At 38.6% G+C, this 57,671-nt stretch carries 58 protein-coding genes (2 of these 58 cut by a window edge); 44 read left to right on the top strand and 14 right to left on the bottom strand.

The annotated features are described in order from the left end of the window. The 9 genes from R8923_RS09985 to R8923_RS09945 form a co-directional block, all read left to right on the top strand. Positions 1–336: the 3' portion of a cyclic nucleotide-binding domain-containing protein gene (locus tag R8923_RS09985; RefSeq protein ID WP_485872635.1), read on the top strand. 204 nt of this gene lie to the left of the window's left edge; only the last 336 of its 540 coding nucleotides appear in the window; its start codon lies beyond the left edge, outside the window; it ends in the stop codon at positions 334–336. 95 nt (positions 337–431) lie between these two features. After that, complete coding sequence (locus tag R8923_RS09980) at positions 432–863, top strand: MarR family winged helix-turn-helix transcriptional regulator (RefSeq protein WP_485872634.1); 432 nt, start codon at positions 432–434, stop codon at positions 861–863. Continuing rightward, complete coding sequence (locus R8923_RS09975) at positions 860–1,333, top strand: GNAT family N-acetyltransferase (RefSeq protein WP_485872633.1); 474 nt, start codon at positions 860–862, stop codon at positions 1,331–1,333. Before R8923_RS09980 ends, R8923_RS09975 begins: the two co-directional genes overlap by 4 nt. 108 nt (positions 1,334–1,441) lie before the next feature. After that, the gene (locus R8923_RS09970) at positions 1,442–2,683 is read left to right on the top strand and encodes an MDR family MFS transporter (protein ID WP_485872632.1); all 1,242 of its coding nucleotides are present in this window, start codon (positions 1,442–1,444) and stop codon (positions 2,681–2,683) included. Beyond that, positions 2,670–4,241: an amidohydrolase gene (locus tag R8923_RS09965; RefSeq protein WP_485872631.1), complete on the top strand. Its 1,572-nt coding sequence runs from the start codon at positions 2,670–2,672 to the stop codon at positions 4,239–4,241. Before R8923_RS09970 ends, R8923_RS09965 begins: the two co-directional genes overlap by 14 nt. A 29-nt stretch (positions 4,242–4,270) precedes the next feature. Continuing rightward, positions 4,271–4,675: a VOC family protein gene (locus R8923_RS09960; protein WP_485872630.1), complete on the top strand. Its 405-nt coding sequence runs from the start codon at positions 4,271–4,273 to the stop codon at positions 4,673–4,675. Positions 4,676–4,861: 186 nt separating this feature from the next. Next, positions 4,862–5,047, top strand: coding sequence for a hypothetical protein (locus tag R8923_RS09955; RefSeq protein ID WP_485872629.1), 186 nt, complete (start codon positions 4,862–4,864; stop codon positions 5,045–5,047). After that, complete coding sequence (locus tag R8923_RS09950) at positions 5,044–6,513, top strand: T7SS effector LXG polymorphic toxin (RefSeq protein WP_485872628.1); 1,470 nt, start codon at positions 5,044–5,046, stop codon at positions 6,511–6,513. The genes R8923_RS09955 and R8923_RS09950 overlap by 4 nt, the downstream gene beginning before the upstream one ends. Then, on the top strand, positions 6,513–6,842 hold the full coding sequence (locus R8923_RS09945; protein ID WP_485872627.1) for a hypothetical protein: 330 nt from the start codon (positions 6,513–6,515) through the stop codon (positions 6,840–6,842). The genes R8923_RS09950 and R8923_RS09945 overlap by 1 nt, the downstream gene beginning before the upstream one ends. 271 nt (positions 6,843–7,113) lie before the next feature. Here the strand turns inward: R8923_RS09945 and R8923_RS09940 are convergent, their stop codons facing one another. Next, complete coding sequence (locus R8923_RS09940; RefSeq protein WP_485872626.1) at positions 7,114–8,910, bottom strand: ABC transporter permease; 1,797 nt, start codon at positions 8,908–8,910, stop codon at positions 7,114–7,116. Continuing rightward, the gene (locus R8923_RS09935) at positions 8,900–9,676 is read right to left on the bottom strand and encodes an ABC transporter ATP-binding protein (protein WP_485872625.1); all 777 of its coding nucleotides are present in this window, start codon (positions 9,674–9,676) and stop codon (positions 8,900–8,902) included. Before R8923_RS09935 ends, R8923_RS09940 begins: the two co-directional genes overlap by 11 nt. 294 nt (positions 9,677–9,970) lie before the next feature. On the opposite strand from R8923_RS09935, the gene R8923_RS09930 reads away from it, so the two are divergent. The 5 genes from R8923_RS09930 to R8923_RS09910 all read left to right on the top strand — a co-directional run bounded on the left by R8923_RS09930 (position 9,971) and on the right by R8923_RS09910 (position 15,188). Next, a complete protein-coding gene (locus R8923_RS09930; protein WP_485872624.1) occupies positions 9,971–11,698 on the top strand; it encodes an ABC transporter ATP-binding protein in 1,728 nt (575 codons plus the stop codon). Continuing rightward, positions 11,691–13,463 (top strand): ABC transporter ATP-binding protein, encoded by a 1,773-nt coding sequence (locus R8923_RS09925; protein WP_485872623.1) that lies wholly within the window; start codon positions 11,691–11,693, stop codon positions 13,461–13,463. The genes R8923_RS09930 and R8923_RS09925 overlap by 8 nt, the downstream gene beginning before the upstream one ends. A gap of 76 nt (positions 13,464–13,539) precedes the next feature. Further along, the gene (locus tag R8923_RS09920; RefSeq protein WP_485872622.1) at positions 13,540–13,890 is read left to right on the top strand and encodes a hypothetical protein; all 351 of its coding nucleotides are present in this window, start codon (positions 13,540–13,542) and stop codon (positions 13,888–13,890) included. 228 nt (positions 13,891–14,118) lie between these two features. Next, positions 14,119–14,349 (top strand): hypothetical protein, encoded by a 231-nt coding sequence (locus tag R8923_RS09915; protein ID WP_485872621.1) that lies wholly within the window; start codon positions 14,119–14,121, stop codon positions 14,347–14,349. 125 nt (positions 14,350–14,474) lie between these two features. Beyond that, positions 14,475–15,188 (top strand): pseudouridine synthase, encoded by a 714-nt coding sequence (locus R8923_RS09910; protein WP_485872620.1) that lies wholly within the window; start codon positions 14,475–14,477, stop codon positions 15,186–15,188. Here R8923_RS09910 and R8923_RS09905 read toward each other — a convergent pair. Then, positions 15,171–15,740: a TetR/AcrR family transcriptional regulator gene (locus R8923_RS09905; protein WP_485872619.1), complete on the bottom strand. Its 570-nt coding sequence runs from the start codon at positions 15,738–15,740 to the stop codon at positions 15,171–15,173. The genes R8923_RS09910 and R8923_RS09905 overlap by 18 nt on opposite strands. Positions 15,741–15,901: 161 nt before the next feature. On the opposite strand from R8923_RS09905, the gene R8923_RS09900 reads away from it, so the two are divergent. From R8923_RS09900 to R8923_RS09880, 5 genes are all read left to right on the top strand, one after another. Then, a complete protein-coding gene (locus R8923_RS09900) occupies positions 15,902–16,663 on the top strand; it encodes an SDR family oxidoreductase (protein WP_485872618.1) in 762 nt (253 codons plus the stop codon). Positions 16,664–16,832: 169 nt separating this feature from the next. Continuing rightward, positions 16,833–17,951 (top strand): carbohydrate kinase, encoded by a 1,119-nt coding sequence (locus tag R8923_RS09895; RefSeq protein WP_485872617.1) that lies wholly within the window; start codon positions 16,833–16,835, stop codon positions 17,949–17,951. Next, positions 17,948–18,859 (top strand): pseudouridine-5'-phosphate glycosidase, encoded by a 912-nt coding sequence (locus R8923_RS09890; RefSeq protein ID WP_485872616.1) that lies wholly within the window; start codon positions 17,948–17,950, stop codon positions 18,857–18,859. The genes R8923_RS09895 and R8923_RS09890 overlap by 4 nt, the downstream gene beginning before the upstream one ends. 81 nt (positions 18,860–18,940) lie before the next feature. Further along, the gene (locus tag R8923_RS09885; RefSeq protein WP_485872615.1) at positions 18,941–19,396 is read left to right on the top strand and encodes a 2-thiouracil desulfurase family protein; all 456 of its coding nucleotides are present in this window, start codon (positions 18,941–18,943) and stop codon (positions 19,394–19,396) included. A gap of 129 nt (positions 19,397–19,525) precedes the next feature. Then, on the top strand, positions 19,526–20,353 hold the full coding sequence (locus R8923_RS09880; RefSeq protein ID WP_485872614.1) for an acyltransferase: 828 nt from the start codon (positions 19,526–19,528) through the stop codon (positions 20,351–20,353). Positions 20,354–20,382: 29 nt separating this feature from the next. On the opposite strand, the gene R8923_RS09875 is transcribed toward R8923_RS09880, so the two are convergent. Beyond that, complete coding sequence (locus tag R8923_RS09875; protein WP_485872613.1) at positions 20,383–21,081, bottom strand: Crp/Fnr family transcriptional regulator; 699 nt, start codon at positions 21,079–21,081, stop codon at positions 20,383–20,385. Between the two features lie 62 nt (positions 21,082–21,143). Further along, positions 21,144–21,734: a biotin transporter BioY gene (locus R8923_RS09870; RefSeq protein WP_485872612.1), complete on the bottom strand. Its 591-nt coding sequence runs from the start codon at positions 21,732–21,734 to the stop codon at positions 21,144–21,146. Between the two features lie 113 nt (positions 21,735–21,847). On the opposite strand from R8923_RS09870, the gene R8923_RS09865 reads away from it, so the two are divergent. Further along, positions 21,848–22,348 carry a GNAT family N-acetyltransferase gene (locus tag R8923_RS09865; protein WP_485872611.1) on the top strand — a complete coding sequence of 167 codons (501 nt, stop codon included), beginning with the start codon at positions 21,848–21,850 and terminating at the stop codon, positions 22,346–22,348. An 18-nt stretch (positions 22,349–22,366) separates the two neighbouring features. Here R8923_RS09865 and R8923_RS09860 read toward each other — a convergent pair whose 3' ends face one another. Continuing rightward, on the bottom strand, positions 22,367–23,386 hold the full coding sequence (locus tag R8923_RS09860; RefSeq protein ID WP_485872610.1) for a substrate-binding domain-containing protein: 1,020 nt from the start codon (positions 23,384–23,386) through the stop codon (positions 22,367–22,369). Between the two features lie 242 nt (positions 23,387–23,628). Between R8923_RS09860 and R8923_RS09855 the strand changes: the two genes are divergently transcribed. The 7 genes from R8923_RS09855 to R8923_RS09825 are packed head-to-tail and all read left to right on the top strand — an operon-like array spanning position 23,629 to position 31,774. Further along, positions 23,629–24,954, top strand: coding sequence for an ABC transporter substrate-binding protein (locus tag R8923_RS09855; RefSeq protein WP_485872609.1), 1,326 nt, complete (start codon positions 23,629–23,631; stop codon positions 24,952–24,954). After that, complete coding sequence (locus R8923_RS09850) at positions 24,944–25,822, top strand: carbohydrate ABC transporter permease (protein WP_485872608.1); 879 nt, start codon at positions 24,944–24,946, stop codon at positions 25,820–25,822. The genes R8923_RS09855 and R8923_RS09850 overlap by 11 nt, the downstream gene beginning before the upstream one ends. Continuing rightward, on the top strand, positions 25,809–26,642 hold the full coding sequence (locus R8923_RS09845) for a carbohydrate ABC transporter permease (RefSeq protein ID WP_485872607.1): 834 nt from the start codon (positions 25,809–25,811) through the stop codon (positions 26,640–26,642). The genes R8923_RS09850 and R8923_RS09845 overlap by 14 nt, the downstream gene beginning before the upstream one ends. A 13-nt stretch (positions 26,643–26,655) precedes the next feature. Beyond that, positions 26,656–28,161, top strand: a complete 1,506-nt coding sequence (locus R8923_RS09840; protein ID WP_485872606.1) for an alpha-amylase family glycosyl hydrolase — start codon at positions 26,656–26,658, stop codon at positions 28,159–28,161. A gap of 1 nt (position 28,162) precedes the next feature. Next, entirely contained in the window at positions 28,163–29,077 is a 915-nt protein-coding gene (locus R8923_RS09835; protein ID WP_485872605.1) for a DUF1861 family protein, read from the top strand. A 4-nt stretch (positions 29,078–29,081) separates the two neighbouring features. Further along, complete coding sequence (locus tag R8923_RS09830; RefSeq protein WP_485872604.1) at positions 29,082–30,158, top strand: BtaManbiosPhlase; 1,077 nt, start codon at positions 29,082–29,084, stop codon at positions 30,156–30,158. Beyond that, the gene (locus tag R8923_RS09825) at positions 30,143–31,774 is read left to right on the top strand and encodes a phospho-sugar mutase (protein WP_485872603.1); all 1,632 of its coding nucleotides are present in this window, start codon (positions 30,143–30,145) and stop codon (positions 31,772–31,774) included. The genes R8923_RS09830 and R8923_RS09825 overlap by 16 nt, the downstream gene beginning before the upstream one ends. A gap of 139 nt (positions 31,775–31,913) precedes the next feature. Here the strand turns inward: R8923_RS09825 and R8923_RS09820 are convergent, their stop codons facing one another. Next, positions 31,914–32,939, bottom strand: a complete 1,026-nt coding sequence (locus R8923_RS09820; RefSeq protein WP_485872602.1) for a Gfo/Idh/MocA family protein — start codon at positions 32,937–32,939, stop codon at positions 31,914–31,916. Between the two features lie 208 nt (positions 32,940–33,147). Between R8923_RS09820 and R8923_RS09815 the strand changes: the two genes are divergently transcribed. From R8923_RS09815 to R8923_RS09775, 9 genes are all read left to right on the top strand, one after another. After that, entirely contained in the window at positions 33,148–34,074 is a 927-nt protein-coding gene (locus R8923_RS09815; protein ID WP_485872601.1) for a helix-turn-helix domain-containing protein, read from the top strand. A gap of 2 nt (positions 34,075–34,076) precedes the next feature. Continuing rightward, positions 34,077–35,240 carry a Gfo/Idh/MocA family protein gene (locus R8923_RS09810; RefSeq protein ID WP_485872600.1) on the top strand — a complete coding sequence of 388 codons (1,164 nt, stop codon included), beginning with the start codon at positions 34,077–34,079 and terminating at the stop codon, positions 35,238–35,240. A gap of 2 nt (positions 35,241–35,242) precedes the next feature. Then, positions 35,243–35,719, top strand: a complete 477-nt coding sequence (locus tag R8923_RS09805) for a hypothetical protein (RefSeq protein ID WP_485872599.1) — start codon at positions 35,243–35,245, stop codon at positions 35,717–35,719. Next, positions 35,716–36,693, top strand: coding sequence for a Gfo/Idh/MocA family protein (locus R8923_RS09800; protein ID WP_485872598.1), 978 nt, complete (start codon positions 35,716–35,718; stop codon positions 36,691–36,693). Before R8923_RS09805 ends, R8923_RS09800 begins: the two co-directional genes overlap by 4 nt. After that, positions 36,690–37,553: a sugar phosphate isomerase/epimerase family protein gene (locus R8923_RS09795; protein ID WP_485872597.1), complete on the top strand. Its 864-nt coding sequence runs from the start codon at positions 36,690–36,692 to the stop codon at positions 37,551–37,553. The genes R8923_RS09800 and R8923_RS09795 overlap by 4 nt, the downstream gene beginning before the upstream one ends. Before the next feature lie 26 nt (positions 37,554–37,579). Further along, positions 37,580–38,827 carry an ABC transporter substrate-binding protein gene (locus tag R8923_RS09790; protein ID WP_485872596.1) on the top strand — a complete coding sequence of 416 codons (1,248 nt, stop codon included), beginning with the start codon at positions 37,580–37,582 and terminating at the stop codon, positions 38,825–38,827. Between the two features lie 19 nt (positions 38,828–38,846). Continuing rightward, a complete protein-coding gene (locus R8923_RS09785; protein ID WP_485872595.1) occupies positions 38,847–39,752 on the top strand; it encodes a carbohydrate ABC transporter permease in 906 nt (301 codons plus the stop codon). A gap of 76 nt (positions 39,753–39,828) precedes the next feature. Beyond that, positions 39,829–40,593 (top strand): carbohydrate ABC transporter permease, encoded by a 765-nt coding sequence (locus R8923_RS09780; RefSeq protein WP_485872642.1) that lies wholly within the window; start codon positions 39,829–39,831, stop codon positions 40,591–40,593. Positions 40,594–40,992: 399 nt separating this feature from the next. Next, positions 40,993–43,188, top strand: coding sequence for a Cna B-type domain-containing protein (locus R8923_RS09775; protein WP_485872594.1), 2,196 nt, complete (start codon positions 40,993–40,995; stop codon positions 43,186–43,188). A gap of 70 nt (positions 43,189–43,258) precedes the next feature. Here R8923_RS09775 and R8923_RS09770 read toward each other — a convergent pair whose 3' ends face one another. The 3 genes from R8923_RS09770 to R8923_RS09760 form a co-directional block, all read right to left on the bottom strand. Further along, a complete protein-coding gene (locus R8923_RS09770; protein WP_485872593.1) occupies positions 43,259–43,645 on the bottom strand; it encodes a hypothetical protein in 387 nt (128 codons plus the stop codon). A 140-nt stretch (positions 43,646–43,785) separates the two neighbouring features. After that, positions 43,786–44,130 carry a magnetosome magnetite crystal formation protein family gene (locus R8923_RS09765; protein ID WP_485872592.1) on the bottom strand — a complete coding sequence of 115 codons (345 nt, stop codon included), beginning with the start codon at positions 44,128–44,130 and terminating at the stop codon, positions 43,786–43,788. 107 nt (positions 44,131–44,237) lie between these two features. Continuing rightward, a complete protein-coding gene (locus R8923_RS09760; protein WP_485872641.1) occupies positions 44,238–45,551 on the bottom strand; it encodes an MATE family efflux transporter in 1,314 nt (437 codons plus the stop codon). Between the two features lie 220 nt (positions 45,552–45,771). Between R8923_RS09760 and R8923_RS09755 the strand changes: the two genes are divergently transcribed. The 4 genes from R8923_RS09755 (at position 45,772) to R8923_RS09740 (ending at position 50,435) form a co-directional block, all read left to right on the top strand. Next, on the top strand, positions 45,772–46,263 hold the full coding sequence (locus tag R8923_RS09755; protein WP_485872591.1) for a MarR family winged helix-turn-helix transcriptional regulator: 492 nt from the start codon (positions 45,772–45,774) through the stop codon (positions 46,261–46,263). Further along, on the top strand, positions 46,247–47,971 hold the full coding sequence (locus tag R8923_RS09750) for an ABC transporter ATP-binding protein (protein ID WP_485872590.1): 1,725 nt from the start codon (positions 46,247–46,249) through the stop codon (positions 47,969–47,971). The genes R8923_RS09755 and R8923_RS09750 overlap by 17 nt, the downstream gene beginning before the upstream one ends. Then, positions 47,968–49,791 carry an ABC transporter ATP-binding protein gene (locus tag R8923_RS09745; RefSeq protein WP_485872589.1) on the top strand — a complete coding sequence of 608 codons (1,824 nt, stop codon included), beginning with the start codon at positions 47,968–47,970 and terminating at the stop codon, positions 49,789–49,791. The genes R8923_RS09750 and R8923_RS09745 overlap by 4 nt, the downstream gene beginning before the upstream one ends. A 359-nt stretch (positions 49,792–50,150) precedes the next feature. Next, complete coding sequence (locus tag R8923_RS09740; RefSeq protein WP_485872588.1) at positions 50,151–50,435, top strand: rhodanese-like domain-containing protein; 285 nt, start codon at positions 50,151–50,153, stop codon at positions 50,433–50,435. A 37-nt stretch (positions 50,436–50,472) separates the two neighbouring features. Here R8923_RS09740 and R8923_RS09735 read toward each other — a convergent pair whose 3' ends face one another. After that, the gene (locus R8923_RS09735) at positions 50,473–51,099 is read right to left on the bottom strand and encodes an FMN-dependent NADH-azoreductase (protein ID WP_485872587.1); all 627 of its coding nucleotides are present in this window, start codon (positions 51,097–51,099) and stop codon (positions 50,473–50,475) included. A gap of 153 nt (positions 51,100–51,252) precedes the next feature. Between R8923_RS09735 and R8923_RS09730 the strand changes: the two genes are divergently transcribed. Then, the gene (locus R8923_RS09730) at positions 51,253–52,410 is read left to right on the top strand and encodes a GNAT family N-acetyltransferase (RefSeq protein WP_485872586.1); all 1,158 of its coding nucleotides are present in this window, start codon (positions 51,253–51,255) and stop codon (positions 52,408–52,410) included. Between the two features lie 149 nt (positions 52,411–52,559). Here the strand turns inward: R8923_RS09730 and R8923_RS09725 are convergent, their stop codons facing one another. Together R8923_RS09725 and R8923_RS09720 are read right to left on the bottom strand one after the other, a co-directional pair. Beyond that, positions 52,560–53,207, bottom strand: coding sequence for a FusB/FusC family EF-G-binding protein (locus R8923_RS09725; protein ID WP_485872585.1), 648 nt, complete (start codon positions 53,205–53,207; stop codon positions 52,560–52,562). Positions 53,208–53,339: 132 nt separating this feature from the next. Continuing rightward, entirely contained in the window at positions 53,340–53,597 is a 258-nt protein-coding gene (locus R8923_RS09720) for a CD3324 family protein (RefSeq protein ID WP_485872584.1), read from the bottom strand. A gap of 233 nt (positions 53,598–53,830) precedes the next feature. Between R8923_RS09720 and R8923_RS09715 the strand changes: the two genes are divergently transcribed. After that, positions 53,831–54,178 carry a helix-turn-helix domain-containing protein gene (locus R8923_RS09715; protein ID WP_485872583.1) on the top strand — a complete coding sequence of 116 codons (348 nt, stop codon included), beginning with the start codon at positions 53,831–53,833 and terminating at the stop codon, positions 54,176–54,178. 263 nt (positions 54,179–54,441) lie between these two features. Here R8923_RS09715 and R8923_RS09710 read toward each other — a convergent pair whose 3' ends face one another. Then, entirely contained in the window at positions 54,442–55,038 is a 597-nt protein-coding gene (locus R8923_RS09710; protein ID WP_485872582.1) for a competence protein ComK, read from the bottom strand. A 230-nt stretch (positions 55,039–55,268) separates the two neighbouring features. Between R8923_RS09710 and R8923_RS09705 the strand changes: the two genes are divergently transcribed. Then, positions 55,269–55,505, top strand: coding sequence for an IDEAL domain-containing protein (locus R8923_RS09705; protein ID WP_485872581.1), 237 nt, complete (start codon positions 55,269–55,271; stop codon positions 55,503–55,505). 147 nt (positions 55,506–55,652) lie between these two features. Next, positions 55,653–57,671 carry the 5' portion of a helicase-exonuclease AddAB subunit AddB gene (gene addB / locus R8923_RS09700; RefSeq protein ID WP_485872580.1) on the top strand. It continues 1,461 nt past the right edge of the window, so only the first 2,019 of its 3,480 coding nucleotides appear in the window; the start codon lies at positions 55,653–55,655; its stop codon lies off the right edge, out of view.

Here is a 57,671-nt window from a genome sequence, read left to right as displayed (position 1 = left end):
GAGATTGAGCATGAAAAGTATACGGATGAATTTATTAACGATACGATGAAGCGAATGACTGAATCACTTGAGAGATATAAGTTGCCTGGCAGGGAGCGGATTGAGGCAATTTTATATCAAATTGCAATGGATGTTGGGATTGAAAACGATCAGGAAATCTACATTCCAATTGCTTGTAATCAGTCGATACTTGCAAAATATAGTAATGTAAGTCGGGAATACTTTGTTAAAATTAAAAATGATTTAGTAAAAGAAAATCGCATTGAAATTCGAAATCGTAGTTGGATTTTACTTGAAAAGGAAGAATGGGAGATGACTTTTCAAGGCCAAGAATAGGACGGGGCATTCAGGTTGAATGCTTGTATAGAAGAAATAGTTGACAAAGTCAATTATTTCTTCTATACTATTGGAAATGAAAGTGGGGGACCTGGATGGATCCAATTGGTGAAGTGCGGCAATTTAATCGATTTTATGCGAGTGTATTGGGAAAATTAGATTTGGAAATTTACAATAATCCGTATCCGCTAACTGAAGTGAGGGTTTTGCAACAAATTGATATTGAGAATGGGAAGACGGCTTCTGAGATTGGCGATGCGCTTGGGGTTGACCGAGGATATATGAGTCGCATCGTGAGAAAGTTTGAACTGGCGGGGCTTATTCAAAAAAAGCAGCTTGCTTTTGATAAACGGCACTTTGCTCTTTTTATTACAAAAAAGGGGTGTGAAGAAATTGAAAGATTTGTGGCACTTGCGAATATGGCGCTTGGCGAAATGATGCGGGAGTTGACGAGTGAGGAGAAGAAGGAGCTAGTTAAAGCAATGGGTGTGATTGAAAAACTGCTCTCAAAGGAGGAATTGGTATGAAAATCGAAAAATATACGGAGAAATATCATAAGGCGGTTGTTGATTTGATTTTGCGAATTCAGCAGGAGGAGTTCAATGTACCCATTTCACTTTCTGACCAGCCAGATTTAATGGATATTCAGAATGCCTATGCGAACGGAGGATTCTTTATTGCACGCGAAGGCGATGCGGTTGTAGGAACAATTGCAACATGGTTTATGGATGGGCCGAATGCAACGATTCGGAAGCTTTTTACGGATGAAAGTTACCGAGGAAAAGGGCATCAGACGGGGCAACGGCTTCTAGAGAAGCTTGAAGAATTTTGCGCTGAAAACGGGAAATCACATATTTTTCTAGGGACGACAGATAAATTTAAGGCGGCACATCGTTTCTATGAGAAGAATGGTTATAATGAAATTTTAAATGCCGATTTACCAGCCGATTTTGATGTTTTGGAAGTAGATTCGAAGTTTTATCATAAAGTGCTATAGGAAAAAAGCAGTTTGGGTACGCCCAGCTGTTTTTTCATTTTTTTACAAAAGATAGGTTGTGAGCTATACTAATGATTGTGATTTATTTTGAGAAAGGGTGCGGGTTTTTTGGGGAAATGGTTACCTCGTGATTTATGGATTGTTATTATTGGGATGGTTCTTTTGTATACAGGGCTCTCTTTTATTTGGCCATTTAATATGGTTTATATGACGACAGAGCTTGGCATGTCAAACATGGACGCCTCGCTTGTATTGCTTGTGAATTCTTTTGTAGGGATGGTGGCGAGTGTTGTTGGTGGAATTATTTTTGACCGGCTAACGGGCTATGTTTCGCTTATGATTGGAACTTGTATTTTGGTTGTTGGGACGTTTCTTTTAATGACCTTACATAGCTATCCTTTTTTTATTTGGAACCTTTGGATTGTTGGTGTAGCGATGGGGATGGTTTTTGCTGGATTATATGCGGCGGCTGGACTTACTCATCCTAGTGGTGGGTGTACAGGATTTAATGCGATTTATGTTGCGCAAAATATCGGTGTTGCAATTGGACCATTTTTAGCTGGCTTTTTGGCAGAGCGCGGTACGGGTCAGGTGTATGTCGGAGCATTTTTTTTCGCCATTTTCTATGCCCTTTTCTTCTTTATCTTTTTTAGGAAAATTGATTGGAAATCTGAAAAATTGAGTACGGAAACAAAGCACCATAAGCGCGGTGGAACGCGTGAGAAGGCGACAAAATGGGGAGTTATCTCAATGGGATTGCTACTTTTAACTTATCTTTTTTGTCAATTGCCACATGTGCAGTGGCAGTCTAATTTATCAACATATATGACAGCGGATGTTGGCATCTCAGCGTCTTCATACGGAAAGCTTTGGAGCTTAAACGGGGCGCTAATTGTTTTAGGGCAATTTATTTTAATTCCGCTGATTCACCGTTTTAAAAAATATTTATTGCTTCAAGTTTATATTGGCATTTTGTTATTTGTACTATCATTTATATTTGCGGCACAAGCAACAGCTTATAGTGGATTTGTACTGGGAATGATTTTTCTGACGCTAGGTGAGATGTTTGCTTGGCCAGCAATTCCAACGATTGCCTATCAGCTAGCGCCAAAAGGAAGAGCTGGGCTTTATCAAGGGCTGGTGAACGGGATGGCAACAGCAGCGCGAATGCTTGCACCATTTCTAGGTGCTGTTGTTGTGACGAATTTTGGCGGAATAGTCGCTTTGTTTGTCGGGATTTTCAGCCTGCTACTTCTTGCTATTATCACGATTACACTACAAGCCTATACGCAGAAAAAAGCAAATTTAAATAAAGTGGGAATGGAGGCGGAAATGCATGAAGCTACTTGAGAATGCATGCTTTTATACGATGGAAAAAGAAGGCGAATTTGTGCGAAATGTTCTAATTGATGGGGATAGAATTCGAGAAGTGGATGTCGACCCAAGCATATATCCAAAGGCTACGCGAATTAATTTGAACGGAGCCACTGTTTTTCCTGGCTTTGTCGACTCACATATTCATCTGCTTTGGTACGGACAATCCCTTGCTCGCTTGAATTTAAACGAAACAATAACGAAAAAGCAAGCTCTAGAACTAATTAAGCAGCACTTGGCGGGGCTTCCGGAAACAGAGTGGCTTTTTGTAGAAGGTTATGATGAAAATAAATGGACAGATGACAAAACGCTACTAACAGCAAATGACCTAGATAGCGTTAGCCAAACACACCCGCTACTTGTAAGGCGCATTGATTACCATAGCGTGACGGTTAATCACGCGTTTATGGAAGCCATTTCTTTGACTAAAGACGCAAAGTTTGAAGGGGGCGGTGAAATCGATGTAGATGAATCTGGCGAATTGACGGGTATTCTAAAAGATAATGCGACAAATCTAGCCATCGAGGCGTTTCCAGTTCCAACAGCGGCTGAAATGAAAACATGGCTTGAACTCGCGATTTGTGATTTGTGGAAAAAAGGAATTACAGGGGCGCATTCAGAGGACCTGCACTATTTTAATGGCTTTAAAGGAACATTAGGCGTTTTTCGTGAAACCATTTGTTCAGAATTTCCATTTCGCGCGCAACTTTTGATTCATCACGCAGAACTGGCAGCGTTTAAGCAGGAAGAGGAGCTTTTTATGGACGGAAATGCTTATGTGGAGCTAGATGCTGTGAAAATCTTTTTTGACGGCACGGTGGGGTCGAAAACGGCTTATATGAAGAATGGGTATGCGGATGATATGAACCACCACGGGTTAAAAATCCATTCGGACGAGGAGTTTCGTGCGATTGTAAAGAAAGCGCGGGAGTTAGAGCTTCCGGTGGCGATTCATATTCTTGGCGATGCGGCTTTTCAAGAGGTGCTTCGTGTTCTTAAAAAATATCCGCCTAAAAGTGGCTTACATGACCGAATGATTCACACGCCTTGGTTAACGGATGAACTCATTGCAGAAGCAAAAGGGATGCCGCTTCTGTTCGATGTTCAGCCGCAGTTTATGGCGAGTGATTTACCGTGGGCGCTGGATGTTTTAGGTGAGAATTATCCAAAGCGTGCTTTTGCTTGGAAGACGCTCCTTGAAAATGATTTTGCGCTAGCAGGGGGAAGCGATGCCCCGATTGAAATTCCAAATCCTTTTTACGGTATTCATGCTGCAGTTACACGTACAGCAAACAGCGACTTAAATGGACAGCAATACTTCCCCGGTGAGGCGCTGACGGTATACGAAGCAATTTCACTTTACACGACTGGCAGTGCAAAAGCGAGCTATAAACCTTCTTCTCGGGGGAAAATTGCGCCAGGATTTGCGGCAGATTTTACAGTTCTAGCAACCAACCCATTTGAAGTGGCACCAAAAGACTTGCGTGACATTCAAGTAATTCAAACATTTGTAAGTGGGCAGAAAGTGTATTAAAATGTACAAAAACGGAAAGGTTGATGAAAATGCTAGACAAAACGCAAATCAGCATGTTTTTAACGTTTAGTGGGCAAGCGGAAGAGGCGGTCCAGTTTTATGTGGACTTGTTTGATGAAGCGAAAATCCTATCAACTCGTTATTTTAAAGAAGGTGACCCTGGCGAGCTAGGCAAGGTTTACACGACAGTGTTTGAAATTGGCAATCAAAAATTCATGGCAATGGATATGGAAAAGAAATATGCCGCTAATTTTTCATGGGCGACTTCTATTTTTATTGAAACACGAAATGAAGAAGAGTTTGACCGGTTATTTAATGGCCTTAAAGCTGGTGGAACTGTCATGATGGGGCCTGAAGAAATGGGAATATACAGCAAAGTAGCATGGGTGACAGACAGGTTCGGTCCAACTTGGCAACTTGTTTGTGAGAAATAAAAAAAAGCTTCCTCGAACTTTTGTGCGAGGGAGCTTTTTTACATATTATACAATGAGGATATAAAACTTCGCGGAAGATGTTTTTTTGATGCGTGAAGGTCAAAAAAATTCATAAAGTAGTCACAATTTTAAAATCATTTGAATGGTATACTAAAACAATAGACAAAAACATCAGGAGGAAAAAGCATGCGGGAAATAAAATCAAACGAAGCCGTATTTCGTGAGTACACGGGGGAAATGGGCAAGCTAAAAAACGAGACCTATTTGCCGCTTCAAGATGGCAATATGATAGAGGCGATGCAGCGTGAAAAACGTGTGTTACATCCACTCAAAGAAGACCAACAAAACATCCAAAAGAGGTGGCGCACATGAGTCGGATTGCCATTTTGGAAGTGAAGGCCTTTTTAGTGACGCTTCAAACCTCCAATGCGGAGGCGCGCACGTGGCTGAAGGCATTTCAACAGGCGGTTATCGCCTATACGAAGGAATCGCGTGTTTCAGGAAAAGCAGTCGAGGCATCAAAAGCCTATTTTGAAGCCAGTTATGTGCCTCTGGTGGACACCATTTTGCAAGCGATGGATATGAGTGAGACGCTACTCGCGCAGTACATACAAGATTTTTATAGCCAAGTTGATGCCACGCCAGATACGTATATTGATGCCGAGTTATTGCAGGATGTGATGGCGGACGTGCGGCGGCTAAAGCGGGAAAAGGAGCGACTCGCACAATCAATGGGCGGTGGTATGGGGACAACGTTGCAAGGTCAGCAACAAACCTATTCGATGCAACTTTACGAAGCGATGGAGGAAGAAAAGATACTCGAGAAGTACATTGCCTTTGAACAAAGTCATACGCATTTTTTCGCCCCGTTTCGTGAGCTTGTGCACGCTGTGCAGCGTGCGGTGGATGCGCTCCAAAATCAAGTCCACTTTAACGCAGAAACGGGCATGTACAGTGTCGCGAAAACCTTTATGCCGGCGATGCAACGCCTGCAGCAGTCGCTGAATGAAGCGCGCGGAATTGATCCAAAACGTGAAGCTCAGTTAGAAGGCTATCTCTTATTCAAGGTACCTTATACCGATTCAAATGGAAAAGAGCAAGCGATGTGGATCTTGGAGAAAGACGGCGTCCGTGTGCCGAACCGCGAACTTGAAGCCTATTTAACACGAACAGGCGACTACCAAGACAAAGCTAAATATACTATACTAACATTAGACGAACTCAACGAAAAAATCATGAAATCGTGGCAAAATAAAACGTATTACATGGACGGAAAAGTATATTCAGGCGCGGCAGGGAGCATTTTGAAAGCTTCAGCTTATGTAGAAGACTGGGAAGGCCAACTATCTGACGCAGGTGTGATGGATGCGATCACAGGCGTGGGTTTGAGTTTGGCGGCAATTAGTGGGAGTATGATGTATAGGGGAGGTAGTGGGACTAAAGCTAATCCTAAAGAAATTAATATTCATGGAAAACTTAATACAGAGTTAGATGAAGTGGATTTAGTTAACAAAGTTATTTATGAAGATAAGTCTGCTGCTAAACTATACATGAAAAATCCCGATTTTCCTCAAACTGAAAAGCAATGGGCTCAGAAGCATATATTTAAGAAGGGGTCTAACAGATTAGATGCTTTAAATCAAAAAGATATTAGTATATCCGGAGGTGACAGTGGATTTATTTCATCCGTTGATGAAATAAAGAATATAAAGGACTATACATTTAGAATTGACGCAGATACTCCAGCACTACGTGATGCTGTTCAAGAGCAAATTAGTAATTTACAAAAGAAATATCCTGATTATAATTTTAATGCAATATATGGAGGTAAGAAATAATGTCAGTAGGGCTGTTTAAATATGATGGTGATATTTACAATGAAAATTCCAAAGTGATATTGAGTGAGAATATCTCTTCTGAATCTTTTTATGAAAAATTTTGGGAGAAGGCTATAGCAGAATTAGATATTAAGTATATACAAGATGGAGCAGAATTTAACCAAACTAAGCTAGATGTTGTTCTAAAGGAATTAGGTTTATTAAAAGAATGGTCTATATCGAATCTCCATGGGGAAGATAAAGAATATATGAAAAGTAGGATAGAAAATTTAGAAAAAGTAATTCCAACTGCATTTACTTCTGAACAAGATGTATTATATATCTTTTAGAAAATAAAAAGGTGCTTTATCATAAGCCTAGTAATCAAGTGATAAAGCCTTGACTAATAAGCAAGCACTCACTAATCAAGTTTCCAATAGCTAGCTGTATATATTGTACAGTTATCCAGCTAGAAAATGTAAAGTTATTGAATGAGTCTGGGACATAAATAAAAAATAAGCATAAATCTTGTAAAATCCATTTTTAAAGATGGCATGATTACGAGATTTATGCTTTTTTCCTTTTATAGAACAACATTTAATTATGTCTCAAGCTCATTTTCTAATTCAACCTAGTCTTTTTCAAAACAATCCCTTTGTAAAGAGCGACTGTGATGAAATAATACATGCAGTAAATTGCTAGGAAGAGGAGAACGGGGACATAGAAATGATAATACGGGTTAATGAGTAAGAAAGAGAACATTTCCATACCTAGCGCAACATGAATAAAGCCAATAATGCCTGGGAATAAGAAGATGAGGAACATTTCCTTATAGATAGATTGTTTTAAGATGCGGCGGCGTACACCAATTTTTTCAAGCATTTCATAGCGGCGAATATCTTGAGTAGCTCCAGTTAGAATCTTAAACATTAAACAACTCGCCATCATTGTAAGAAAGGCAAATCCAAGGAAGAATCCCATAAATACTGTTCCACTTGCAAACGAGTTATACATTTTATAAGCGCTATACTTACTATTTGTTATCTCTTTCCCGTAGCGAGCGCTCTCCAGCTCGTCGATTTTTTTCAATTCATCGAGATGCGAAACAAAGTTTGTTGTTTTTCCGAAATAAACTGTGCCAAGTTTACCGTCCATATTTGAAAAATCAGCAGCAGGCACGATTTTGAAAGTGTTGTTTTGCGATTCATTCTGCGGAAAAGCTAAAGATAAAGCAGTATCCCAAGCGTTTTGAGTCGCTTCCGAATAGTCTGTTAACCGTTTTGTCTCACTATCACCATCTAATGAGTAGTTTTGTGCTAAAATTGGTTTTTTGTTAAGCTCACTCACATTGAAATAGAGGGTGTTATTTTTTTGCTTAAAGGTATACATGGTTTTTTCTTTAAAATCGATTTTTTTCATTACGGTCTGTTCAGAAGGAGTCGGGTTTATGATTTTCATATCATATGCATCCATTCGGTCAGCAAGTAGTGGTCCGTTATTTTGGAAAGCAAAGCCAACTGCGATAGCCCCCATTCCGAGTGCGATAAGCATGGCTACGGTTGCTAAAACGCGAGTTAATTGGCTTACACGGAAATTTAACTGTGCATACGTAAATGAATTAAGGCGCTTACTTTTTAAAATTTGTTTTTCGCGACGTTTTTGAATAATCAATGGAAGGAAAGTGGCAAAAAACAAATAAGTTCCAAATGTAATAGTAAAGAGTGCCGTTATAATTCCAATATACTGCGTCTCTTTAATAGCAATCATGCAGTAATAGCCAATTGCAAGTAAGATAATTGAAATGACGGCTTTCAAAACGATGGCTTTTTTCCGAATAATAATTTTTTCTGCCTTAGCATCGCCATGAACTAAATCTAAAACGGTCACTTTGGAGATTTGAATCAAGTTTGCAAATGCTGACAAAATAAATAGGATGGCAAAAAATACACATGTGACGATGAGCGATGGAAGATAAAACGGCGCATATGTGTTTGAATGAAATTCTAGTTGTTTCATCAATGCTTGACCAATTAGGGAGGCGAGACCTGTACCTAGTGCCGTTCCGATGAGTAAGGAAATGAGGCCGATGAACATCGTTTCAATGAACATGATGAGTGAGATTTTCCGTTTTTTAGCGCCAAGTGTCATGTACATGCCAAATTCTTTTTGACGTAAGGAAAATAAAAACGAGTTTGCGTAAAGCACATAAGCAATTGTGATGATGGCGAGCAAAACGGATCCCGCCTGGAAAACAAAACCAACAGCATTAATCATCGCGTTTTCTTGAATAAAAGATTTATTTAAAGCAAGTGTTTCAAACATGTAAAAAATGGAAATGGACATAATTAAACCGAGCAAAAGTACGACATAGTCTTTCAGCCGACTGCGCATGCTCGATAAGGCGAGCTTAAATATCATCGTTCTCACCCCGATTTTGTCCAAAAGTTGCGAGTACATCTAATATTTCTTTGTAGAAGTCACTTCGGCTACCTGACCGGTTTAGCTCTTTGTAAAGAACGCCATCTTGGATGAATAAGATGCGCTCACAAAAACTAGCGCTTTGTGGATCATGTGTAACCATTAAAATGGAAACGTCTTGTTCTTCATTTAATTCTGTCATCGTTTCGAGTAAGCTGAGCGCATTTTTTGAATCTAGCGCACCTGTTGGCTCGTCACCTAACAAAATTGCAGGTTCGTGTACGAGCGCACGAGCGGCTGCTGTGCGTTGTTTTTGACCACCAGAAACTTCTGCAGGATATTTGTGTAAAATATCAGAGATGCCAAGATCATGCGCAACAATTTGTACGCGCTCACGGATTTTTTTCGGTTTAACGTCTTGCAAAGAGAGGGGAAGGGAGATGTTTTCGTAAAGTGTTAAATTTTCAAGTAAGTTGAAATCCTGGAATATGAAACCAAGTGATTGGGCCCGGAAATCAGATAACTGATCATTTTTCATTTTAGTAATGTCAACACCTGCAATTTCCACTTTTCCTTTTGTTGGGTGATCGAGTGTGGAAAGTACATTTAGAAGGGTTGTTTTGCCTGAACCAGACGGCCCCATAATACCTATAAATTCACCCTTTTCCATTGAAAAGGAAATATCTTTTAATGCGGTAGATTGATTTTGATTTTTTTTGCCGTAGATTTTTTCAATATGTTCTACGTTTACGACTTTATTTGTCATGAAAATTCCTCCTAAAAGCTTATCTATATTCTTATCATAGGCTAGTTTAGTCCGTAGAACATTCGAATCAGGTGACAAAAGTAGATTATTTTACTTACATTTTTGTCATTTTGGACAAAATAAGTTTGTGAAATTTGCAGAGGAGTTAACGTGATGATAGTTTTAAAAATGGTAATGGAAGCTTTTCTCCTCCTGTAGACCGATTTTTCACAAATAATGCAAATGAGGCTTGAAAAACAATCCATTATCAAGTAGAATAAGTGTTCGTCTTATTCTTTTTCAGGGAGGTTTACAATGAAGATTTTATTTCAACATTTGAAGAAATATCGAATGCAGACGATTTTATCCACGCTGTTTGTGGCCATCATGGTCGCGTCACAACTTTGGCAACCTAAATTATTGCAGCAAGTGCTCGATGCAATTATGGAAGACAAAATGGATGAAATAACGTCAATCGGTATTGTGCTTGTCGCAGTGGCTGTCGTTGGTTTAATCGCGGGTATTTTAAACACGGTTTTATCAGCAAAAATTGCGCAAGGCGTGGGGGCTGACATCCGAGAAAGCAGCTTTCGAAAAGTTCAAACATTTTCATTTAGCAATATCGAACGTTTTTCGACTGGTAATTTAGTTGTCAGACAAACTAATGATATTACACAAGTTCAAAATTTAGTGATGATGTCACTTCAATCTTTAACGCGTATTCCGATTATGTTTATCGGAAGTTTTATTTTGGCGTTAGTGACATTGCCTGCACTTTGGTGGGTTATTATTTTACTCGTTGTGCTCGTTGTATTAATCGTTATGATTACATTTGGCGCAATGGGGAAACATTTTGCAAAAATCCAAGCTTTCCTAGATAAGGTGAACGCAATTGCTAAGGAAAACTTAGCGGGGATGCGTGTGGTCAAAAGTTTTGTCCAAGAAGATAACGAACTTAAAAGATTTTCTGATACGAGTGATAAACTAACAAGACATACGATTATTGTTGGAACGCTATTTTCTGTGATGATTCCAGCATTCATGCTCGTTTCAAACTTGGCAGTTGTAGTTTCGATTTATTTTGTTGGTGATATGGTGAAAGATGATCCAACTGTTATCGGAGCTATTGCTTCATTTATGAACTATTTAATGCAAATTATGATGGCAATCATTATCGGAGGTATGCTTACGATGATGGCTTCTCGTGCGTTCATTTCACTTGGGCGTATTAGTGAAGTTTTAAATACAGATGCCGACATTAAATATGATGAAGATGCACCGGATGAAGATTTAGCTGGCAGCGTTGAATTCAAAAATGTAAGTTTCCGCTATGAAGGTGATGATCAAAACGCTTTAAGTGATATTTCCTTTAAGGCGTCTCCTGGAGAAATGGTCGGAATTGTTGGTGCTACTGGTGCTGGTAAATCAACACTAGCACAGTTGATACCAAGACTTTATGACCCGTCTGAAGGAGAAATTTTAATTGGTGGGAAAAACTTAGTAAATGTGAATAAAAATACACTGCGCAAAACAGTTTCACTTGTTTTACAACGTGCGATTTTATTCTCAGGTACAATTTCTGATAACCTTCGCCATGGTAAGAAAGATGCCGATGCGGAGGATATGGAAAAAGCAACATCGATTGCGCAAGCGAAAGAGTTTATCGAACGCCAAGATAAGATTTATGAAGCGATTGTGGAAGAACGCGGAAATAACTTTTCTGGTGGGCAAAAACAACGCTTATCAATTTCTCGTGGAGTCATCGGGGATCCAAAAATCTTGATTTTAGATGACAGTACAAGTGCGCTTGATGCTCGTTCTGAAAAACTTGTGAAAGAGGCGCTTAATAAAGAACTTGATGATACAACGACATTTATTATTGCACAAAAGATTTCTTCGGTTATTCATGCGGATAAAATCTTAGTTTTAGACGGGGGAAAACTTGTTTCAGTTGGTTCGCACAAGGAATTGCTTGAAATAAGCCCAATTTATCAAGAAATCTATGAAACTCAAAAAGGAAAGGATGCGTGGGGAAATGAGTGAGTTTAAACAAATTACAAAATTCTTCTGGCACTATCTTCGCGCGTATAAATTACAACTTTCTGTCATAATACTAGCCGTTATTGGGGCTACTTATTTGCAAGTTAAGGCACCGCAATACATTGGTGATGCGATTCAAGAACTTGCAAATTATGCTGTGAAATTATTTACAACGGGAGTGGATGATAAATCTGAGTTCCATCATATCTTATGGATGTTACTTCTATTTTATGTGCTAACTTCTGTTGCAACATTTATTCAAAGCATTATTATGACGGGTGTTTCCGGTAAGGCAACGAACCGCATGCGTATCGGTTTATTCCGTAAAATGGAAAAACTTTCGATTCGCTTTTTCGATCGTCATAATGACGGGGAGATGCTAAGCCGTTTTACAAGTGATATGGATAATATCTCCAACACACTCAACCAGGCGCTAGTTCAAGTTTTGTCTAACTTGGCGCTAATGATTGGTGTTATCATCATGATGTTCAATCAAAATGTGGAATTGGCACTTGTGACGCTAATTGCTTCACCATTTGCGATTATCATTGCGGCAATCATTATTCGTAAGGCGCGTAGATATGTTGACTTGCAACAAGATAGCTTGGGGCATCTAAACGCCTATATTGATGAAAAAATTTCTGGTCAAAAAGTGATTATTACAAATGGTCTCGAAGAAGAAACCATTAAAGGTTTTGTTGAGCATAACAATACGGTTAAAAACGCAACATATAAAGGGCAAGTTTATTCAGGCTTACTTTTCCCAGTAATGCAAGGGATTTCGCTTTTAAATACGGCGATTGTCATTTTCTTCGGCGGTTATTTAGCTTTAAATGGTAGTCTTGAGCGTTCAGTTGCGCTTGGTTTGATTGTCATGTTCGTGCAGTATTCACAACAATTTTATATGCCGCTTACACAAATTTCTTCTCAGTACAGTATGTTACAACTTGCGATTACTGGGGCGCGTCGTGTGAGTGAAGTATTTAATGAAAAAGATGAGTTTGAGCGTCCGAATGTAAGCGGAATTGACGGTATAAACGAACAAGTTGCGCTTAAAAATGTTAATTTTGGCTATGATCCGGAAAAACCAGTTCTGAAAAATGTCAATATTACGCTCGATAAAGGTAAGATGGTGGCGGTTGTTGGGCCAACTGGTTCAGGTAAAACAACAATCATGAACTTACTAAATCGCTTTTACAATGTGGATAGTGGCGAAATTGCATTTGACGGAAAAGATATTCGCGACATTGAGCTGAAATCGCTCAGAAAACAAGTTGGAATCGTCTTACAAGACTCCGTTTTATTCAGCGGTACGATTCATGAAAATATTTCTTTTGGGAAACCGGAAGCACACCGCGATGATGTGGTATTGGCTGCGAAACAAGCTAATATTCACGATTTTATTATGACACTTGAAAAAGGTTATGATACGGAAATTAGTGATGAAAACAATATCTTTAGTGTTGGTCAAAAACAATTAATCAGCATTGCCCGAACAATTTTAACAAACCCAAGCTTGCTTATTTTGGATGAAGCAACAAGTAACGTTGATACGGTTACGGAAAGTAAAATCCAAAAAGCGATGGATAATGTTATTTCTGGTCGGACGAGCTTTGTCATTGCACACAGGCTGAAAACCATTTTAGATGCTGATCATATTGTTGTTTTGCATCAAGGTGAAGTTATTGAAGAAGGTACGCATGAAGGCTTATTGCAACAAAAAGGTTTCTATGCAGAACTTTATCATAACCAATTCGTACTAGAATAAATTTGAAAACCAGCAGCTTTTCATAAAGTTGCTGGTTTTTTGTATAATAGAACTAAATGAAGATAAGGAGCTTGCGATGAAAAAACTTGGATGGTTTATTGTACTGCTTTTTTTAGCAGGTTGCGGGAACGGAGAAAAAGCGGATACTTATGTAATGTTTGAAGGAGAGATTAGTCGAAATCATTCGGGGGAAAATAGGAGTGTCTTTGTGCGTGATTTAACTTCTCGTGATGTGGACTTGCAAGGTGAGACTGAGCTTCAAACAATTAGTAAAATAGAAAATGAAAAGGACGGGCGGGCGCTAAACGTGGAGTCGCTAGAGTTGGGAGACCGTGTCCAAGTCTATTTGAAGGCGGATTTTAAAACAAAAGAAAAAGGTGTTCGAAAAATTGCTTATCAAGATGTTATTAAAATTATGAAGGAATGATTGAATTTTTCTGTTGTCAAAACTACACTTTTTGAAATAGAGAGTATGTATGTGGTTCGCTTCCTTGTAAGGGCTAACAAATGTGTCAAGAAAGGGCTATTTGATATAAAAATAGTAAGAAATTTGTTCAAATGTGGCTAAAATGTGAAACTTTTCAAAAATAGGTTTCAAATCCTCTTTTTTTGAGTAAAATATAAGTGATAAAGGCAGCGATTGGAGGAAGGACACATGAAAAATATGAATGATGGACCGGCTTCTGTAGATGATATTAAGCAAGTTGAGGATCTTTTTGATGAGTTGGGGGATTTAATCGCAAATTGTAAACATTTAGACGCGTTTGAAAAATTGGTTCGAATAGAATTGAAGTTAGATGAGTATCGACTTAAACAAACACCAACTGGGCAAGAAAAGGAGTCTGCTTGTGCGGTGGAATTAGAACGGTTGTTGCGGAATGCTTAGCGTAAAATAGGCTGATGGCAAACGGCGAATTTCGTCGTCTGCCATCAGCCTATTTTTTTATAGCGCTTATGATAGTAAATTGATAAAATGAAAGGGAGAGGATTGTTCGTAATGGAGGTAAAAAGATGCGTCTTGATAAATTGCTTGCACATGCTGGTTTTGGGACAAGGAAAGTCGTGAAGGATGTTTTAAAAAAAGAGGAAGTACTTGTGGACGGAAAACGGGTACGCGATGGGGCTTTTCAAGTGGCGTCAGCGGAAAATATTGTGACGGTAAATGGTCAAATTGTGGCATACGAGGAACAACTATATTACATGCTAAATAAACCGCAGGGCGTTTTAAGTGCTACGGAAGATAAACTTGGAAAGACGGTCATTGATTTGGTGGCAGAAAATGATAGGCGCCGTGGGTTATTTCCGGTTGGTAGGCTAGATAAAGATACTGAAGGACTGCTAATTTTAACGACAGATGGCCAAATGGCGCATGAACTTCTTTCACCTAAAAAACATGTCGCGAAAGTTTATTTTGCACGTATAGAAGGTACTGTGACGGCAGAAGATGCGGCAGTATTTAAAACGGGCGTCACTTTTTTGGATGGCTATCAGGCGATGCCAGCGAGTCTTGAAATTATCAGTACTCATGGTGGCCAATCAGAAGTTCGTGTAACCATTTATGAAGGTAAATTTCATCAAGTGAAGAAAATGTTTGAAGCTCTTCGGAAAAGGGTGTTGTATTTGAAGCGCGAGAAAATGGGTGATTTAGAGCTTGACGAACAACTTGCACTTGGCGAATATCGCCCTCTTTCAAAAGCAGAACTTGCGCTACTTCGAGGGGTCTAATTGGTGTTGCGATTTTAAAATGAGGAAGAGTTGTTTTGACATGTAGTCGGCGCTTTCTTGAAAGTGGTTTTCTGCCCAATAGACGATAATACCAAAAATGGCATGCGCCTGATAACTTGTAAGAACTTGCGGATTGATGTTAGTGAAGCCGGATTTAGTGGCATCACGCAGAATCAAGTCTTGAATAACATGGCAGACACGATTTTGAAAATCGGGACCGATTTTTGAGGAAATAACATGGCTATAAAATAATTGATTTTTATATACGTGGTCAAAAATTTTAATCATATAGGGTTGTAAATTTTCAATGGAAAAAGTAGTGGTTTGTTTATAAGGTTCGTCATAGGCAGTGCGCAAATCGTTTAGAACAGACTCTATCATTTCGTTTAGCAAATCCTCTTTTTCAACATAGTGTTTGTAAAAAGTAGAACGATTGACGTCTGCTTCTTGAACGAGAGCGGTGACGGTGATTTGATCAACATTTTTTGTTTTTAGTAACTCTAAGAAGGCTAGATAAAAGGCTTTTTTTGTTTTTTGGATACGTCTATCCATGTTTACCCCTCCTATTTTTACTTATTCAACATATATCAAAAAAGTGATGCTTAAGCAACGATAATGACTTCTATTACTGATTGTATCCGCTTTCAATGAGTTGTATACTTGAGTGGAGAGCTAGAAATCTTAGCTACAAAGCAATCAAGGAGGTAATATTAATGGGGAAATTAGAAGGAAAAGTTGCTGTTATCACTGGTGCGGCGTCTGGTATGGGGAAACAAATTGCGTTACTTTATGCAAAAGAGGGGGCAAAGGTCGTTGTGGCAGATTTGAACTTGGAAAATGCCGAAGCGACTGTCGATGAAATTATAGAAAGTGGTGGCGAAGGTATAGCGGTTGCGGCAAATGTTGTGAAGCAAGCAGAGATTGATGCCATGATTGATGCGGCTGTTAATAAATACGGCAAGCTTGATATTTTGGTGAATAATGCAGGTATCATGGATAACTTTGTGCCTGTATCGGAAGTGACAGATGACCTTTGGGACCGCGTTTTAGCCATTAATACAACTGGTGTTATGCGGGCGACTCGAAAGGCTATTCCACTGTTTGAAGAAAAAGGCGGCGGTGTCATTGTGAATATTGCATCTGCAGGCGGTCTTTTTGGTTCACGGGCAGGTGCGGCTTATACAGCGTCTAAACATGCCGTCGTTGGTTTAACTAAAAATATTGGCTTCCAATATGCGAATAAAAATATTCGTTGTAATGCTATCGCGCCTGGCGCGGTGAATACAAATATTGGAACTTCTATTTATGATCCGAGTGCTTTTGGGCAAGAACGAGCGATGGCAGGCATGAATATTAATCCTCGTGTTGGTGAGGCTTCTGAAATTGCGAAGGTAGCTTTATTCCTTGGTTCAGATGATTCAAGTTTCGTAAACGGTGCTATTATTACAGCAGATGCTGGGTGGACGGCGTATTAAATAATAAACGAGAGTATAAGAAGAGGGGGATTTTCTATAATTTAGAAGATACCTCTTTTCTATGTGGCCATTTTTAAAAATTTCTTTCTCTTGAAATAAAGCGCTTTTATTGTTATTATAAACATGTGTTTAAAAAACAAACAAAAGTTTGGAAATGGAGGTGTTCTCCGTGGAAAACGAAAATCAAAAAATGAGTGAAAAAGAAGAAATTATTTTTAATTCTATCCGCAAAAATCCGTACATTTCACAACAAGAACTTGCAGATATTTTAGACCTTTCAAGACCGACTGTTGCCAACTTAATTTCTGGTTTGATTCGAAAAGGGCGAATTTTAGGTAAAGCTTATATTTTAAACGAATCAAAGCAAATCGTTTGTGTTGGTGGCGCGAACGTGGACCGAAAATTTTATATGAAAGATAAGTCGCAGCTCGGGACGTCAAACCCAGTCCGGTCTTCGCAGAGCGCAGGCGGTGTAGCACGGAACATTGCTGAAAACTTAGGGCGACTTGGAAAAGAAGTGATTTTACTGACAGCGTGCGGTGCTGATGCCGACTGGGAAGCAATTGTTCGAGCAAGTGATACGTACATGAATTTAGATTACGTCACCGCTTTTCCGAGTATTTCAACAGGCTCTTATACGGCGGTTTTGGAAGGAAATGGGGATTTACTTGTGGCGCTTGCTGATATGGAGGCGTACGAACATCTGACGCCAGATGCACTGCGCAAAAATGAAGCCGTGCTAGCGCGTTCTAGTGCGATTGTTGCTGATTTAAATTGTCCGAAAGAGTCGCTTGCCTATTTAGGTAACTTTGCAGAAGCAAGTCAGGTGCCACTCGTCTTGGTTCCTGTATCCTCGCCTAAAATGGTGCGTCTCCCGGAAGATTTGCATCAAGTAACTTGGCTTATTGCGAATCGTGATGAAACAGAGACGCACTTTGGGTTGCAGATTGAAAACGAGAATGACTGGCGTTTGGCTGTCCAGAAATGGCTTGATACAGGCATTCAAAATGTTGTTATCACAAATGGGAAACATGGTGCAATGGCAGGAAATCATGTGGAAGGTATTATTCATGAGCCGGCAATTGTAGCATCAGAAATTCGGGATGTGACAGGTGCTGGGGACGCTTTTTGTTCCGCTGTCATTTATGCTTGGCTTGAAGGCAAGACGCTTCGTGAAACGATTCTTGCTGGAAGTGTGAATGCGTATAAAACGCTGTTATCAGAATTTACAGTGCGACAAAATTTATCGACATCTGAACTACAAAAAGATTTGGAGGAAATAAAATGAAAAATTATTTATCATTTTCAGAAGAAGTGAAGGCGGCAAAATTAGCAGGGAAACCAATTGTGGCTTTAGAATCGACCATTATTTCACATGGCATGCCATATCCGCAAAATGTTGAAATGGCACGTGAAGTGGAGGAAATCATTCGTGAAAACGGTGCTGTTCCTGCGACTATTGCTATTATGGATGGGCAAATTAAGATTGGTCTTTCAGATGCAGAGTTAGAACTTTTTGCAAAAAGCGAGAATGTGGCAAAAGTTTCCCGTCGTGACATTGGGTATCTCGTTGCTACCAAACAATTAGGGGCGACTACTGTTGCAGCGACTATGATTTGTGCGGAGCTTGCTGAGATTGCAATTTTTGTAACTGGTGGAATTGGCGGTGTGCACCGCGGTGCTGAAACAACGATGGACGTATCGGCAGACCTTGAAGAATTAGCGAAAACGAATGTGGCAGTCATTTGTGCTGGCGCGAAATCGATTCTTGACTTAGGCTTAACAATGGAATATTTGGAAACAAAAGGGGTGCCAGTAATTGGTTACGCGACAGATGTATTGCCTGCATTCTATACGCCAACGAGCGAAATTGAATTAACGATTCGTGCAGATGAACCAAAAGTGATTGCAGAAAGCTTGAAAGCGAAGTGGGACTTAAAAATTGATGGTGGTGCAGTGATTGCCAACCCAATTCCAGAGGCACACGCCATGCCTGCTGACAAAATTAATGCGGTAATTCAAACAGCTTTGAAAGAAGCAGATGAAAATGGCATTCATGGTAAGGATGTAACGCCGTTTTTACTTGCTAAAGTGAAGGAACTTACGGCTGGCAAGAGTCTTGAAGCTAATATTGAACTGGTGAAGCACAATGCTTTAATTGGTTCAAAAATTGCTGTCGCATATCAAAATCTATAAAATGAAATGCTGTGGTTTCTCTAACTGAAATCATGGCGTTTTTTTGTTAAAATAAAAGTAGTAAGATGGAGGTGGAAAACTTTGAAAATGGTGAGTTCATGTTTAGCGGGGATTCCGTGTCGTTATGACGGGGGGCATAAGGAGAATAGGGCGCTAAAAAAAATGGTGGAGAGTCAAGTTGCAATCCCACTTTGCCCAGAAATGCTTGGTGGGCTGCCGGCACCTAGAAATCCAGCTGAAATTGTTGGGGGAGATGGGAAAGATGTCTGGTCTGGTACGGCAAAAGTAATGGATAATTCCGGTACGGATGTGACGGAAATCTATAAAGAAGGCGCGCGCAAAACTTTAGAGCAACTCCGCGAGCTTGGGGTTGAACAAGTTATTCTAAAAGAAAAAAGCCCGTCTTGCGGCGCCTGTCAAATTTATGATGGTACTTTTTCAGGAGAGTTAAAAGAAGGGGTTGGCGTTACAGCGGCTTATTTGCAGTTGAACGGGATGCAAGTTGTTTCTGACGAACAATTTAGTGATGAAAAATAATGTGTTACAATTAATATTTTGCTTTAAATTCTACAGATTGATATACTGATAGTGTTGGAGAAGAATACATTGTCCAAGTATATGGTTTTGATTTTCGCTATGAAAATTTGTGATAAAGGGAGAGCGTCAATGATCAAGGGAAATGTAGAAAAAGAGAGTAATAATGTGTTTTTAAATCAGGAAAAAGTTCAGTTTTTAAATTCAGAAGTGGTGTTTAATGGGAAGAATAATCTGCTAGTTTTAGATGAGAATGCAACTTTGAGAAATTCAAAAATTGTTTTTCATGGTGATAATTCGGTGGTCTATATTAAGAAAACACTTCAAAATCAAATGATGATTAATCTAAATATTCATGCAGGTTCTACGGTGTTTATAGATGAGGGTGCGTCTTTTAATGGCGTTTTAAATGCGATTATATCGGAACATCAAAATCTAATTGTCGGAAAAGATGCGATGTTTTCATTTGGAAGTTGGATACGCACATCTGATGTGCATCCAATTTATCAAATCGAAAGCGGTGAACGAGTGAATAAACCAGCATCGATTTTAATTGGGGATCATGTGTGGATTGGTCAGGATGTTAAATTGCTAAAAGGAGCTACAATTGGTTCTGGTAGTATTGTTGGAGCTAATGCGATTGTCACATCTACTGTGCCAAATAATGCTGTAGTAGTGGGGAATCCGGCTAAAGTGGTGAAAGAAGGCGTTTTTTGGGAAAGACCTTCCATGCATGCAGTTCATCCAAGTGAAGGCGTTACGAAAAATGTGGAGACGAATAAATTTATTTTTAATGGGCCCTCAACACAAAGTGAGTGGAAAACTTTAAGTCAGGCACTATCAAATGATCGTAATTCTCTAGGGAAGAAAGCTTTAATCGATGCTGTAGACCCAAGCTCCAAGCTTTCTTGCTATGTCGATAAGAAAAGTAAAAGTGTTTTTGGTAAATTTAAAAGATGATTTCGAACTGTTTATAAAAAACCACGAAGCTAAATGGCTTCGTGGTTAAATTTTTCTAGTAAACGCGCTTTTTGGGCTTTGAAATCGTTAATTCGCCATGGTTTTGGCGAGAGCGAAAGGATACCTTCTTCTTCTAGTTTCCGCAAGTTGGTTGCGACATATGCACGGGCTAAATTCGTGTAGCTTCCTAAAATCTTTTGGGTGAAAAAGTAGGGAATGAGACACGCGCCGTCATTTTCCATGCGGCCAAATTGATCGCCAATGCGAACTAAGGCGGCGAGGATTTTTTGGTCAGAAGGTAGCTGCGCCTCCGCTTCTCGCAGTAAAATTGGCTGAACGATGCGATTCATTTGAGCAAAAGCAGAAAACACTTTGTGGCTTTTAAAACGGCTATGCGCGTAATCGCGCGAAAAGCGATGAACAGTCATTTCGCTAATGGCTGTATACGTAACGGGTGAAGTTGTATCTGGCTCGATATGTAAAAACCCGATGCCTTCCCCTTTCCCGCAAAAGGTTAAAATGCTATCTTCTTTACACGTATTTTTGCTCATTGCGGCTACGCCTTCTGTAACTATGTAAAAATATGGATGATTATCGCCTTCGAGCAAAATATTTTCTCCGCGTTTCACGCTTTGGCGAACGTACGGGAGTGTCGCTTCATCTGCCTCATGTAAAACTTCTGCAAGACTGGGCTTTTGTGCCTCTGCTGTCCCTTTTTCTAAAACCATAACCGAGTCCCCTTTTCTCAGTATTTGTTTTTTATTATACGGGAGAAAAAGGGGATTTTAAATTATTTAGACTGTGTAGTATTGAGCGTGTCCTCCGTAAGTTTATTGGTGTCGGGGAGGAGTTTGCTTTTGATGAGCTGGCGGCGAATTTTAAGTCCGATGTAGCCTGCTAAAATGGCTTTTAGGATACCTGGGATGATAAACGGGAGAACTCCCGCGAAAAAAGCGGCGCTTAGCGTCATACCTGCGCTAATTTGTAACCAAAACATCCCGAAAAGGAGCGTCACGAAAGCTCCGAGAATATTTGCGATGCTAGCATTCAAATTGGTGTAGCCAAACTTGTCGAGCAGAAAACCAGTTAAAAAGGCATTGCCGATAAAACCAATGATAAAGCCACCGGTGACACCTAAAATGATACCAAGTCCAGCTGTCATTCCTTGGAAAACTGGAATGCCAAAAGCGCCAAGCAGGATGTAGACGGTGACTGAAATGGTGGCGTGACGGGCGCCTAGAATGGTGGCGGCAAGCCCAACGGCAAATGTTTGTCCGGTAAAGGGGATAGGGCCAAGTGGAATTGCGATTTGAGCTAAAATGGCAATAATGACGGCAAAAAGCGCGTCGACAATTAAAAATTTCAATTTTGTATGTGGCAAAAGGTTCACTCCTTAATGTTAACTTTTATTTTTAAAGGTTAACATTAAAAGCGTTTTTTTTCAAGAAAAAAAGGGTATGGAAGGAGGAGTGAAATCATAAAGGGGTGTTTGAAATGACTGTAAATGTAAGAAAGGCAAGGCTTGAAGATGCGACTTCCATTCAGCAAATTGCGGAGAAATCTTGGCATGATACGTATGAAAATATTATTCCAGTTGATGTGCAAGACAATTTTTTAAATAAATTTTATAATTTAGAGACACTTAAAAATCGAATTGGGGCTACACCTTTTGCGGTCATTGAAAAAGAAGGGGAAGTCATTGGCTTTGCGAATTTTGTGGAACTTGCCAAAGGCAAAAGTGAGCTTTCGGCGTTTTATTTGGATCCAGCTTTAAAGCAAAAAGGCTTTGGTACAAGACTTCTAGATGAGGGAATGAGTCTGTTTCATTTGCCGCTTCCGATGTATGTGAACGTGGAGAAGGGAAACGATGCAGCTTACCGTTTTTATTTGCGGAAAGGCTTTGTTGTAGAAGAAGAGTTTGATGATGATTTCTATGGCTATACGCTTGCGACAATCCGGCTCCATTTGACGCATCATGTGGAAGAGGAAGAATAAAAACACGTACCTAGTTTTTTACTGGGTACGTGTTTTTTGTTTGTACATCTGTACGGAGTTACGTTCGATTAATTCAGTGGCAATGGATAGTTGAATAAATTCACTATTAGAATTGCGGATTCGCCAGTTCATTAGAGCAACTGCTTTTTCTCCCATTGCACTTAAGTTTGTGCACATTGTGGTAAGTTTTGGATTGCTTAAGACTGTGAACTCGGTATTATCAAAACAAATAATTGAAAAGTCATTCGGGATGGTGTGCCCTTTTGACTGCAAGTATGTATTTAAAATAAATCCAAGTCCTGAGTTTACGCAAAACCAGGCGGTTGGAAACTCATCCAACTGGTCTAAAGTTTTATAGAGAGCGGTTTGTTCCTCTTTAATTTGAGTGATTGTAAAAGCTCCGTTAAGCGGGATTTCTGCCATTTTAAGGGCCATTTTATAGCCTTCAAAGCGTTCTGCGTAGCTCGGAGAAAACTGGGTATCTCCTAGAAAACCGATTTTTTTATGTTGTTTCTGAATAAGATGTTCGACGGCGAGAAAGGCGCCGTCTTTATTTTGCGTTAAAATAGCATCAGCTTTTAAGTGCGGATGATGATGATCAATCAAGACAGTTGGGTGTTTTAGATTGATTACTTTCAAACTATAAGCTGTATTAATGTGTGAAAGAAGAAAAACACCAGACCATTCTTCCGTTTCGAGTTCAATTGGTAAAATGCCTTTTTCTGCCTCGATTTCCCCGATTGGAAAAATGAAAAGCTCGGCTTGTTCGATTAAAAGCTGATTTTTAATGCTCGCAATGATTTCACCAAAAAAACTTTTTTGCGCTAGTGCAAATGAACTTGCGAGTAAAGCATATCTCTTTTTAACGACTTCACGTGCAATCTCTTTTTTGTACTGGTAGCCTAATTCGTCAGCCATTTTAAAAACAGCTAGTTTGGTTTTTTCACTTACCCCGTTTTTATTGCCGAGAGCCTGAGATACGGAATTTTTTGTAATGTTGAGGCGATCGGCAATATGTTGCATCGTAACTTTTTTCATAAAAGCTCCTTTTTTTGCGACATAATAATTCTATTATAGCTAGAAAATAGTTTTTTTGCAAAGAGGAATATAATTTTACATGTATTTTTATTAGTAATTTTTATTATGTTGATTTTTTCAAGGTTTTTATCGCATTTTTTAAACTTTTATTAGAAAAGTAATTATTGACATTACAAAATTGTAATGTAATAATGTAATTGTTTATAAAACGCTTACAATTATCGAAGCAGGAGGAGTTAATAATGAAATTCAAAAAGTTAGTTTATGCAGCACTTAGTGTCGTAGCAGCAGGGACGGTTTTGGCCGCTTGTGGATCAGGTGGTAACGAATCCGGTGATGATGGAAAAACGAAAGTAACTTTTTGGGCAGCACCAAACCCTACCCAAGTGAAGTTTTGGAAGGAAATGGCAACAGCTTATGAAAAGGAAAATCCAGATGTAAAAGTAGAAGTTACACAAATGAAAGAAAGCCCGTCTTCTGAAGCGACGATTCAATCGGCAATCGCATCTAAAACGGCTCCAACCATTTCAGAAAATATTAACCGTAGTTTTGCAGCTCAATTGGCTGACAGTAAAGCGATTTTACCTGTCAATAAAGTAGCAGGCTATGACGATGTTATAAAAGAAAGAAATATGACTGAAAGTATGGAAGCATGGACGTTTTCGGATAAAAATCAATATGTTTTACCAGTATACTCAAACCCAATTCTATTCGGCTGGCGTTTAGATACATTAAAAGAACTTGGCTATTCAGAGCCTCCAAAAACATATAGTGAAGCGCTTGAAGTTGGGAAAAAATTAAAAGCCAAATATCCTGACCAAGTTTTATGGGCAAAAGGAGATCTATCTGATCCAACTGCTTGGATGCGTTGGTTTGACTTCTTCCCGCTTTACAATGCAGCATCAAATGGTAATGCTTTTGTGAAAAATAATGAACTAGTAGCTGATAAAAAAGCGGGTGTAGAATTACTTGACTTTATGGGTACTCTAGCCAATCGAAAATTACTTTTAACAGGCGAAGTGACAGATCCTTTTGAAACAGGAACAAGCATTATGACTGACCTTGGACCTTGGACTTTCCCGAACTGGGCTGAAAAATTCCCTGATTTAAAATTTGGAGAAAATTATACCGTTACAACACCACTTGTACCAGATAATATGAAGGATGCAAAAGATGTTTCCACTTATTCAGATGCAAAAGGTATTGTATTTTACGCAAGTGCAACAAAAGAAGAGCAAAAAGCGGCAATGGATTTCTTGAAATTTGTTTATAGTGATGATAAAAACGATTTGAAATTCCTTGAAACAACAAACTTAATTCCAGCACGTGATGATGCAACGGAAAATGAAACATTCCAAGCGTTCTTCAAAGAAAATCCGCAGTTAGAAGTATACGCAGCAAACGTTAAGAATGCGATTCCAGCAATTGATAACGCGGATTACAATGATATTCAACAACTTATTGGGGAAGAAGCATGGAACCCAGTTGTAAAAGGTGAGAAAAAAGGTGCGAAAGCTTGGAGCGACATGACTAAGCAAATTAATAAGGTGCTTGAAGATGAAAAATAAAAACAATAAATTGGGCTGGTTTTTTACTAGCCCATACCTTATCTTTACGGCAATATTCTTTCTAATTCCATTAGTGTGGGCTATTTGGCTCTCACTAACGGATTGGAACATGATGAGCCCAGACATCAATTTTGTCGGGCTCGATAATTTTAAAAAGGCGCTAACAAGTCCATCTGTACATGCGGCATTTTTTGTCACGTATAAATTCTTAATTGTCTTTGTTCCAATGGCACTCATTTTATCCATGTTAGTAGCTGTTTTAGTGAATGGTTTACCTCGGTTTAAAGGCCTCTATTTAGTCGCTTTTTTCCTGCCATATTTATCTTCTGGCGTTGTAACATCCTTAATCGTAAAAGGTTTGTTGTCTTATAACAGTCCGCTAAATGTCTTTTTAAGAAATAATTTTGGCTGGGATATTGACTGGCTAGGAACACCGATGTCAGCGCTATTTATTATCTCCTTAATGATTGCGTGGAAAATGTCCGGTTACTATGCCCTTATTTTGATTTCTGGACTTGCGAGTATTAATGATGAAATTTATGAAGCAGCTGCAATGGATGGTTCGGGAAGGTTCCGCACATTTTGGAAAGTAACCATTCCTATGCTTTATCCGGCACTTTTTACAGTACTTGTTCTTGCTGTTGGTGTGAGCTTTGGTATTTTTACAGAAGTGTACCAATTAACAGGTGGTGGACCGAATTTTGCTACAAATACGTGGCAAATGGAAATTTACAATCAGGCGTTTATTAACTTGAAATCGGGCTACGCTTCCGCAATTTCGCTTATTGCTGCAGTAGTAACATTTGCATCGATCGGCGTTATTAAAAAACTTTTAGAAAAATGGGGTGAACGAAATGGTTGGACGTAATAAGAAAAGCGGAAAGATTATTCGTTATATTTTAACGACAATCCTTATGCTTATCATGGTGTATCCATTTATTTACCTTGTGCTCAACTCGTTTGCTGCATGGGATCAAGTTGATAAAAAAATTATTCCGACGGAGTTTTCTTTACGTTCGTGGCAATGGCTGTTTGGTGATGCTGTGACAGCTGCGCCAGCACCATGGATTCATTCGTTCATTAATACGGTAATTGTATCAACAATTGCAACTGGATTGATGTTGCTATTCGGTTTGACAGTTGGCTATGCACTCGCCAAAGTTAATTTTCGGGGGAAAAGCTTTGTAAATAATGCTATTTTATTCCAAATGTTCTTCCCAGCGATTATTTTACTCATTCCGCAATTCCTAATGATTACCAATGTTGGACTGCTCGATAGCTATGCGGGAATGATTATTCCAACTGCACTTAGTTTGTGGGCTGTTTTCATGTACACGAACTTCTTTAAAGCTATTCCAGATGCGCTAATTGAAGCAGCGCGTTTAGACGGGGCTAGCGATTTGAAAATTCTCTTTAAAATTGTTCTGCCAATGTCAAAATCTATCACAACGGTTATCTTCTTGTTTTTATTCACTGACAGATGGACGAATTTACTTTGGGATTTGCTTGTTTCAAAAAGCGACTCGACCGTTACACTAAACGTGTTGATTTCTCAAATGTTTGGACCTTACGGGACTTATCCAGGACCGATGTATGCGGCTTCTGTTTTACTCACTGTACCGTTAATTATTTTGTTCCTTTGTTTTTCGAAAAAATTCCAAGAAGGTATGCAATTTACATTGAAATAAAGTGGGGAAAACAATGCGTTGGTTTGAAAAAAGTGTGTTTTATGAAGTTTATATGAAATCGTTTTGTGATGGGAATGCAGATGGTTTTGGTGACTTTATTGGTTTGAAAGAACGGCTTCCTTATTTGCGAAAGCTTGGTGTGAATGGGCTTTGGCTTACGCCGTTCTATCCTTCCATGCAAGTTGACAATGGCTATGATGTTTCCGACTATATGGATGTAGACTCGGTCTACGGAACAATGGATGACTTTCGGGCATTTATGGCGGCTGCTAAACAAAATGATATGGCTGTCATTATTGATATTGTTTTTAATCATACTGCGATTAATCATAAATGGTTTGAGAAGCACCCTGAATATTATGTTTGGAAAAAAGAGCCGAACAATTGGGAGTCTTTTTTCGGTGGTTCAGCTTTTACTTATCATGCGAAACAAAATGCATATTATTATCATAGTTTTGCAAAAGAGCAAGTAGATCTTAATTGGACAAATCCAGCTGTTATGCAAGAAGCGAAACGAATTTTGCAGTTTTGGCTAGAGGAAGGTGTGTCTGGTTTTAGGTTTGATGTGATCAACAATTTAACAGTAGATACGGAATTTCATGATAATCCATTTGATGAGCTAGGTGAAATGATTCATAAATTTGACCGGAATCAGCCTGGCGTTCAGGCGGTGATTAAAGAACTAGCGAGCTTTTGCCGAGCATGCAAAAAAGACGTGTTTTTAGTGGGCGAAATTAGTTCGGATGACTTGAATGAAATCGCGTCATACAGCCAAGATGAAATGCTTGATGTCACATTTAATTTTAACTTTGGAAGTATTGAGAAATTATCTGTTAAGAAAATTTATGATGAATTAGTTCGCATGGAAGAAAAATTACGAGAACGAATGCCGACGTTATTTTTTGGAAGTCATGATATGGGGCGCTTGATGTCGCGTTTAGCGAATGAAGATAGGGATATTGCTAAACTTCTGGCATTTTTAATGCTAACCGCACGTGGAATTCCGTTTATTTATAACGGAGAAGAGGTTGGAATGCGCAACCAACTTTTCCATGCGGTTGAGGAGTTTCGTGATATTCAAGGGATTCAAGCTTATCATTTGGCACTTCAAAAAGGTGCGAATGAGCAGTCTGCGCTAGAGGCGGCTAATCAGAAAACGCGCGATGTGGGACGCGGTCCGATGCTTTTTGCGGATGGTCAATCATTCTCAGGAGTAAAACCTTGGATTTTAGGAAGAAATGAATCGGATTTTGACAAAGAGGATATGTTTGAATTTTATAAACGTCTACTTAAATTTCGAAAAAAAGCGGATTTTCAAACGAAAGCGTATGAAAAGCTGGTTTTAGAAGAAGAAGCGATTTGTTATATTCGCGGGCGCTATTTATTTGTGGCAAACTTTGGCGAAACTGATTTTTCTATTAAAGAAAGTGGGAAATTAGTGTTTGGTCAGGCGAAGCGAATTAAAGGTAATTTTAATGTAAGTCCGTTTGACGGCGTAGTGATAGAGTTGGAGGATTAAGATGCAAAGTGCACAAGAATTATTAGAAATATCAAGAGAAACGAGAAAAGTTGGAACTAGCAAAAAAATAATGTTTTTAGGTGTCGACGGTTTTGATGTGTACAATATTACGGCACCGTTTGAATTGGATGGACGGAAGATAATTGCTGGAAGAGTTGAAAAGCGAGATAGTGAGGCATCTTTTATTGCTTTTTTTGAAGAAGTTGATTCGGTAACGTATAAACGAATTGAAGGTGCAACCGAGCTTAAACTTCAAGATCCATTTATTACTTTTATTGACGATAAACTTATTTTAGGGGGCGTTGAAACATTTCCAAACCCTGCGGATGCTACGAAACTAAGCTGGAGAACCAATTTTTATATTGTTCATACTTTAACTGAAATTTCTTTACTATTTACTGGACCAAATGGTATGAAAGATTTGCGACTAAAGCAACTTCAAAATGGTGAAATTATTGTTTTAACTCGGCCACAAGGTGAAAAAGGTGGTCGCGGCAAAATTGGTCATTTACGGATTCATTCCCTAGAGGAACTTACTACTGAACGTATCGAGGCGGCGCCGCTTTTAAATGGCAATTTTATTGGTGAAGACTGGGGCGGCGCAAATGAAATTTACGAGCTTGAAACGGGCGAAATTGCCGTTTTAGGGCATATAGCTTCTTTTGATGAAGAAAATAATCGCCACTATTATCCACTTGTTTTCTGGCTGGAAAATGATACGATTTGTCAACCGGAAATCATTGCGGAGCGGTCAGATTTTATAGATAGTCCTGCTAAACGTGCTGATTTAGTCGATGTTGTGTTTAGTGGTGGCCTCGTGTTTCAAGATGAACACGTCATTTTATATGCTGGCATAAGTGATGCTTCTGCGCAGTATATCGAACTTATTAATCCTTTTAAGAAAGTAGGAATATAAAAATATGAATATTTATCGTTATGAAGAAAACCCTTTGATTACACCACTTGATGTTGTACCCTATCACGAAGGTTATGAAGTTATTGGTGCGTTTAACGGTGGTGTAGCAAAATATGGAGATGAAACACTCCTTCTTTTGCGCGTAGCTGAAAAACCAATTGCGGCACACGAAAATGAAGTGGTTGCTCCGTATTTTAACGTTCAGGAGCAAAAATTGGAACGTGTTTCTTTTGATAAAAATGACCCAACCTATAATTTTGAAGATCCAAGAATGATTCGTCATAAAGATAATTTAGGGGGATTCATTTATTTAACATCGATTTCCTACATTCGAATTGCACGAAGTAAAGATGGACACAATTTTACGCTTGATAAAGAGCCGTTTTTATATCCATTTAACGAATATCAAACGTTTGGGATTGAAGATGCACGCGTGATGCAAATGGAAGACACTTACTACATCACCTTTAGCGCCGTTTCTGAATGTGGTGTTGCGGATGCACTCGTTACAACAAAAGATTTCAAAACGTATGACTACAAAGGCAACATTTTTGCACCTGAGAATAAAGATGTTCTTCTTTTCCCTGAGAAAATTAGCGGCAGTTATTATGCGCTCCACCGTCCAAGTGCAAAAAATATTGGTGAGCTTGATATTTGGCTAGCTTCATCGCCCGATTTAGTTAACTGGGGGAACCATAAGCGCCTCATCGGTGTACGCCAAAATAGTTACGATGATGGACGTGTTGGAGGCGGCTGTACGCCAATTAAAACAAAAGAGGGCTGGCTAATTTTATATCACGGGGCGACAAAAGGACACCGTTATGTGATGGGTGCGGCGCTACTTGATTTAAATGATCCATCCATTGTTTTAAAACGAACAACAGAGCCATTTTTGGAGCCAGTTGCAGAATATGAAAAGAACGGCTTTTTCGGTGATGTGGTTTTTGCTTGTGGAACAATTCAAGAAGGCGACTTGCTTAAAATGTATTACGGTGTAGCAGATACTTCGATGGCTGGCTGTGAAATGAAAATTAGCGATTTGCTAGCACATCTGGAGCGGACGTCATGTTTAGCGAAGTAGAACTTTTAAGATGGCAGCAAGCAAATTTGCCAGAAGAACTTGAAAATGACTTAGCAACAAGTCATGACTTGCACGATCAGTTTTATCGAAATTTAGAATTTGGAACTGGTGGAATGCGCGGGAAAATGGGGGCAGGGCCTAATCGAATTAATATTTACACCATTCGCCGTGCAGCAAGCGGACTTGCGGAATATTTGCATGAACTTGGCAGCTATCAAAACGGGGTTGCGATTTCGTTTGATTCGCGAATTCATTCGCGTGATTTCGCTGCTCAAACCGCCCGCGTTCTAGCGGCAGCAGACATTCCCGTTTTCTTATCCGAAGAACTGCGACCAACACCAGAACTTTCTTTCATGGTGCGCGAATTTAAAGCGGCAGCGGGAGTCATGATAACGGCGAGTCATAATCCAGCTGCGTACAACGGTTTCAAGGTGTACGACGAGACGGGCTGCCAAATTACGCTTGAAGCAGCGAATAAAATAATGCAGTTTATGGAAAAAAAGGCAGATTTATTTGCAATACCAGTCGAAAGAGCAAACTGCCCACTGATTTCATCTGTAGGAGATACAATTGATGACGCCTACTTAAAAAATGTTCAAACGGTGACAAAACGCCAAGATTTCATAACGGATTTTGGAAGCCGATTAAAAATTGTGTATACACCACTGCACGGTAGCGGACGAAAGCTCGTTACAGAAGGACTTAAAAATGCCGGATTCAAAAACATCACCCTAGTCTCCAAACAAGCCAAACCAGACGGGCGGTTTCCAACTGTGGAATCACCAAATCCAGAGGAGTTAGAAAGTTTTAAATTAGCTTTTGACCTCGGGAAAGAAGAAAATGCCGATATTATTTTGGCGACTGATCCCGATGCAGACAGGCTCGGGGTAGCAGTGTTAAATAACGGAGATTATCAAATTTTGACAGGAAACCAATTGGGGGCGCTCATGCTTTACTACCTTCTTACGACAAAGGAAGAGGTAACGAAAAATGATGTGCTCGTGACAACTGTTGTAACGAATGATTTGGGACGGAAAATGGCAAAGCATTTTGGAGCTCAGAACAAAGAGACGCTTACAGGATTTAAATTTATTGGCGAACAAATTGCGGCTTTTGAAAAAACAGATGAGCACTTTTTGTTTGGCTATGAAGAAAGCTATGGCTATTTAGTTGCCCCATTTGTACGTGATAAAGATGCAGTCCAGGCGGCACTTTTAACAGCAGAAATCGCCCTTTATTTTAAAGAAAAAGGTATGTCGCTTTTGACCGTTTTGGATAATCTGTATAAGGAGTTCGGTTATCATCTAGAAGGGCTAACAAATCTGGCTTTTGAAGGTGAAGACGGTACTAAGAAAATGAATGAACTACTCAAAAGGTTGCGGGAAGAAGAAATTTTTCCAAATGTCATACAAAAAATTGACTTTGTAAATGGGCATTTAGGACTTCCAAAGACGAATATGTTACGTTTTGATTTTGAACACGGGGAACGTGTATTCATTCGACCATCAGGAACTGAACCAAAATGCAAAATTTATTTTCAAGTTGTCGAAACGTCTGCCGAGGAAGCTGAAACAGCGCTTCAAAAGCTAACAGAAATGGTACTTAAACAACTTTAAAAGCAAGCTAAGACTTTTATGTGTAATCAAAAGTCTTGGCTTGCTTTTTCGATTGGCTTATACTGAAAATAACAATTGGTATAGCTTGCACATTAAATCTGGGTTTGCTAATGCATGTGAATAATTGTATATTGGTATACTACAATGAGATTTTTTCGCCACCTAAATCTGCTGAAGCTTGTTCGTGCTCTGCAATAATGATGGTTTCTTTAGTGCTTTCAAGTGGGACGAAAAGACTCGGATCGGTATCGTTTAAAAGAGCGTCTGCAAAATGTTTAATCTCTAAATAATAGCCATCTTCTTTGTCAATGGCTGGCTGAAACTTTTCTCCTTCCTCTGGGTAGTCTGTCAAAATGCCGTTTTCTAAAATAATCGTGCCAGTTTCAAAGTTAATGCGGTAGCGCATTTCAAAGCCAAAATCACCGTTTATTGTCCAGTCATCTTGTGCGTTTACGACCTTTCCGTCGGCATAGTGGTAATTGGAAGAAACGATATCATAACCGCTACCATCAAAAATAACTTTTCCGGTTGTCGAAACAGCCTCTGGTTTTCCAAATAACCAATTAATGGTGTCAACATCGTGGATATGTTGATCGAGCAAGCAACCACCTGATTTATCTTTTTGTAGTAGCCAGTTTTCAAAGGACCATTTTGGTGTTTGGCCCCCTCTGAAAAATGAAGCGCTTACAACTTTGCCGTATCGTTCGCTCTCAATGGCTTCTTTGACATATTGATAGCTTGGGAAGAAACGAAGCGTTTGGCCAATCATTAGTTTGCGGTCGTATTTTTGAGCGGCTTGAATCATTTCCTCGCAGGCTCTTTTTGAGATTGCCATTGGTTTTTCGCAAAAAACATGTAAGTTAAGTGACATTGCAAGTACTGCTAGTGGGGCATGGAGATAGGTAGGTAAACATAAATCTACATAGTCTAAGTCTTCTTTTTCAGCCATTTCCTCTAGGTTGGAATAAAAACGAAATTTTGAGAAGTCAATTTGTTCACTACTAACTTTTAGATTTCCTTCTACCTGTGCACCGTGATGTTTGGTTTTATCTACATCACAAATGGCGACAAGTTCAACAGGGAACCCTTCATCCATCAGACGTATGTAATTTTGTAAGTGCGCGTGCCCCATAAAACCGAGTCCAACAAGACCAACTTTTAGCATGATAAAGCCTCCGTTTGATTTGTATTTCACAAACTTGTTTTTTTAAAGCAAGAAAGTGATTGTACTAATACCTTACACAGGAAGTGATATTGTGATATTTAGAATCAAAGACACAAAATTTATAAAAAAAGGCTAAATGTTAAAAAGAGGGTTTTCAGAATGCTATTTGCCTGTAATAATCAAATTAAGCCAAGGGAGGCTTATGGAAATGATAAACAGTGATTTCTTAATGAAGCTTGAGCCAATGAAGCGACTGCTTAATGTGGAAAGTGTTGTAACCGTTTACTATTTCGAGTTTTCTAAGAACTATTTGTATGCTGGGGAAAAACATGACTTTTGGGAAATGGTTTATGTGGATAAAGGTGAGTTAGAAGTATCAGCAGACAAGGAAGGCTATGAATTAAAAGAAGGCGATATTATCTTTCATAAGCCAAATGAATTTCATAATTTGTGGGCGAATGGAATTAGTGCGCCGAATGTTCTTGTTGTCAGTTTTGTTTGCAATTCAGAAGGAATGCGTTTTTTCGAAAATAAAATTATGCGGCTTGCAACTGGTGAGCGAGAATTGCTTGCGAAAATTTTACAAGAAGCAAAAGGTGTGTTTAAGCCAGAACTTGGTCGTCTTTATTTAAAAGAAACACGGCTGGATAATCCAAGAATTGGTGCCGAGCAAATGCTTTACATTTATTTAGAGCAATTTCTTATTCGTCTCATTCGTGATGAAACAACCAATGTGAATCAAAAAAGATTGAGTGTAGCTACTAAGAAAAAGTTTGAGAAATCCATCGTCAATGACATTATTCAATTTATGAATGACAATTTATACGGGCACCTTTGTTTAGATGACATTTGCCAAGCTTTCTTTTTCAGCAAGACGTATTTAAAAACAATTTTCAAAAAAGAAACGGGCTATACGGTCATGAATTTTTTTAAAATGCTAAAAATGGAAGAAGCGAAAAAATGTATTCGCGAAAACAATCATACCTTTACCCAAATTGCCCAAAAACTAGGTTTTGATTCTGTACATTATTTTTCAAACAGCTTTAAAAAGCAGACGGGGCTTAGCCCGAGTGAATATGCTAGATCTATTCAAGCACTTGAAATGAAACTTCGTGAAGACGGGGAGGGAAGATGAAAATGACCGTGAAATTTGGTGTAGTTGGTCTTGGAAATCGCGGAAGCAAGTTTGCCTTACATACCATCATGCCACATCCTGATTTTGAACTTGTAGCAATTTCAGATGCGGACGAAAAAAAGTTTGCCTTGTTTGAAGATTTTGATGTGGAAGCCTACACAAATTATGAGGATTTACTCCAAGATAAAGCTGTTGAAGCGGTTTTCATTGCAACACCAGATGATACACATGCGGAAGTAGTGATAAAGGCGGTGCAAGCGGAGAAGCATATTTTATGTGAAAAACCACTTGAAGTATCTCTTGAAAAAGTAAGAGAAGTTGAAGCAATACTCAAAAATTTTCACGGTGTTTTTCTTGTAGGTTACGTCCTCAGGTATGCGCCGCTATATTATAAAGTGAAGCAAATCCTTGATGAGGGAGTAATCGGGCGGATATGGCTTGCAAATGGGAGTGACCATATCCATTACGGCGGCTATGCATTTTTCCATGACTGGCACCGCGATAAAGCTCGCTCTGGCAGTTTACTCATGCAAAAAGCAACACATAGCTTAGATATATTAAACTGGCTGATAAACTCCTCTCCTGTCCAAGTTACAGGCCTTGGGGGCTTAGAAGTTTTTGGGGAAAAGGGAGCGAAGGAAAAATTTGGCGCGCCCTTACAAAAAAAGTTGCATTGCCGAACTTGTCAAATCAAATGGAGCTGTGAGGAAAGCCTTTTAAACATAAAAAAACATAAAAATATTGAATGGCAAAAAAATTGGCCGGATGATTGCGTGTTTGATTCAAGTGTAAATGTAGATGACCATCAAGCGCTTTTAATTCTTTATCAGAATAATGCAAAATTAACCTATTCATTATGCCAATTTTCGGCGTTTTATAGGCGTGAGTTTCAGTTTTTCGGTACAAAAGGTGAGCTTTATTTTGATGATGAAAGAAATGATATTGTGATAAGTGACCGCTTGAAGTCGGAAAAAACGACCATTCATGTGCCGGAATTAACTGGTCACGGCGGAGGCGACGATGAAATGTTGCTGGATTTCTTAAGATGTATTGAAAGTGGGGCAAAACCGCGTTCCAATTTAGAGAGTAGCGCGACTGTTTCGCGGCTTGTCATTGCGGCGGAAGAGGCGATTAAAGAAAATAAAATAGTGCGTGTGGAGGGATGACATTGGAAAATGAAGAACATGTAGCGGTGGAACTAGCAAAGGCAAATAAACTAGGAAGGCTGACCTTTTTTCGGTATTTTTTAGTAGCCCCCATTTCAGATGAAGCCGCGCGAATTGCAAGGCTTGAGGAAGTCTATGCTTTCATGGAAGAGCTACAAGACGGGGAAGCTGAAATCTTGTTTTCAAGTGTTAATAAAGACAAAACGGTCTTTCTTTTAACAGGAAAGTGGAGTAATCGGGCGCATTTTAATATTATGTTGGATTTTAATAGGCACAGCTCATCGAAAATCAAGAAGTTTGAAATCGCCGGGCTAGAGGGGCTCTTCCAATTTGATACGACTACGGAGAACGCTTTTTATTCGAACTTTTTAAATTCTGAACCGGTGAAGGAACACGCGGTGCCTAGTGCGCGAGGAAGACAGTTGTTTAAACTGATTTTAGCCGAAAAGGTAGCGAACTTAAGGGGGTTGTCGCTTTGAAAATAGGCATTATTGGGACGGCGCATATGCATGTTGAGAGTTATACGAAACATTTGCGAACACTTGGTGTCGAAATTGTTGGTGCGTTTGATCGAAATAATAGTCGGCTTTCTGAGTTTTGTAAGCGGCATGAATTAAAGGTTTTTAAAGAGTTAAATCGGCTGTTAGAAAGCGAAATTGATACGGTCTTAATTTGTTCAGAAAATGCTTTTCACGCTGACTATACAGTAGCGGCAGCTATGCACGGAAAGCATGTCATTGTAGAAAAACCAATGGCGCTATCCGTTTCAGAAGCCGACAAAATGATTCTCGCATGTGAGAATGCCAAAGTTAAGCTAATGGTGGCACATCCCGTTCGTTTCTCAAAAGTCATGCAGGAACTGAAAGCAAGTGTTGATGCCGGAAAAATTGGGAGAATCGTTGCGATCGATGCAACGAACCACGGGAAAAATCCAGGGGGATGGTTTACTGAGCCCGAACTATCTGGCGGTGGTGCCATTATCGACCATACGATTCATATGGCGGATATTGTCTATGCATTATTCCATCCAGAAATTGAAAGCGTTTTCGCTATGAGTGAGAACTGGTCAGAAGGTGTAGTGGAAGATACAGGACTACTTCATATTCGTTTTCAAGATGGTGTTTTTATGAGTTTAGATACATCATGGAATCGTCCAGAAGCCTATCCAGTATGGGGAGATGCCTCACTTTCGCTAGTGACTGAAAAGGGATACGTCCATGTTGATGGATTTGGACGTAAGGGTCTTCGTTATTCGGAGGAAAAACCAATTAGTTTTGAATATTTTGAAGCAGATATGGATTTTCTAATGTTAGAAGCGTTTAAAAAAGCAATCGATGAAGATTTGCCATCACCAGTTCCAGGCGTTGCAGGAAGATTTACCGTACTCCTTTCTAAAATGGCTTACGCTTCAATCGAGCAAGGAAAACTGATTCGTCAGGAGGAAATAAGATGAGGAAGGGTATTAACAGTTGGTGTTTACCAACAACGCTCACGCGGAATGAAATTTTTGAAGAAGCAAAGGCAGCTGGTTTTGAAACAATCGAGCTGAACATGGCGGATGCCTCTGCAAAAGGCAATTTTGTCGGGGAATTAGGGCTTTTAGATACAGAAATTTTAACGACAGAAACTACAGAACAAGAACTTTTAGAGTTAAAAAATCTATCAGAAAAGTTAGCGCTCCCGATTTCAAGTGTGGCTACGGCACTTCATTGGTCATATCCTTTAAACGCGAATGATGAAAAAGTGCGTGAAAAAGGTAAATGGATTGCTAGAAAAATGATAGATGCGTGCAAAATTTTGGGTGGCGACACGGTTTTAATTGTCCCAGGTGTTGTAACAGAAGACGCCGACTATGCATCTTGCTACGTAAGAGCAAAAGAAGCGCTTCTTGAACTTGCCCCGTATGCAAAAGAAAAAGGAATTATCATTGGTGTGGAAAATGTATGGAATAAATTTCTGCTTAGTCCGCTGGAAATGAAGCAATTTATTGATGAAATCAATCATCCGAATGTGAAAGTGTATTTTGATGCTGGAAATGTGCTGCAATTTGCCTATCCAGAACAGTGGGTTGCTATTTTAGGCGATCGAATTCAAAAAGTGCATATTAAAGATTTTTCAAGAGGAATTGGGAATATTCACGGTTTTACAGGTCTATTAGCTGGTGATATGAACTGGGGAAGGCTTATGGAGTCACTCCGAGCAATTGGTTACGCTGGACCGCTTACATGTGAACTAACGCCATATAGGGAGAACCCATTGCAACTTTCAAGAGATGCGAGCCAGGCAATGGATTATATATTAGCTTCTAAATAATGAGAAATGAAAGGGGTTATTTGAACATGAAAAGAAAAACATGGGCAGTTTTATTTGCGATATTACTTTTAAGCCTCGTACTTGTAGCATGTGGTGGGGGAAGTAGCGGCGACAGTGGAAGTGACCAAAAAGTCATTACGTACGCACTTTGGGACAAAGAGCAAGCACCAGTTTATCAAGAAATTGCGAAAGATTTTGAAAAAGAAAATCCAGATGTAAAAGTAAAATTTGAAATTACACCCTTTGCCCAATACTTTACTAAGTTAGAAACGGCAATCACTGGGAAAAATGCGCCAGATGTATTTTGGGTCAACATCCCACGAGCGCCTGATTACATTAACAATGGTGTCTTAATGCCAGTTGACGATGTGAAATTTGATAAAGATAAAATTCCTGAACAATACTTAGAAGCCTATTCGAATGATGGAAAACTATACGGTGTTCCAAAAGACTTCGATACGAATGCCCTTTTTTACAATAAAAAAATGTTTGATGATGCAGGAATAAGCTACCCAGATGATACATGGACATGGGCAACGTGGCAAGATGCAGCAAAAAAACTTACAAAAGCAGATGAAAACATTTACGGATTAGCAGCACCACTCACATGGCAAGGCGGTTACTATGAAACTATTTACCAAAACGGAGGAAGCCCCTTCATTGACAAAGGAAAGAAATCTGGTTTCTCGGAACAGGCTGCGATAGACGGCGTTAATTTCTGGTATAACTTTACAAAAGATGGCTCTGCAACCCCGTTAAAAGATATGGCAGGCACAACAGGCTCCGAGCTACTCCTTAACGGCCGGGTTGCAATGTCAGTCGAAGGTTCTTACATGGTACCCGTTATTTTTAAAGAAAAATATGGAAAAGATAACATTGACGTAGCTCCGCTTCCAAAAGGGAAGACGCGCGCGACAACTTCCAACTCACTTGCCAATGTGATTTCAGCAAATACAAAAAATGCAGATGCAGCTAAACGCTGGGTTGCGTTTTTATCAACAAAAGAAGCGAGTGAAAAAGTGGCCGAATCAGGCGTTGTTATTCCAGCGTACCAAGGAGCAGCAGATGCATGGATTAATGCCTATCCAGACAAAGATTTAAAAGTTTTCACAGACGCAGTAAACTATGCCGTGCCGTTACCAAACACAAAAAACAGTTCTGCGGCAATCGCCATCGAAGGTGATGTCCTTTCAAAAGCGTGGACTGGTGAGGAGAGCGTAGAAGCCGCCTGTAAAGAACTTGCAGACAAAGCTAACGCACTACTAAACAAATAATGAATAAGGACTGATAAGCATGGCAAAACAAACACTTTCTGTAAAAAAATATAAAAAAAGAGATATGCTATCTGCCTTATTCTTCGTCGGTCCGCTTTTTTTCGGGCTACTCATTTTTTACTTAATACCAATGATTCAAAGTGTATTTTATTCCTTTACAGAGTGGGGCATGTTTGGCGGTTACAAATTTACCGGCCTTGCGAATTACAAAAAAATGTTTGGCGATCCAGAAGTGTTAAAAGCGCTGAAAAATACGTTAACGTATGCCATTTTCACAGTACCAATTGCGATGGCCATTTCCATCTTCATTGCTACGCTTCTTAACAACAAAATTAAAGGGGTGACAGCCTACCGAATGATTTATTTTTTACCCGCTGTCACCATGACCTCTGCTGTTGCCATGATATGGAAGTGGATGTTCAATTCGCAATACGGAATTATCAACCAATTTCTAGGACTGTTTGGTATAGATGGACCAGCTTGGCTTACCGATTCAAATACCGCAATGATTGCGCTTATCATTGTTGGCGTTTGGAGTTCACTTGGCACATCTATCGTCATTTATTTAGCAGGCTTACAAGGTGTGCCAACTACATTTTATGAGGCTGCTGAAATGGACGGGGCAGGACCAATACGCAAATTTTTCAAAATTACACTACCGCTTTTAACGCCAACTATGTTTTTCAATTTAATTACATCACTTATTTCAGCCTTGCAAGTGTATGATTTAATTTTCCTAATGTACAGCCAAACAAATCCAGCACTTCAAGACGTGCAATCACTCGCCTACCTTTTCTATAAAAATGCATTTATTTTGAATGACAAAGGTTATGGTGCCGCAATAACAGTTGTGCTACTCATGTTGACGTTAGTGATTACCGTGATTAATTTTAGCCTACAGAAAAAATGGGTTCATTACCAGTAAAGGAGTGGAAAACGTGCTTAAAAATCGCAGTTCAAAAAAATGGCTTGTCCATTTATTGTTAATTCTTGGTGCCTTTATGATGGTTTTCCCCTTCTTCTGGATGGTGATGACGTCACTAAAGACAACGGCAGAATCCATTGCCATTCCGCCAACCATTTTTCCGAGTGAATGGCAGTGGCACAATTATAAGGACATCTTTGTTATTTTTCCGTTTGGGAAATTCTTTTTAAACACATTCATTTCGACTGCAGTCATTACAATCGGCCAAGTTTTTCTTTGTTCTATGGCCGCCTATGCTTTCGCGCGAATTAATTTCCCATTTAAAAATGTTTTATTCATTTTAATCTTGTCGGTTTTAATGGTGCCTGGTCAAATTTTCCTTATTCCACAATATTTGATTATCCAAAATATGAATTTACTCAACACGATTCCGGCGTTATTTATTCCAGGGTTGTTTTCAGCTTTTGGAACGTTCTTGCTCAGACAATTTTTTATGACGATTCCAAAAGAAGTTGAGGAGGCAGCGATTATTGATGGTTGTTCGCGCATTAGAGTTTTCTTCAGTATTATTTTGCCGCTTTCGCGTTCTGCCCTAGTTTCTTTGTCAATTTTCGCCTTGCTATACGGTTGGAATTCGCTACTATGGCCGTTGATTGTTAACACATCAACGGAGAAAATGACGCTTTCTGCGGGACTTGCCTCTCTAAGCGGACAGTACGCAACAAATTATCCGCTAATTATGGCAGGCTCTTTTCTAGCGATTATACCGCTAATCATCGCCTTTCTTATTTTCCAAAAACAATTTATTGAAGGAATTGCGCTTAGCGGATCAAAAAATTAATAAAAAAGCGAAAATCAGGAGTTATTCTCTGATTTTCGCTTTTTTTAACATGCTCAACTAAATAAAGTATGAAAGGTGTAGCGTAATTTACAGTATTTTAGTATAAAAGTTAAAAAAATTAATTTCTTGTTCCCGAAAATTTAGGTTGATTTATTTTGTTGCATGTGATAAAATTTTGAAATTTATTATGTTGTTCCTCTCTATAAGCAACTTGCCGAGTTTATAAAAAAATAGTTGTAGAACTTTAAAGAAAATTATGCATAAGAAAGAAAAAAAGGAAATTTTTAGGTTTTTTTTTTACTTTTTATCATAAAAATTACATAATTTGTCTACATATTTTTTTATTAAAATAGTATATCCTACTAAAGCAATAGAAATTAACTATAGAGGGGTGTATAAATGAAAAAAATAATAAGTGTAATGTTAGTAAGTTTACTTATTTTAGGAACAATTTGGAATTCAGCAATTGGAAATAATTTTGTACAAGCAAAAGAAGGAGACGATCCAGGAGTAACCATTGATGCTCCAGAAAATTTAACTTCAAGACAACAGGCTGAAATAAAAGTGACGCTATCTGCTTCGGCTGGAAAATTAGAACAAGATGGTACAATCGAAATTAAAATTCCGCAAAATACAGTGGCGCAAGTAAATGATTTGACGGAAAACTTATTGTTAGGGGATCCATTTTATTTACCGGATTCAGCTGTGACAGAAGATGGTTCTGGAAATTATATTCTTCATGTAGCCTATGACCATTCTAAAATAAATCCTGTTGAGGCGACTGGTCAAACTTTCACCATTAAATACGGAACAACTGTTTTTAAAGATGGTGCTCCAGATTCTGCGTCTTATGAAGCGGTTTTATATAAAGGCGGTATCAAGACGAGTGAAGCTACTGACAGTTCAAAAATAACAAAGGATTTATCTGGTTTACCACTATTAAGTAAAATGAGTACAAGACCGCATAAAGAGATGAACGGTGAAAATGTTGCTATCATGAGCACGAGTGCCCCGTCTTCAAATGTATTTGCGATTATCGTTAACTATAATCAGCAAAATGTTGAAAATGCTGTTTTGGAGGATATAACACCAGAACAAACAGAACTTGTTGATCCGATAAAATATATTTCTGCTACTGGAAATGCCACGCCTTCGCAACATATAAGAATTGCTGAGGTGACGGAAAGAGACGAAAATGGTCTGCCAATTGGTTGGAAATATGTAACAAGTGAATTTGTTGATAAAATATCGACTTCAGAAAAAGGCTTCCAAATTGATTTTGGAAATCTAACACCTGATAAAAGCTATGTTGTCATGTATGCTCAAAAAATTAACGACAATGCAACGCAAGTAGATTTCGGAATAAAGTACAATCAAGCGATGCTGAAAAGTAACGGTGCGACAATTAGAACTGCATCTGAACCGTTAGCATTAGATAGTTTAAGCTATGAATCAGTAGGCTTAATAAAAAAAGTAAGCCAAGAAACAATTTCTACAACGGGTGGCTCTTTTATTTATTCGCTTGATTTGAGTTCTAAGGAAGGTACAATTCCTGCAGGCACTGAAATTGTTGACCCACTTCCAGAATATACATCTTTTTCAAATACTATTAGATCAACTGAAGAGTTCTTTTCAGAAGGTGTATATGATAGCGCAACAAATACAGTGACCTATACGTTATTAAAAGATCTCGTGCAGGGAGAACAAAAAACGATTCAATTTAAGGTGAATTATAATAACCCAACCGCAAAAGAGGGTTATAAAATAACAAATAAAGCCTATATTAACTATGCTGGAACAAAAATCTATAGTAACGATGCTACTGTCACAGTTGAAGGCAGTGCTATCCTTACTAAAATAGATAATCTTACACAAAAGCCTTTAGCAGGTGCACTCTTTAACGTTGTAAATGAACAAGGAGAGATAGTAAGAGAAAACATTAGTTCTAATGATAGTGGTCAAGTTCATACTGGTTTGCTCAAGCCGGGCAAGTATAGTTTCATTGAAGTACAAGCGCCAACAGGATATATAATAGATACAACACCGATTGATTTTGAAGTCCTTCCGAGTCAGGAGACAACGATTCAACTTGAAAAGGCCAATAAAGAAGGTGTTAGCATATCCGGCACTAAAACGTGGGAAGATAACGAGAATCAAGCTCAAAAAAGACCAAATTCGATTACAATTCAGCTTTATCAAAACGGGAAGAAACTGAATGATAAAAAAGTAAGCGAAAGTGATGGTTGGAAATATACATTTTCTTCCTTACCAAAGTATGATAATGAAGGAAATGAATATGAATATACACTGAAGGAAGTTCCAGTAGATGGATATCAAACTGTTCAATCTGGAAATGATTTTACGAATATTTATAAAGCTGATTCGAATCAAACTGTTCCACCAAATGTAAAAGACGATCCAAAAGACCCGAGAGATCCTAGTCAAGTTGAAACGCTAGATCCAAAACATGAAGAGAAAAGTTCACTTCCAAAAACAGGAGATGCGCTTCAAAATGATATGTTATTCGTGACGGCGGGCGTTCTTCTTTTAGTTGCTGTCTTATTAGTTCGGCAAAACAGAAGAAAACAAAGATAAAAAAACAGACTGGCGATAAACGATTATTCAATCGTTTGTCATCAGTCTGTTTTTGATTTTATGCGCCAATTTATTTTCCAGAAGCGCGACCGCTTTTCGCTTTTCCCCCTCTAAAGATAAAGAAAATGAGGCTAAGAATGGCGCCAATTGCTCCGCCTAAAATAGAAATTACAACGAGCATTAGCGTGCCAGCAAGTTGCATGATGCCTAGAATGATTACGGTCGCAACTAGACCATACATAAAACCAAATAGTGAGAAACGCGCTAAGGTCACTTTTTGGCTAAAACCATAAAAAATTTCAGCTACTGTACTACCTACTAGTATGAGCGGTGCAGCGAATAAAATAGCTGAAAAAACATTGGCTGCTGTAAGTTCATCAAATAGGAGTGCTTCAATTCCGAGGACTGAAAATATTCCTAAAATAAAAACGGTTAAGTAGGCGATAATAAAACGCAATTTTGAACACTCCTTTTTTATTTTCCTTAATTAGTATATCAAAAAGGGAAGCTTTATTCACCTAAAATATGCTAGATTAAAGCACGTAGTGGGTTGCCGAACAAATGAAGACCTGTTTGAAAAATCAAACAGGTCGTTTTTTATTCAATAATGAAAGTATCATCCTCGCGGCTAACTAACATTCTCACACCTTGGATAAGATTAAATAGAAATAGGATGACGGTTAGGATAATGAGTGTAACAACTGCTCCAAATGCTATAAAGCCAACTGTATGGGAACTATCTGTACTAATGGCAACAAGTGAAAAAATACAAAAGATGAAAAAAAGTCCAAGAGTAGGTAAAATATGAGTGAATAATGCTACTTTAGAATGATGTTTCACATCGCGAGATTCTCCAAAAACCCAGATGAACAAAGGGACGAGTATGGGGGCAAATAAAATACTAAAATAGCTTAGGGCATTTACAATTCTATGATTGTTCATTTTTAACATCCTCTCTATAACGAATAATTTTATTATAAGGAAAAGGATGTTTAACAACCATCGAACGAGGTGACAGAGTAAAGTTTTTTGATGACAGTTTTGTAAGCTTAAATGACAGATTTAAGCGTCCAAATTTTACTGCGCCAACGCCTAAACATGAGAAACGCGCGAATTCCCTCATCAATAATATAGGCAATCCAAACGCCGACTAGTCCAAGTCCAGCTGTAATACCAAGAACATACGAAAATGGTAAACTAACGATCCACATGACGATTAAGCCAACGATGAATGGGAATTTCACATCACCAGTTGAATTTAAACTGCTAATAATAATGATGTTGGTTGCTCGGAAAAGTTCTAGCGCGATAGAAAGTAAAAACAAGTTTTTCGTCATTTGGATAACGATTTCATTTGATGTAAATAAACTCATAATAGGCTCGGCAAGAAGGTAAAGCAAAATACTCACAATAAGTGCGATGACAACACCGATTTTCCAACTTCTGATGCCTTGTTTGTATGCCTTTTCCACTTCTTTTGCGCCAACTGCGCGGCCGATTAAAATTTGTGATGCTTGACCAATAGCAATTGCGAAAAGTGCAACAAATTGACTTACACTCGAGGCGTATACTTTTGTCGTGAGGGCCTCGGTACCTAAAATGGCAATGATAGCTGTGACGACAAGCTGTGAGCCAGCGTAAGACATATTTTCGCCAGCGGAAGGAAGACCTAGTTTTAATATAGAATAAAGTAGTTTTTGAGAATAGTGTTTTAATTTTCTAAAGGTGAAGATGTAGCCGATATATTTTTTGAGCATGAAAATAGCCATAATCATGCCGATAAAATTGGCGACAGCTGTTGCAATCCCGACTCCGGCAACACCTAAGTCCAAGTAAGAAAGTGGACCGTAAAGGAATACGTAATTGCCAACAACATTAATAATGCTAATGGTAATTGGTACGAGCATGGCTTGCCGCACGTAACCATGAACGCGAATAATCGGTAAAATGGATGAGTGGATTGCTATGACAATGGAACTTCCACCGATAATTTCAAGAAATGGTGAGCCAACACGTATTAATTCTTCGTCTAAACCAACAAGTCTGAGGAAGGAATCACTTGCAAATAAAAAGATAACACTCATAATAATTCCGATAATAAAAGCAACAATTAGACCGTTAGTGATGACGCGTTCAATCATTTTATGACGTTCCGCACCAATCATTTGGGCAACCAAAATTTGAACACCTACACTAATAAAACCATACATGATGATAGAAATAACGAGAATTTGACTGGCGACTCCAGTTGCAGCTACAGCCTCATCTGAATAATGACCAAGCATAAAAACATCAACATAATTAATCATAATACGTAAAAATTGTTCAATGAAAATAGGCCAGGCTAATGTGAAAAGGCTCATTTTTGCGATATTTGTATGATCTGCCACGAAAAATCCCTCCCATCCATGTTTGCTTCTTTAGGCAGATGTGAATAATAAGAAAGTACGTATATAACAAGGAACATTATAAGGGATTAAAGCTTAAAAGTATAGGCTTTTTTGAGACTTCCACTTTTTAGTTGACTTTCAAATAAAAATAGATATAATTAGTTAGGTAAACTAACCAAAAGGAGGGGGAGTCATGTATCCGTCTGATGAGGATTTGGGACATTCTGTTATAAAAGCATTTATGAATTTTAAACGTGCTGAAATGTCGAGTTTCCACATGGAAGGCTATACAAAAGCTGAAACGCGCTTTATGTTTGTTCTTTTTCACGGTGTTAGAATGAGTCATTCAGAGCTTGGCGTCAGTGTAGCTGAAATTGGCAAGCGACTGCATATTTCAAAACCAAGTGTGACGCAGCAAATTAATGCGCTAGAAAAGAAGGGACTCATTACCCGTATTCAAAATCCGGATGACAAACGCGCTGCCTATTTAAATTTTACAGAAAAAGGAAGGGCATTGACGGAAAAAATGATTCAATCTTTTCATAGAAGTTTTGAGGACATGCGCGATTTTCTAGGCGAAGCGGATATGCGTACACTCATTATGCTACTTGAAAAATTAACGGATTATTTAAATGAGAAGGCGAAACAAGAAGGAGGCGCAGCACCAAATGATAAGACTATTTAAACGGCTGAAGCCCTATTCATGGGGGATTATCGTTGTATTAGTTTTAACCTTTATCCAAGTTATTGGGCAGTTATATTTGCCTACGCTTATGTCAAACATTATTGATAAAGGCGTAGTGACAGGAGACAAGCCTTATATTTGGAAAACGGGTGGGCTAATGCTCTTACTTTCAGCTGGAGCAGTTATTCTATCTGTGATTATCGTATATATCGCATCACGTATATCCATGGGTTTTGGCCGCGATTTACGAGACAAGATTTTTACGCAAGTTGAAAACTTCTCTTTGCAGGAATTTAATAAAGTAGGCACGTCATCACTTATTACAAGAACAACAAATGATGTTGTTCAAATCCAAAATGTACTTTATATGATGCTTAGGATGATGGTCATGGCACCGATCATGCTTATCGGTGGGATTATTATGGCAGTCGGACGCGATGCAAAATTATCGCTTATTTTTGTCGTTGTTCTCCCAATTTTGCTACTACTTGTCATACTTCTTGGTGGTAAAGCAATGCCAATGTTTAAAAAACTTCAAAAGAAAATGGACAAATTAAACCAAGTCATTCGCGAGGGTTTGACAGGTATCCGCGTTATTCGAGCTTTTAATCGCAACCAAGATGAACTAAATAAATTTGAAGAAGCTAATAATGACTATGCCGTAACGGCAATTGGTGTTAACCGCCTATTATCGCTTATGAGTCCGCTTATGATGCTGATTATGAACTTAACGAGTATTGCTATCATTTGGCTCGGGGCGCACTTCATTAGTGATGGCAACATGATGGTCGGCGACTTAATGGCCTTTATTCAATACGCGATGCAAATTATGATGAGCTTTATGATGCTTTCAGCTGTCTTTATTTTCATCCCGCGTGCGGGTGCTTCGGCTGAACGTATCAATGAAGTACTTGATATGAGTGCAGAAATTTTGGATCCAGTAGCGCCAAAATCGGCTGATGGACGTGCAGTGCTTGAATTTCAAAATGTATCTTTCCGTTATGAAGGTGCAGAGAAACCAGTTATTGCAGACATTAGTTTTCAGGCTAAAGCAGGTGAGACGATTGCTATAATTGGGAGTACGGGCGCTGGGAAATCTACATTGATTAATATGATTCCCCGCTTCTACGACACTGAAAACGGTGCAGTCCTAATAAATGGCGTAAACGTGCGCGATATGACACAAGAAGAGTTGCGTGACAAAATTGGACTTGTCCCACAAAAAGCTGTACTCTTTACAGGCGATATTGAATCAAATCTGCGCTACGGGAAAGAAGACGCCACAGAAAGTGAGATGTGGAAGGCACTTGAAATCGCCCAAGCAAAAGATTTTGTTTCTAAATTAAGAAAAGATATTCATTCGCGCGTTGAGCAAGGCGGAAATAATTTCTCTGGTGGGCAAAAACAACGGCTTGCAATTGCTAGAGCGCTCATTCGGAAGCCGGAAGTTTACATTTTCGATGACAGTTTCTCCGCACTCGATTTTAAAACAGATGCGAAGTTACGAAGTGCGTTAAAAGAAGAGGTTGAAGATGCGATTATGATTATTGTCGCACAGCGCATTACATCTGTCGTTGATGCGGATCAAATTATTGTTTTAAATGAAGGTGAAATTGCCGGAATTGGTACGCATAATGAGCTAAAAGAATCTAATGAGATTTACCGCGAAATCATGCGTTCACAACTTTCAGAGGAGGAGATAGCATGAGTCCAGGACCAGGTGGGGGTTCCCACGGCGGAGTAATTGGCGTGAAAGCAAAGCCAAAAGACTTCAAAAATACACTATTCCGTTTGCTTGGCTACATGAAGCCGCGAACAGTTGCGATTTCAGTCGTCTTTATCTTTGCAATTCTCTCCACAATTTTTAATATTTTTAGTCCGAAAGAATTAGGGAAAGCAACGACAGAAATCTTTAAAGGCGTGATGAGCCCGGAAGGAATTAACGATGATAAAATATTTCATATTTTATTCTTTGTTTTCCTCCTTTATGTCGGAAGTTCTCTTTTTAGCTTCATCCAGCAATACGTAATGTCGAGTGTCGCGCAGCGAACGGTTTATGATATGCGACGTGATTTAAAAGGAAAAATGGCACGTATGCCGCTTAAATATTACGACACCCGTTCCAACGGGGATATTTTAAGTCGCGCTGTCAACGATATGGACAACATTGCCAATACGTTACAACAATCCTTGACGCAGGCCATAACGGCGATAGTGCAAATTATTGGTGTACTCATTATGATGCTAACTATTAGTTGGCAGATGACCTTAATTGTTGTCGCAACTGTACCGCTAAGTATTATTATTGTTGGGATTATCGCAAGTAAGTCGCAGGCATTTTTCGCGGCGCAACAGCGCAATTTAGGGATTTTAAATGATACTGTTGAGGAAACATACGGTGGTCAAACGATTGTAAAAGCATTTGGTCAAGAAAAGAAAACGCTTGTCAAATTTGATGAGGTCAACGAAGATTATTACAAAGCGGCTAAAAAAGCTCAATTTATTTCGGGTATTATGATGCCGATGATGCAATTTGTCGGAAACCTAGGTTATGTAGCCGTCTGCGTTGGCGGTGGGATTTTTGTGACGAATGGTAGCTTGCAAGTCGGTGATATTCAAGCTTTCACGCAATATGTACAACTATTCTCACAACCCATTTCTAGCGTAGCGAACATTGCCAACGTCATTCAATCAACCATTGCTTCTGCGGAACGTGTTTTTGAAATTATGGACGAAGAAGAAGAAAAAGATATGGTTCCAGAAACTATTCCTACAATTAAGGAAGAAAATGGTAAGATTGTTTTCGACCATGTAGAGTTTGGGTATTCACCTGATAAGCCGTTAATGAAAGACTTGAAAATTAATGTAAGTCAGGGACAGATGGTAGCGATTGTGGGTCCAACTGGCGCTGGGAAAACGACGATTATCAACTTACTTATGCGTTTTTATGACGTGGATAATGGTGCAATTCGAATCGATGGCGTGGATACGCGTGATATGACAAAAGATGAAGTTCGCGCGAAATTTGGTATGGTGTTGCAAGACACTTGGCTCTTTAGCGGAACTATTGCTGAAAACATCGCTTACGGGCGAGAAGGCGCTTCGATTGATGAAGTAGTTGGGGCTGCTAAAGCGGCGTATGCAGACGATTTTATTCGCCGCTTACCAGATGGATATGATACGATTTTAAATGAAGAGGGAACCAATATTTCACAAGGACAAAAACAATTACTAACTATTGCCCGTGCGATTCTGTCTGACCCGAGTATTTTAATTTTAGATGAAGCAACGTCTAGTGTCGACACAAGAACCGAGCTAAACATTCAACTTGCAATGGGGAACTTAATGGAAGGTCGAACGAGCTTTGTTATCGCCCATCGTCTATCCACCATTCGCGATGCTGACTTAATTCTTGTAATGAATCATGGTGACGTTATTGAACAAGGTACACACCAAGAACTGCTAAACGAAAATGGCTTTTATGCCGATTTATACAACAGCCAATTTACTGGCTCACAAGCTGTGTAATGCAGAAAACCGAATGATCTTTCATTCGGTTCAGACTGCTGACAAATGGCAATCTTCGTCGTTAAAATCTCCGTTCCGATGCTCTCGTACTCGAGTACGCTCCGCTTCGGTACTCGACTTTGCCTAGAATCTCACCATTTGTCAGCAGTCTGGTTTTGCGTGGGACGTTTTGTTTTGTGTAAACTTTAAGTTTTTCTACAAGCTAAACCGAATGATTTTTCATTCGGTTTTTTTATACTATACAAAGCTAATTTTCTCAGAAGAAATTTTTGAGCAGTCTTCTTGAAAGTGGGAAAGGCTTTTCGTTATGATGAGAGTAGTTATTTCCCGGGAAATAAAAAAGTAGAGGTGGAATAAATATGTTTTTATCAATCACAACAAAAGAGTTAGAAGAAAATTTAGATGCTTATACCGTGCTCGATGTACGCGATGCAGATGATTTTAGTGTAAGACACATTAAAGGTGCAACAAATATCCCGATTTCCGAATTGGAAGGGCATGTGAGTACTCTCTCTAAAGAAAAGCCATACGCTGTCATTTGCTATGCAGGCGGACGTTCTTTACGCGCGACTGAATTTCTAGATAATCAAGGCTTTCAAGTAACCAATGTACTAGGCGGTATGAACGAATGGCATGGTAACTGAAAAGACAGTAGACGAAACCTCGTCTACTGTCTTTTTTTTAAAATTGCTCTGCTAATTCGATTGCTTTGTCGCGACCAGCTTGGATTAAATCTTTTGCTTGATCTGGGCGGGCATTGTGACCTTCCACGACAACCATTTCTGTCTCTGTAATGCCAAAATGGGCTAAAATATTTTTGACATAGTTTAGTGACATTTCATAGCTTTCTAGCGGCCCATCAGAATAAATTCCGCCACGTGCATTAAGTAAAGCTACTTTTTTGCCAGTAACTAAGCCAACTGGACCTTCAGGCGTGTACTTAAATGTTTTTCCAGCTTGGTTCAAATAAAATAGATAAGTTAGGAACTGGGCTGGAATGCTAAAGTTCCATAATGGAAAGGCCATGACAACTTTATCAGCTTTTAAAAACTGCTCCAAATAGCCATTTGCGATGTTAGCAAGATGTTGTTCCTCATCGGAAAGAGGCTCACCAGCAGCTCCTTTATGTAAACCACTCATCATTACACCGTCATAGTAAGGTAAATTTTCTTCAAATAAGTTTAGCTCTGTCACCTGGTCATCTGGATGACTTTTTTTGTAGGTGTCCAAAAATGTTTCATAAAGTGTTACACTTACAGAACGCTCTGCAGGCAACCCGTTTGCTTTAATAAATAATACGTTTGACATAAGTTTGATTCCTCCAAGTTTTTAATACTACGTATACAGTTTAGCGGAAAATATCAATAAATAGCAAGTAGTTAGCTTACAAAAAATTAGTAGTATGTAAGAAGAATTCTAAATCAGAACATGATACACTAAAGAAGGATAGGAGGGATTCATTTGGAAATTCGGAAAATTATGGAAGAGGAAATTCACCAAATTAAAAGCTTGCGTGACTATGCTTTTCGAACTCCAGGTCGCGGCGGCGAAGAAGATTTTTTGTTTTGGATGGATAGAGCAACAAGATTAGGTGCGTTTTCAGACGGCAAGCTAAATGCTCAAGTTATAACGTATCCATTGGAAATTTCATTTTTAGGGCAAAAAATCAAAATGGGCGGCGTGGCCTATGTTGCTATTTTCCCAGAAAATCGGCGTAGTGGGTTCATTCGGGCACTCATGACGGAGTCGCTGCATCAGATGAGAGAATCTGGTCAACTTGTTTCCTATTTGCACCCCTTTGATATTTCTTTTTATGAAAAATTTGGGTATCGACTTGTGGCGAATGAAATTAGCGCAACGCTAGAACTAAAAAATGTGCTACGGCGTTTTAGCGGGCAAGGAAAAATTGTACGTACGAGTTCAAAACAAGCAGATTTCAAAGATGTACAAGCAATTTACGAAAAATATGCTCATATCCATCATGGCATGCTTGTGCGAGATGATGCATGGTGGAGCCGTCTTATGCGGCGCGGCTATACAAATGAAGTGGCGCTATTTCGAAATGAACAAAATGAGCCATTAGGATACGTAATGTACACATTTAAAGAGTCGGAAATGGTGATACATGAACTAATTGCACTCGACTACGAAGCAGAATGCGAATTGTGGGCATTTGTTTCAAGCCACGATTCAATGTTTAAAACAGTTCGGGCGACTCATTTTGGAACGCCAAATGAAATTGCACTTCTTTTGCCGAATGTGACGCAACTTGCCATTCAGACGGAATTCAATTGGATGGCGCGTATTGTGGATGTTGAAATGTTTTTAAACGAGATTTCATTCAAGACGAAAAAAACTGTCTATGTGCAAATTGAAAATGATGTTGCAGACTTTAATAATGGGATTTTTGAAATAGGTGACATAGTAAGGCGTGTAGAAACAGCGCCAAACGATTTACTTTTAAAAACGGATATTGGTTCATTTAGTCAAATGATTTTTGGTTTTATGCGGCCAAATGAATTGGTGTACTATAAGAAAATTGTTGCGGACAAAGAAACTGTGGACATTTTTGAAGCAGCAATTCCAAATGAGAAGCCTCGATTTTATGATGGATTTTAAATCGTGAAGACGGTAACAAATAGAGCTTGGATATAATGAGGCTTTGTTTTATAAAAAAGAAAGTAGACAAGCGAAAATCCAGTAAGTATGCCATTTTCAAAAATGGATTTTACTGGATTTTTGCCTATTTTTTATTTATATTCCAAACTCTATTTATTGCCACGAACATAATCAAACAAAAAGTCCAATTTTTCCGTGTCCGTAATGTGCGCATTGCAAATTTCCTCATCTTGGCAAACATAGTTGCTAAGCGCTTTGTAATTATGATTTTTCGTATCCGTTTTAACATCCACCGTAAAAAGACCAACAGCCCCCATATGGTGACAGAAATGACAAATTCCCTTTTGCGGACTAGGTAAAAAACTTCCAGATAACCCGCGCATTGTTCCATCAATTTCACGAACAATAAATTTTTTCATACTACCTTTATCGTACCAACTTAAATAAGTCAGATGTGAAAAATAATCAGGACTTACTTGAGGCGGGTGGAGTTTCTTTGCCTTTTTAAACATTTTTTTTAACTGTGTATCAGAAGTTTCGTGAAACGGAATGCAATATGGTTCAAGCGAATCTTTAAAATGCGTGTAATCCGACTCATTTTTTATAGAAACAAGCGGTTTTAAAAGCTCTAATTGGTCTGCTGTTAAAGATTCAAAAGCCGTTTCAACTTTGTTCAGTGAGTAGTACGCAAATTCTTGCTTTACTTTAATATCATTTACTCTTTGTTCAGCATCAAGAACATGCTTTGCTTGACGTAAAATCTGATTTAACACGTGATTTTCGATAAATGCTTCCATACAAAATCACCTCCAAAACTTATTTTACAATGAAAGAACACTTAAAATATAGTCTAAGAATAATTCATAGTCAAATAAGACATATGACTAGAATGATTTTGCGCTACGTAAATTATAAGCTGAACTACTTTTTTATTTTCGATAAACAATATTTTTGATTGTACTTTCGGACAAAAAATACCGTTCAGCGAGTTCATGAATGGAAGAACCAATCTCAAAATCCTGTTTTATAAGCGTATTGCGTTCCTTTAGTCGCGATTTAATTCCTGATTCACTACCCCATGCTTTTTTTGAACGTACAGGAATATACAGAAATTCCCCATCTACATATTTTTGAATTTCAAGAATTAATTTTTCAGGTAATATATTTTCAACAGTTTGATACTTCATAAGGCTAGCTCCTTTATTATTTAATTAATAAATAAGTAGCAAAGCCCAGTATTGGCGATTAAGAATAATCCATACAAAGAATCGCCATTTCAGGCTTTGCATGGAACAGCATTATATTAGCAGACATGCTGATCACCTCCTAAATTTTAAAATTTTTTTCTAAAAGTAACTAACAAATGTCGAATTCTTTTTCTGACATTGCTATAATAGAATGTAGAAAAGAGGTGGTTGAAGTGAACTTTGGTGAAAAGTTAATCAATCTACGAAAGAAAAATCAACTAACACAAAAAGAACTTGCTAAAAAAATTGGTGTGACACCTTCGACAATTAGTAAATATGAAAATGCAACACATAAACCACCCATTTTTATTTTAGCCAAATTAGCAGAAACATTAGGTACAACCACAGAATTTTTACTCGATGATGTAGCTGGTTTAAGAGAGAAAAATTCTGTTAATGCATTTCCGCTAATTGGAAATCCAGAACTAGAAAAATGGTATTTAGAACTACCTTACTCATTTTCTGAAAAAGAGTTACAATTACTTAAAGATATTTCAAGTGTTATTGAAAATCAAAAATAATGATATATTGACTGATGACAAATGGTAATCTTCGTCGCTCATGGCGACTAAGATGCCTTTCGCATAACTTTTCACATGGTCTGACAAACCACGCTTCGCCTGTTTTAAGTCATCACATGTTTGAGTACGCTCCGCTTTGGTACTCGGCTTTTCCTAGAATCTCACCATTTAGTAGCAGTCTGATTTTGCGTGGAACGTTTTGTTTCGTGTAAACTTTAAGTTTTTCCTCAAGCTGTAGCGAAGTTTAATAACTTCGCTAATTTTTATTCCACGAACGGATTATGTGGCCCATTTTTTGGTGATGTTTTATATGATGTGAAAGGTTCAGCCACAATTCCAGATGGCGGAAAGAATGAATTATTGTAAGGGAATTGGGTTTCCATCATACGCATTTTTTGTGAAAATTTCATGTGCAACATTGATGTACGTGCTACCTGATTATTAAAAGAGGAAATAGAAACATCAATTTTTATTGTTTCGAAATTAGCAAACTGTACCAATGTCTGGTTATCTTTTGTCCCGTGATATTCTTTAATATGTTGGGGAAAAACCCAAACACAATTTGGATTCACCGGTGAAGCGGTCGGGAAGGTGTAGGTAAAAGAAATTGGATCGATAATGATTGGCGACTTATGTGTGATGCCAATCAAGTGTTTAGTACCCTCTCTTCTACCATCATAATTTGCACCAAAAAATTTACAACTAGTTTTAATTAACTCAAAAGGGGTAAATTTAGAAATAGAGTCAGACCCAATTTCAATTACCCTCGAAAATAGTTGCCCTCCGGCCGAATGTGGCAAAATAATCATCGTGTGCGGATTCACCTCATAGATTTGCTTCTCTACTTTCTTGTTTTCCATTTTCATACATCCCTTTCTCTTGATAGCCTTTTTTAATTATGTAAAGAAGTAGCTTACTTCAAAACATCGAAGTTTAGGAGTTACTATTTTCGTAATTATAGCACAGAAAAAAACAGGAGTCAGTATATTTTGGAAAAGTCGGATTTTTAAGCGGTAGCGTAATTTTTGAAGCCAAATTATGAATTTTCAGAGCTATTCTCACCATATCATAGTGAAAGGAGTGATTAGTCGTGGAAATGCGAGATTTTTCAAACTCATTAATGAACCAAGTTGGTATTTTAAAAGGAGAAAAAGAATTAACAAATGTTTTTATCGAGTGCTACATGACGATGCTCCTAGATCAGAGGAAAGTGGAACAGTTAAAAAAAGAAGTCGATGTCGCTCTTGATAAGAAGGATGAAAAAAAATTCATTGAGCTTACAAATAAAATAAATGAGATTCAAAAGGAAATGCTAGCATTTCAGTGAATTTTATGAAAAACTAAGGTAAAGAAGTATTGACCTTAGTTTTTTTATGTAGAGCTTAAAATTTTATAAATAGGCTCTAAAATAATGCTAGACGAAAATAGTAATTTTGGTTAAAATAAAACAAAACATATGTTCGGTGGTGAGGGTATGAGCTTACAGTTTATAACTGGAAGGGCTGGGAGTGGCAAAACAACTTTTTTGATTGAGCAAATAAAAAAAAGAGCTTTAGAAAATCCACATGAGAATCAAATTCTTATTGTGCCAGATCAAATGACGTATCAAATGGAACGATTTCTTTTTAAACAAACAGGTTTTAAAGGTATGATGAACATCCAGGTCTACAGTTTCAGTCGTGTAGCTTGGCGAGTATTACAAGAAACTGGCGGGCTTTCTCGGGTGTTTCTAACCAATTCTGGTATGGAAATGCTTGTACGACAAGTTGTTCAAGAAGAGGCTGGAGAGTTAAGGCTATTTGGGAGAGCATCAAACAAAAGAGGATTTTACAAAGAACTAACAACTTTATTCCAAGAAATAAAGCAGTACGAAGTAGAATTGGCCGAGCTAAAACAACAGTCTGAAGAAGCAAATGATTTTGCAATGCGTGAAAAATTGGCTGACATTTCATTAATCTATGAACGTTATCAAGAGAAATTATTCGGAAAATTTCTTGAAAATGAAGATTATTTACGGTTGTTAATTGAGAAAATGGACAAAAGCATATATATTCAAAATGCTTCTATTTATTTTGATGGCTTCGACACATATTCAAAGCAAGAAGTTTCAGTAGTTTCAAAATTTATGGAAGTTGCTAAGCAAGTGCAAATTACTTTGACGACCAGCAAAGAAGCTGTAGCTGGGCAATTAAATGATTTTGATATGTTTGAACTAACTAGGGAGTCTTTACTACAAATCAGAGAAGCGGCAAATCATTTAGGTGTACATGAAAAATCACTTTTATTTTTAAATGATAATAAGCGATTGAAACATCCGGATCTTGCTCACCTTGAAGCAATTTGGGGGCAAAATAAATCTGCAAAATTTGAAGGGGAAATAGCGGGAATTCGCCTTCATCAAGCAAATAATCGACATTCTGAAATTGAGGGGATTGCTCGCGAAGTGAAACGCTTGGTTCGTGAGGAAAACTATCATTTTTCAGATTGTGCCATCTTGGTTCGTAATATGGCTGAATATGAAGAAACTATATCTTCTGTATTCGGCGCACATAAGTTGCCTTACTTTTGGGATAAAAAACGCTCGATGGCGAAACATCCTTTGATTGAATTTATTCGTTCTAGTTTAGATGCACTCAAGCTAAATTGGCAGTATGAAACACTTTTTCAGGCGGTTCGAACTGAATTTTTCTTTCCAATTGAAAAAGATGCTAATCTTTACCGAAAAAAAGTAGATTTATTTGAGAACTATTTATTAGAAAATGGTATTTTTAACCGATCACGTTTTATGAAAAGCAACAAGTGGACCTACCTACGAATTCGCGGGCTTGAAACGAATATCCATACTCAAACAGACTCTGAACTTGAAATAGAAGAACAGATTAATGAAGTTCGTAGTCTCATTCAAATTCCACTTGTTTTTCTCGAAGACAAGCTTAAAACAGCTAATACGGGTAAAGACTATGCGGAGAGTCTATTTGCTTATTTAGAAAAAATAAATGTTGCTGAACGTATTGAGCTATGGAGAGCTCGCGCTGACGAGGAAGGTTTACTTGAACTTTCTCGTCAGCATGAACAAGCTTGGCATGCAGTTATCGGACTTCTTGATGAGTTTGTGGAGCTATTAGGAGATACTGTGTTGTCGCTAGATGATTTTATTGAAATTATTCAGACGGGACTTGAATCAATGGAATTTTCGTTACTTCCGCCATCTCTCGATCAATCTATTGTCACTGATATGGAACAAGCTCGTTTATTGGAAGAAAAAATTGTTTTTGCAATTGGTCTTAATGATGGTACGTTTCCTAAAAAAATGGCTAATAAGGGTATTATTTCAGAAGATGAGCGAGAGAGCATGGCAAATGATGGAATTGCTCTAAGAACAATGGGCTATAAGTCGCTTATTCAGGAAGAATTTATAGCATACCGTATATTTACAGCCGCAAGTGACCGGCTTTATTTAAGTTATCCAATTGCGGACTCTGAAGGGAAATTA

It is taken from the genome of Listeria tempestatis (genome assembly GCF_963575625.1).
GTDB lineage: Bacteria > Bacillota > Bacilli > Lactobacillales > Listeriaceae > Listeria > Listeria tempestatis.
This window is presented reverse-complemented; position numbering and strand designations above follow the sequence as displayed.

Bases quoted from the DNA above. Each gene is read 5' to 3' on its own strand.
- R8923_RS09725 (WP_485872585.1), bottom strand. From the start codon at position 53,207: ATGGAAGCATTTATCGAAAATCACGTGTTAAATCAGATTTTACGTCAA.
- R8923_RS09880 (WP_485872614.1), top strand. From the start codon at position 19,526: ATGATCAAGGGAAATGTAGAAAAAGAGAGTAATAATGTGTTTTTAAAT.
- R8923_RS09950 (WP_485872628.1), top strand. From the start codon at position 5,044: ATGAGTCGGATTGCCATTTTGGAAGTGAAGGCCTTTTTAGTGACGCTT.
- R8923_RS09965 (WP_485872631.1), top strand. From the start codon at position 2,670: ATGAAGCTACTTGAGAATGCATGCTTTTATACGATGGAAAAAGAAGGC.
- R8923_RS09855 (WP_485872609.1), top strand. From the start codon at position 23,629: ATGAAATTCAAAAAGTTAGTTTATGCAGCACTTAGTGTCGTAGCAGCA.
- R8923_RS09860 (WP_485872610.1), bottom strand. From the start codon at position 23,386: ATGAAAAAAGTTACGATGCAACATATTGCCGATCGCCTCAACATTACA.
- R8923_RS09980 (WP_485872634.1), top strand. From the start codon at position 432: ATGGATCCAATTGGTGAAGTGCGGCAATTTAATCGATTTTATGCGAGT.
- R8923_RS09960 (WP_485872630.1), top strand. From the start codon at position 4,271: ATGCTAGACAAAACGCAAATCAGCATGTTTTTAACGTTTAGTGGGCAA.
- R8923_RS09740 (WP_485872588.1), top strand. From the start codon at position 50,151: ATGTTTTTATCAATCACAACAAAAGAGTTAGAAGAAAATTTAGATGCT.
- R8923_RS09830 (WP_485872604.1), top strand. From the start codon at position 29,082: ATGAATATTTATCGTTATGAAGAAAACCCTTTGATTACACCACTTGAT.
- R8923_RS09710 (WP_485872582.1), bottom strand. From the start codon at position 55,038: ATGGAAAACAAGAAAGTAGAGAAGCAAATCTATGAGGTGAATCCGCAC.
- R8923_RS09795 (WP_485872597.1), top strand. From the start codon at position 36,690: ATGAGGAAGGGTATTAACAGTTGGTGTTTACCAACAACGCTCACGCGG.
- R8923_RS09780 (WP_485872642.1), top strand. From the start codon at position 39,829: ATGATGGTTTTCCCCTTCTTCTGGATGGTGATGACGTCACTAAAGACA.
- R8923_RS09745 (WP_485872589.1), top strand. From the start codon at position 47,968: ATGAGTCCAGGACCAGGTGGGGGTTCCCACGGCGGAGTAATTGGCGTG.
- R8923_RS09975 (WP_485872633.1), top strand. From the start codon at position 860: ATGAAAATCGAAAAATATACGGAGAAATATCATAAGGCGGTTGTTGAT.
- R8923_RS09850 (WP_485872608.1), top strand. From the start codon at position 24,944: ATGAAAAATAAAAACAATAAATTGGGCTGGTTTTTTACTAGCCCATAC.
- R8923_RS09790 (WP_485872596.1), top strand. From the start codon at position 37,580: ATGAAAAGAAAAACATGGGCAGTTTTATTTGCGATATTACTTTTAAGC.
- R8923_RS09765 (WP_485872592.1), bottom strand. From the start codon at position 44,130: ATGAACAATCATAGAATTGTAAATGCCCTAAGCTATTTTAGTATTTTA.
- R8923_RS09820 (WP_485872602.1), bottom strand. From the start codon at position 32,939: ATGCTAAAAGTTGGTCTTGTTGGACTCGGTTTTATGGGGCACGCGCAC.
- R8923_RS09925 (WP_485872623.1), top strand. From the start codon at position 11,691: ATGAGTGAGTTTAAACAAATTACAAAATTCTTCTGGCACTATCTTCGC.
- R8923_RS09930 (WP_485872624.1), top strand. From the start codon at position 9,971: ATGAAGATTTTATTTCAACATTTGAAGAAATATCGAATGCAGACGATT.
- R8923_RS09920 (WP_485872622.1), top strand. From the start codon at position 13,540: ATGAAAAAACTTGGATGGTTTATTGTACTGCTTTTTTTAGCAGGTTGC.
- R8923_RS09935 (WP_485872625.1), bottom strand. From the start codon at position 9,676: ATGACAAATAAAGTCGTAAACGTAGAACATATTGAAAAAATCTACGGC.
- R8923_RS09825 (WP_485872603.1), top strand. From the start codon at position 30,143: ATGTTTAGCGAAGTAGAACTTTTAAGATGGCAGCAAGCAAATTTGCCA.
- R8923_RS09875 (WP_485872613.1), bottom strand. From the start codon at position 21,081: ATGGTTTTAGAAAAAGGGACAGCAGAGGCACAAAAGCCCAGTCTTGCA.
- R8923_RS09955 (WP_485872629.1), top strand. From the start codon at position 4,862: ATGCGGGAAATAAAATCAAACGAAGCCGTATTTCGTGAGTACACGGGG.
- R8923_RS09845 (WP_485872607.1), top strand. From the start codon at position 25,809: ATGGTTGGACGTAATAAGAAAAGCGGAAAGATTATTCGTTATATTTTA.
- R8923_RS09755 (WP_485872591.1), top strand. From the start codon at position 45,772: ATGTATCCGTCTGATGAGGATTTGGGACATTCTGTTATAAAAGCATTT.
- R8923_RS09945 (WP_485872627.1), top strand. From the start codon at position 6,513: ATGTCAGTAGGGCTGTTTAAATATGATGGTGATATTTACAATGAAAAT.
- R8923_RS09900 (WP_485872618.1), top strand. From the start codon at position 15,902: ATGGGGAAATTAGAAGGAAAAGTTGCTGTTATCACTGGTGCGGCGTCT.
- R8923_RS09775 (WP_485872594.1), top strand. From the start codon at position 40,993: ATGAAAAAAATAATAAGTGTAATGTTAGTAAGTTTACTTATTTTAGGA.
- R8923_RS09915 (WP_485872621.1), top strand. From the start codon at position 14,119: ATGAAAAATATGAATGATGGACCGGCTTCTGTAGATGATATTAAGCAA.
- R8923_RS09905 (WP_485872619.1), bottom strand. From the start codon at position 15,740: ATGGATAGACGTATCCAAAAAACAAAAAAAGCCTTTTATCTAGCCTTC.
- R8923_RS09910 (WP_485872620.1), top strand. From the start codon at position 14,475: ATGCGTCTTGATAAATTGCTTGCACATGCTGGTTTTGGGACAAGGAAA.
- R8923_RS09865 (WP_485872611.1), top strand. From the start codon at position 21,848: ATGACTGTAAATGTAAGAAAGGCAAGGCTTGAAGATGCGACTTCCATT.
- R8923_RS09890 (WP_485872616.1), top strand. From the start codon at position 17,948: ATGAAAAATTATTTATCATTTTCAGAAGAAGTGAAGGCGGCAAAATTA.
- R8923_RS09720 (WP_485872584.1), bottom strand. From the start codon at position 53,597: ATGAAGTATCAAACTGTTGAAAATATATTACCTGAAAAATTAATTCTT.
- R8923_RS09940 (WP_485872626.1), bottom strand. From the start codon at position 8,910: ATGATATTTAAGCTCGCCTTATCGAGCATGCGCAGTCGGCTGAAAGAC.
- R8923_RS09840 (WP_485872606.1), top strand. From the start codon at position 26,656: ATGCGTTGGTTTGAAAAAAGTGTGTTTTATGAAGTTTATATGAAATCG.
- R8923_RS09760 (WP_485872641.1), bottom strand. From the start codon at position 45,551: ATGAGCCTTTTCACATTAGCCTGGCCTATTTTCATTGAACAATTTTTA.
- R8923_RS09785 (WP_485872595.1), top strand. From the start codon at position 38,847: ATGGCAAAACAAACACTTTCTGTAAAAAAATATAAAAAAAGAGATATG.
- R8923_RS09815 (WP_485872601.1), top strand. From the start codon at position 33,148: ATGATAAACAGTGATTTCTTAATGAAGCTTGAGCCAATGAAGCGACTG.
- R8923_RS09810 (WP_485872600.1), top strand. From the start codon at position 34,077: ATGACCGTGAAATTTGGTGTAGTTGGTCTTGGAAATCGCGGAAGCAAG.
- R8923_RS09735 (WP_485872587.1), bottom strand. From the start codon at position 51,099: ATGTCAAACGTATTATTTATTAAAGCAAACGGGTTGCCTGCAGAGCGT.
- R8923_RS09750 (WP_485872590.1), top strand. From the start codon at position 46,247: ATGATAAGACTATTTAAACGGCTGAAGCCCTATTCATGGGGGATTATC.
- R8923_RS09835 (WP_485872605.1), top strand. From the start codon at position 28,163: ATGCAAAGTGCACAAGAATTATTAGAAATATCAAGAGAAACGAGAAAA.